The following is a 47005-nucleotide window of genomic DNA, read 5'->3' on the forward strand; positions in this document are numbered from 1 at the left end:
AGTCGCCATTCACTGAGAGTGAAATGTTTTTTCGTTCTGTATCAAAACTGCCACCAAAAACTAAGTTAATACCATCGATTTCAACAGTTTTTTCTTGAGCGATAATAGGTGGTTTTGCGGCACAGGCGGCGAGAAAACAGCTGCCAATGGCCAGAGAGATTAAAGTAATTTTACGCATTTCATCTTCCTTTTGATGCGATAAAACAAATGAAGCAGTCGCTTCGCAAATTAAACGGCCCCTGTTTAATTTTTTGCCGAACGATTATATCTATATCTGCTTCATTTCCAATAACAAATTTAATACAAATGAACAATTATCTTGTATTGAGCTTGTCCTTCGGTATGTCATCAGTCTTACTCTTGTATTCCTGTCGCGTGTTTCAGTGTTTAAACTGCTTTAAGCCATCTTTATCCTTGTCTGTTCCGTTAATTTAACTTTCATCGCGCAGATAGCCAGCAAAGTGCCCTTGTTGGGTTGTCTTCTAGCGGGTTTTGGGGGAGAATGCGCGCCGAAAAAATGGCCGAGGTACTCAGTATCTCGGTTATTTTTATTTAGAGAGTATGCGTTTTAAAACAATTGAGGCCGGTAAACATCCGGAAATGATATGAGGTTCGGCTGAACCTATTTTAATGAGGACAAATTAATGGGGCTGTTGTGCGCCGAATTTTCGGTCATTGCCGTAAATCAAGTTGTTGAGTTAGCCATTAAGCCTAAAGTGCTGATGGTGAGTCACATGCCAAAACCAATTGCAGATGCACGGTTAGTTGTTCAACCCTGTTCAATAGGGGCGTGCTCATGAGTCAACATAAACCGGGTTTGAAGCAGACCCTAAATTTATGGCAAGTGGTAGTGATGGGGCTCGCCTATCTCACGCCTATGGCTGTTTTTGACACCTTTGGTATTGTTTCTGAGATTACCTCTGGCCATGTGGCTACGTCCTATCTATTCGCACTGGCGGGAATTTTGTTTACCGCGTTCAGTTACGGCCACTTAGTGCGTAAATATCCCTATGCGGGGTCAGCCTACACTTACGCCCAGAAAACTTTTAGTCCGAATGTCGGTTTTATGGTGGGCTGGTCGTCGCTCCTTGATTATATGTTTATGCCAATGATCAACATGTTGCTGGCAAAAATCTATTTAACTGCCATGTTCCCCACTGTCGAACCTTGGATCTTCATTTTCGCACTCGTGACCATAATGACCCTGCTCAATCTTAAAGGGATTGATCTGGTGGCTAACTTTAATGGGGTGATAGTGTTTGTGCAAATCGCCATTATCCTCGTGTTTATTGGTCTAATGGCCTATAGCATTTCCCTTGGTGAAGGCGAAGGTGCGATTGCAAGCGTGCGACCATTTTATGCCGATAATATGGCGATTGTGCCGTTATTTACTGGCGCCACTATTCTGTGTTTTTCCTTCCTCGGCTTTGATGGTTTGAGCTCGCTGACCGAAGAAACGAAGGATGCTCAACGTGTTATTCCTCGCGCGATTGTGTTGACCGCCTTGATTGGTGGGGTGATTTTTGTCGGCGTGTCTTATTTCCTTCAGCTTTATTTCCCCGATATTTCCCGCTTCAAGGAGCTTGATGCGGTATTACCCGAAATCGCACTCTACGTTGGAGGAAACCTATTCCAGTCCATCGTATTAGTGGCGACTACAGTGGCGGTGTTAGCATCTGGCATGGCTGCCCATGCTGGGGTTGCACGGATTTTGTATGTGATGGGACGGGACAACATGCTGCCACGTAAAGGGTTTGCTTATATCCACCCTAAGTGGCGCACCCCTGCATTTAATGTTTTGTTGGTGGGGGCATTGGCGCTGTCTGCGGTATCATTTGATTTGGAAATGGCCTTAGCCTTAGTTAATTTTGGCGCCTTAGTGGCATTCACCTTCGTGAACTTAGCCGTCATTGTGCAGTTTTATGTGAGGGAGCGACGTAATCAATCCTTTAAGGATCATCTGCAATACTTAGTATTGCCCCTGTGTGGCGCTGGCACTATTGGGGTACTTTGGGCGAACTTAGAGCCACAGTCTTTAGAATTGGGATTGATTTGGGCTGCAGTGGGAGCCTTATATCTAGCCCTGCGTAGCTTACGTTTACGCCGAGCAGTAGAGTTACACAATTAGTTGCAGCATAGGATTGTAGAGTCGCAGCTATTGCTAACAACTGACAACGGTTTGATTGAGGCATCACAGTCTTCTAATAAAACGTCCAACTGAAAAGACCCGCATTCGCGGGTCTTTTCAGTTTGCTTAATCGAGTTTTAAAGCGATGGCACTGTGAAACCTAAGTTGTCAGTGACCACATTTTTAGGGGTTGTGACTTTCAGTGATACACTGGCATTGGCCGATGCCGTAAATTTCAGCGGCGAACCTAGACTGCCTTTCGCATAAACAGTATTAGGAACCTCGAAGGTTTTAGGCGCTCCAGCACAATCGACGCAAAGTTCGATACTAGTCGTAGCAGGCATGATTTGATTCGCACTGTCGTGGACAAATACTACAAACTCAGAACTAGCACCAACGGCCACAGGTTTGATGTCATTCACACTCGGCAATAACACACCGTCTTGCATCACACTGATATAGGCCTGTGAGCCTGACATGCTCATTACTAAAGCTTTGCGGATATAGGTTTTATTGGCTTGGTCTTTGCCACAGAGTGTGCTTTCGCATTGTGGACCGTTAAATTTGCCATCGGCAGAAAGGTAGGTGTCACTATTTTTAGTATTTAAATACTTTTCACCTAAATTCCAAATACCATCTTCATTGTCATCCCTAAACGCATCACCTAGATCACTGAAACCACTAGGAAGGTAGGCTTCGATGTCCATGCCATTACCGGTGCATTTTTTTGCGACGCCTGACCGAGTTAAACAGGCTAAGTCAGTCACTGGCGTGCCATTGATGTCTTTACTGATATCGGCATCATCAAAGATGTTATTGCCATTGGTATCGAAGAAGGTTTCGTGACCTAAGGCATAAGCGAGAATCGTGATGCGGTGATCGGGTACGCGTGCTGATTGTGATGTCCAAACGACGCTACAAGTGCCATTTTTAGTGACACATGATGTCGGGATCTGGCCGCCTTCTGTGGTGAAGTTAACCGCGGTATCATCGGGCGCTGGATTGCCAAAACTATCTGAGGCTCGAATGGTGATCGTTGCAGTTTCACCACTAAAGTCACCTGCTTCAGGATTGAAGATTGAAGTCGATAAACTGAATCCCAGTTGCTGCGGCAAGCCAGTACCCACGATTAACTGTTCAGATTGGCTAGTGATCACTTCGCTCGTATCGGCGTCAACGGCAGTAGCAACTACGCGCACGGGTGTGGGGACTGTGCCGGATAATACTCGCACACTGGCGATACCTTGGGAGTTAGTCTGGCCTTGCGCATTCGCAGTGCCATTGTCAAAACTTAATCCGCCGACCACAGTGTCTAAGGTAAAGCTGACTTTTTGTTGCTTTGTAGGCTTTCCATCGGCACTGATGACTTTGAAGCTGACTAAAGAGGATTCGCTTGCACCTGTGCCGCCCGCACCTTTAATGCGAATTTGTGCCGGCTCTGCCGACTCAAAACTTAAGCTGGCAAGCGTTTGGCGTTGCAATGTGAACGGGAAATTAGCCGTTAGCGTCTGATTGCCGGCCACTGTCGTGGCGATGATTTGGTCGCTACGTTCACTGTTGCCACTGCAACTTGTGTCTTGGAAGGTTGAGCTCGCATTACCCGATAAAGTTGTAACTGGGGTATCGAGTGTCGCACTATTGCTGTTGGTGCAATCTGAGCTAAAGCTGATGGAAGAGGGGGTTTGGACTCGGGTAATGGTACCGTCATTGGCCTCTAAGACTAAACTTGCGGTCACCCCAAAGCTGCCACCTGCGCTGATCTTATATGAGCCATTGGCATCGGCTGTTAAGGTGCTCGCCAATTTACCTTCGGTAAAGACTGCGCCATTGTATGAGCCGAGTTTCAGCGTGCCTTCTTGATTGACCGCATCTTTACTCAATACTTCATACAGACTGCTGGTTTGCAACGATTGACCTTGATAGTCCACTGTTACTGTGAGGGAGTTTGCCCCTAATTCAGTTGCACTTGGCGTATAGGTCACCTGTGCAATACCATTGGTTTTGGTCAAAGTACTTGCAGGGTTGAGTACTGCAGAGCCTGCGGTGAACGTCACTTTCGCGCCTTCGATGCCGTTGCTTTCGCTATCGAGCAATATAGCTTGCAGTTGCACCGGCTCATCGACTTTAAAGCGAGTCACTAAGGCTGCGCTGTTTAAAATACTGGCGCTGAGTTTAGGTGCTGCAGGAGAAGTACCATCGCTAGCACTTAAAAACTCAAAATTGCGGGTAGCTGTTAGCGCCGTTGTGGAATCATTTGGGGTTGTCGTTGCAGTAATTATCCCTGCATTGACAAGTAAATCAGGATTACTAACGATAATAATGGCTTCACCGTTATTGTCTGTTAGTTTGCTATTAGGTGTTAATACACCAAGGTCTGTCGTAAAGTCTACTTTCTGCTTGCTCACTGCAGCTGAGCCTTTCTTTAACTTCGCGACTGCGCAAAAACCTGTGTCTTTAGGGAAACTTTGGAGTGAAGTAACACTGCCGCATTCAGAACCCGATAAGGTCTTAAAGTCGATAGACAGTTTATAGATACCGTCAGTGGCATCTGTGCCACCGTTATCTTCGTCCGCAGGGCCGTTACAGGCCCCGAGTCCAAATAGTCCAATAAAAAGCAAAGCTAGGCTACATAACGTTTTGCTAAGTCGCATAAGCAACATCCTTGTGGGGCTGAAGTTAATTAGTCTTGGATTTCGCTGCGTAGATATTTAAACAGCTCTTTAGATGATTTTGATTCTGGACCTTTGGCCAGTTCCTTGGTGGCTTGACGCACCAAAGTACGCAGTTTTTGTCTGTCTAATTGCGGATAATGCTCAACTAAGGTTTGAATTTCATCATCACCTTGGGTGAGTAAGCGTTCACGCATTTTTTCGAACATCTGCAACTTCGCAGTTTCGTTGTTGTTTTTATTCAACACGATAGCGAGTGAAGCCTTGATAGGCTCAATATCAAAATTACGCATCAATTTGCCGATATACTGCATGTGGCGACGATACGCCTCAGTATTGACCTTGATTTTGCGTGTTTGCAGGATAGCGTCGTACAAAAACTCATCCAGCTCGATTTTATCTAGCTGAGTCTTGCTCAGTGAAACAAGCTCCATACCGACTTTTTGCACGGCTTCGCTGTCGCGCTTGTCCGTTGTTTTGCTGCTGACATAATCTTCATCTATGTCGTAGGGCTGTTTAAAATGTTCTGAATCACCAACAATCTTCATATAGATAAAACCTCAAGTAATTTACTGGCTAATAATAACATCTCCAGCCAAAAATCGCCTAGGTGAATGTGCTTATACCCAAGCGACCTGAAGATACGAGTTTCAGAGCGCCTAGGGTGCTTCAATTCAAGGCGCATCAATGACAGAATGTCGACCACCTTTTGAATTGATGCAACACGGAAGTGGAGTGCCCTAGGCGCCCCGTCCCGGCGGCTGATGTTAACCACGGGGTAACGCACTTTATGCTGTGTTGGTTATTTTTAACTTAGCCCGCTAGGTCTGCAAATAACCGCCTTGCCTAAAGTGCGTTAAACTCCCGCTGAATCCTGCATCTTCAGGTTGTTTGGGTATAGGATACGCTCTCAAGCCTAAGTCGGCCGAGAATAATTAATGTGAATGGGATTTGTGTTTGTTATGCTACGGCAATTGCCGACAACGAAAGAGTAGCTTTGTGTCTTTGAACAGAATCGATAGTGAATTGGGCGCGCTGAAAGATGCGGTGGCCGTGGCGCTGGAATATGCCAACAAATTAGGAACGAATGCTGCCGAAGTGGCAATCAGTAAACAACAAGGTTTGTCGGTTTCTACCCGTTTAAAAGAAGTCGAAACCGTTGAATTTAATAAAGATGGTGCCTTAGGGATTACGGTTTACCGCGATGGTTGCAAGGGCAGTTCATCGACGTCGGATTTAAGTCCAGAGGCCATCGCCTTAGCGGTGAAAGCGGCCGACGATATCGCCCGTTATACTTCTCCCGATCCATTCAGTGGTCTTGCCGATAAAGCCTTGATGGCAACTCAGATCCGCGATCTTCAGCTGTATTATCCAGAAGATATTTCCCCCGATGAGTTAGCCCAACTGGCGATCCGCGCCGAAACTGCGGCACTCGATGCCGATCCGCGCATCAATAATTCCGATGGCGCCAGTGCCAATGCCCACACTGCGGTTAAAGTGTATGGCAACAGCCACGGTTTCTTAAACGGGTATTGCAGCTCGCGTTATAGCTTAAGTTGCAGCGTGATCGGTGAAGATAGCGAAGGCAATATGCAACGGGATTACGATTACACTATCGCCCGTAAATTCAGCGAGATGCTTGCGCCTGAAACGGTCGGTTTAAAAACAGCCGAGAAGACAGTAAGCCGCCTCGGTGCGCGTAAGATTGCGACAACGCGTTTACCTATTTTATTAGCGCCAGATATCGCCACAGGGCTAATCGGCCACTTCATCGGTGCGATCAGCGGTGGCAGTTTATACCGTAAATCCAGTTTCTTATTGGATTCGATCAACACCCAAATCTTCCCCGATTGGTTCAATATCGAAGAACAGCCGCATTTACTGGGCGCACTGGCGAGCGCGAACTACGACAGCGAAGGCGTGTCGACTCAAGATAGACGCATTATCGACCGCGGCATGTTAGAAACCTATTTGCTGACCAGCTACTCGGCGCGCAAGTTAGGCTTAACCAACACGGGTCACGCGGGTGGTATTTATAACTGGACGCTCGGCCACACAGGCCAAACCTTCGACGAATTGGTAAAAGACATGGGCACTGGTTTGATTGTGACCGAAGTTATGGGCCAAGGCGTGAACATGGTTACGGGCGATTATTCCCGTGGTGCGGCGGGTTTCTACGTTGAAAATGGTGAGATCCAATATCCAGTGGAAGAGATCACTATCGCGGGTAACTTAAAAGAGATGTTCCGTGGCGTGCAGGCCGTGAGTAAGGATTTTGATCTGCGCTCATCGATTCGTACCGGCGGTATCTTGTTATCTGAAATGAAGATTGCGGGTAACTAATTCATAGCTTCACTCGTTCAGCCGTTGCGCATAGTACGCTTAAGTCGTCTCAGCGTTTTAGTGCCTGTGCTTTAGCGCTAGTAGCATGAATATGGTTTGAGCATAAAAAAGGGCAAGCGATTAATCACTTAATCTGCTTGCCCTTTTTGTTTAACGCGCTTATTAGGGCTATTCGCCCTAATAAGCGGAATCATCACAAATCCATGTCTTTAAAACGCATAGCTTGCGCTGAGTTCGAACGAGCGGCCTGCACCGGCAATCTGGTTAAAGCCATTGGTGTTATCGGCCTTAAATTCCGCCACACTCACACCGCCCAGCGGCAGCTCATAATAGCTGTCTAATAGGTTATTCACGGCGAAGGTGACAGTCAGATCCTGCCATTTCATGCTGCTGTTTAAGTTAAGTAAGGAGTAGCTATCGGTTTCATTTTCAAGGCGGCGGTCATCCACGCGATCTTTGGTCGCAACCCATTGCCATGAAAGACTGTTTTCCCAGTTACCGAGTTGATGTTGCAGTGCCAGCTCGGTTTGCAGCGGCTTGATTTGATATAAAGGCTCATTGCCTTCATCTCGCTCACCACGGGTCAAATTTACTTTGCCTAACACTTGCCATTTACCTGTGCTGGTTTCAGCAAACTGATAGAGCGCATTAAAGCGTGCGCCATAGAGATTGGCATCTAAGTTAGTGAATTGAAGAATATTGCGTTTACCATCAGGTGAACTGGTGCGATTAAAACTGCCAATCACTTCGGCATCGACATAGTCAGTCACCGCTGTGTACCAAGCTGTGGTCGAGACTTGCCAGCTATCACCGTTATATTTGTAGGCTGCGCTCAGGGTATGGGCGGTTTCTGGTTTAAGATCCGGATTACCCACGTAACCATTTCCATCGCCATACCAACCTATCATAGTGGTCGCCATAGTGCCGCGGCCCCAGCTGTAACGCTCGTACAGATTGGGTGCACGATTCTTGCGGGCTAAACCAAACTCAAGTTGTTGATTAGCTGATAATTGATAGCGAGCCAGTAAGGTGGCGTCGATCAGATCATCATCACGTTTTCTGTCCATCTCGTTAAAGGCCTGCGCCGCAGCGGCATCCATATTCGGCATGCCCATCATTGACATGTCACTATAAGCTTGGACTTCTCCGGTATTAGTGGTGACATACTCAAAGCGAACACCCGCCGATAACCACCAGCTAGGGCTTAAATCTTGCTGCCATTCGCCATAAACGGCGGCGCGGCGACGTTCACCATCATTGATGTTGATGTAGTCATTGGGCGCCATCATAGTGCCAGGCACCGCAGGCCACACATCGTCGAGCTGGTAGCTATAATATTCTTGGCCGACCAGCAAGGTGCTGTCATCACCCATTGGCAAACGCCAGTGCAGTTGATAGCTGTAGTCGTCACCTTCAGTGTTCATTGGCATCTTGCCGGTTTTTTCTGGGGTGAAAAAGCCCATCTCGTGTTTCACGCCGTGCCAGTTTACTTGGGCACTGAATTCACCGTCATCGTCGAGTTTGAGTTGATAACGGGCGAGGGCACCGTAACTCTTGTTATCCGTCATATCCATGTATTGGTTAGCAAAACCTTGGAATGGAATATTCTGATGGGTCAGTTTGATGGCGACTTGTTGAGTCTCATCGCGCCATGCGGCGGTCAATGCATGGTTTTGTGCGCGGTACAGAGTATCGATGACTTTATCGCCATTGCCATCTTTATAGCTGTTGGCATCTTCATAGGCGCCTTGATAGCTAAGGCTGATATTTTTGCTGGCGACGGTGGCATTGGTGCCAAGTAATAAGGTGTCGCTCACACTGCGATATCCCGTTGAAATATCGCCACTATTCCACTTGATGCTGTCGCTTTCACCAAATTTAGGGTTAAGGCTGCTAACCTTAATCACGCCCGCAATATTGTCGCCACCGGCACTGATGGGCGATACACCCGCAATCACTTCGGCTGTGGTGACTTGATTGGCAGAAATATAGGACAGCGGTGGATTCATTTGGTTGGCGCAGGAAGCGGTAATGTCCGCACCATCAATTAACACTTTAATGCGATCGCCCATCATGCCATTGAGAATAGGCAGAGCTGATACGCCACCCGCTTCGGAGAAATCGACTCCTTGTCCTTTCAGCAGGTTTTCAGCCGAACCTAGCGTGTTGCGGTTTTCGGTCTGTTGGCCGTGGACTTCTAAGCGTTCAATATTGGCTAATTCGCTGTCATCGGCCATTGCCTGTGGCGCTAGCGATAAGCCCATGGCGATTGCGAGGGATGAGGAAATTACTGAAGTGTTAAACGGGTGAGATAAATACGCAGAATTTGCAGCCATCTTATTGTCTTCCATTCACTTGGATTCATTGCGCTGCATTATAAAGAGCATCTAAGAGTGACAGGTGCGGCATATTGTCGCAGAGGGCAACAAAGCGGGCTAAAAACAGAATAGGGCATGAGCAGAAGGTAAATTCCTCCCACTTGAATCACTTAGGCCATGATTTTCTTTGACTCTTTAAACATTGTGCTCATCAATCATCGATAAGCGTATCAATGGAACCTGCTTTATCGGCGGTCAAAGCTGATGTGAGTTTCTAAGACTTGAACTAACCAAAATACTTGCTATACAGCCGCTGCGTTTCACCTTGGGAATCCATAGCCGCCAGTGCTTTGGCAAACTCGAAGGCTTTTGAATCAGGCGCTAATATTGTGGGGTTATTATCTGGGCTGATGGGGTTTTCGGCGCGATAGTTAGGGTTGTGCCTACCGCGGTAGTGACGGCTTTTTTTCGAGAAGCCGAGGTACATTTCCTGCGCAGATTGGCAGCAGTTATAGTGGAGTTTGAACTGAGTGGGGTCGCGATCGTTAAGGTAATAATGCAGTGTGGTTTGATCGTAGATGAAAAAATCCCCTTGGTTTGAAAGCAAATAATCCAAGGCTTTAGACACATTGAGTTCAGGCGGTTTACGTACTTGTATTTTGTCGGGCAGGCCGCCAAAGTCGTAACTGCCGGGGGCGATTAAGAGGGTCATCTTGTTGTTGACCAACTGCTCAATCGAGCGAATATCGGCGGCGCCCGCACGGCTAATGCCTATGGCGCGTTCTGAAAGTCCATTAGGGATAAAATGCGCGTATTTAGCCCTATCTTCGCTGAAGTTAAGCCCGGGATAAAAGTCGATATTGCCGAGTTTGAGATCCCGCAGTATGCGTAATTTAGGTGCGCGCACCACATTGAGTTTGCAGCCAATCTTGTCCGCCGCCGCTTGGTAAAGGTCGTGATAAAATCCCGTGTTATTGGGCTCATCTCCGATAAAAGGTAAGCGTTCGCTGGTGCGATACCCCATGGTAATCACACAGGCGTCTGAACTGGAAAAGGCATTGGCGAGCGGGGCTTGAAGCGTCATCAGCAAGAGCAGTGCGCCGAGCCAAGGTTGAGCGACTAAGGTGGATTTCAAATTGATCTCCTTATCTGTCGATTACAAAGTGTAACCTGAGTGCCAATAAAGGTTATGGCAAAATCCGTAAACTAAATCTTAAAATTCATTAACTAAATCTTATTGATTATTAAGCTTAATATATTATTTTTGTTTGAATAATCTATCATACTTTCCTACTAGTCAACGCCATTTTTTATGTTGGAGTGCACAAACTCTGTACATCTGATTTGATTGCGTTATAGTTTGCGCATGTTAGGCCATGGGCTTAACTTTCATTAAGCAGTGAGGGATAAAATGACTAAGCAAAAACCGCAAAATATGACCTTAGAACACGAAAGTGGCCGAGGCACCATTACCGACAACGCACTTAAAGCGTTAGTGACGAGTCCCCTGTTTAGGACCCGTACCGAGAAAGCGAAAAAGGGCAAAGGGTCGTACGACCGTAATGCACAAAACCGAAAGGGGCATCAGCACAAGGGCGATGCCCCTTTTGACTTTCTACGTCTGAGCTTTTGTTAATCCGTTGTTTCCCCTGTTTTAGCCCGCTTGCTTTAATCCCTCGTTAGTCCTGCCCGTTCCTGCTACTTCCCCAGCCTCAACATCCGTCTTTACGCTTAAATCATCCTTATTGTCGATAGTCGCTTTCCTTCTGAGAGCTTAGCTTGGAATGAATTGGTACTTTTACCCTGAGCGAGTATGGTGAAGGCTTAGAGGGTTCTAGCGAAGGAGATACGCATGGCACAGCAATATCGAATCGAACACGACACTATGGGCGAGGTAAAAGTCCCCGCCGACTGTTATTGGGGCGCGCAAACCGAGCGTTCGCGGCAGCACTTTCGTATCGGTGTCGAAGCGTCAATGCCGATTGAAGTGATCCATGCATTTGGTTATCTCAAAAAGGCCGCCGCTATCACCAATCAACAACTCGGCACTTTGACTCAAGCTAAAGCCCAACTGATTGCCCAAGTGTGCGATGAGCTGATTGCGGGCGAACTCGATACGCAATTTCCCTTGGTTATTTGGCAAACGGGCTCGGGCACGCAAACCAATATGAACGTCAATGAAGTCATTGCCTATCGCGGCCATGTGCTCTCGGGTGGGCAACTCATCGATGCGGTTAAATGTTTGCACCCCAATGACGATGTGAATCGCTCGCAATCTTCCAACGATACCTTTCCTACCGCCATGCACATTGCTGCCTATCGTCAAGCCGTTGAGCTGGTTTTGCCCAGCATGACGTCACTACAGCAGAGCTTGCAGCACAAGGCCGAGGAATTTGCGCACATAGTTAAAATCGGCCGCACGCATTTTATGGATGCGACACCGTTAACCTTAGGCCAAGAGTTTTCGGGTTACGCCGCGCAATTAAGTCATGGTATCGAAGGCATTGAGCACAGTCTCAAGCGGGTGGCCGAGTTAGCCTTAGGTGCGACCGCCGTGGGCACAGGGCTGAATACGCATAAGGATTACGCCGTTAAGGTGGCGGACAATATCGCAAAGCTCACAGGCTTGCCCTTAGTGACTGCGCCGAATAAGTTTGCCGCCCTTGCTGCCCACGATGAATTAGTCGCCCTGTCGGCGGCCTATAAAGTCGCGGCGGTAGGTTTAATGAAGATCGCAAATGATATTAGGATGTTAGGTTCTGGCCCGCGCTGCGGCATCGCTGAGTTATTACTGCCTGAAAATGAACCGGGTTCGTCCATCATGCCGGGCAAAGTCAACCCGACTCAGGTCGAGGCTATGACTATGGTGTGCGCGCAAATCATGGGCAATGATGTTGCCGTCGGCATTGGCGGCAGCAATGGTCAGTTTGAGCTCAATGTGTTTAAGCCGATGATCATCGCCAATGTGCTGCAATCGGGGCGCTTATTGGGGGATGCTTGTCAGTCGTTTAATGACCATTGCGTGGTCGGCATAGTGGCAAATGAACCTCAGATTGCTAAGCATGTGGAAAACTCACTCATGCTAGTGACAGCGCTGAATCAACATATCGGTTATGAAAAGGCCGCTAAAATAGCTAAAAAAGCCCATAGCGAACACAAGACGCTGCGCCAAGCGGCATTAGAACTTGAGTTTGTCACGGCAGAAGAGTTCAAGCTTTGGGTTGATGCCAACAAGATGTTGGGGCCAGACGCCTAATGCTTAATTCATAACGTCTCAGCCTAGCTGCTGATAAATAAGCGGAAGTGAGGCTGGCAATGAATCAAGATCGTGAGCCAAGATAATGAAAAGAAACAGTGTGATGAGATAGTAGTGGAGTCAGGATGCTGAAGCATTCGCAGTGTTAATGTTTACGGTGCATCGAATGATATAAAAACAAAAAGCGAACCAGAGGTTCGCTTTTTGAGTCATAGCCTGTCCTGTATCAGAACGGCTTAGTCTTGGGTGTCAGCATCTACCACTTCAGCCCACAGATCGTGTTCATCTGAATGGGTGATACGAGCACGAACCAACATACCAGGTTCCAACTCAGTTTCACCATTGATGAACACCATACCGTCGATTTCTGGTGCGTCGGCAAAGCTGCGGCCAATGGCGCCTTCTTCGTCTACATCGTCAATCAGAATATCTAAGGTACGGCCAACGAAACGGGCTAAACGCTCGGCGCTGATCTCGGCTTGGACTTCCATAAATCTGTGGTATCTGTCTTCTTTAACATCTTCGCTGATAAGCTCGGCGATGGTGTTGGCGACAGCGCCATCGACTTCTGAATACTTAAAGCAACCGACGCGATCAAGACGTGCTTCTTTTAAGAAATCGAGCAGGATTTGGAAATCCTCTTCGGTTTCACCTGGGAAGCCGACGATGAAGGTTGAGCGGATCACCAGATCGGGACAAATTTCACGCCAGCGTTGAATCGCTTCTAACTGACGGTCAACACGGCCTGGACGCTTCATCATCTTGAGGATGCGCGGGCTTGCATGCTGCATTGGAATATCCAAATACGGCAGGATCAAACCTTCGGCCATCAGCGGGATCAACTCATCAACCCATGGGTATGGATAGATGTAATGCAGACGCACCCAAGCGCCCATTTTACCCAGTTGACGCGCTAGGCTAGTAATGTCTTGCTTGACTGGCATACCGTTCCAAAAATCGGTACGACCGCCTTTGTCTTTGCCGTAGGCCGAGGTATCTTGGCTCACGACTAGAATTTCCTGTACGCCTGATTCCACTAAACGCTTAGCTTCATCTAAGATGCTGCCCGCTGGGCGGCTGTCGAGATCGCCACGTAGTGAAGGAATAATGCAGAAAGTACAACGGTTGTCGCAACCTTCTGAAATCTTTAAATAAGCGTAATGCTTAGGCGTTAACTTAACCCCAGTTTGTGGGATTAATGATGTGAAAGGGTTGTGTTCTGGCTTAGGCACATATTTGTGAACGTGCTTCAACACTGCTTCGTAGCTGTGTGGGCCAGTGATTTCTAATACATCAGGGTGCACTTCGCGGATTTGGTTTTCTTTGGCGCCAAGGCAGCCAGTTACGATCACTTTGCCGTTTTCTTCTAAGGCTTCACGCACAGCATCCAGAGATTCTTCAACCGCAGCATCGATAAAGCCGCAGGTGTTGACGATAACTAAGTCGGCATTGTCGTAGCTGTTAGTCACTTCGTAGCCGTCGATGCGTAACTGAGTCAGAATACGCTCTGAATCCACGAGGTTTTTTGGGCAGCCCAAAGACACGAAACCGATGCGATTCCCAGTGGTAACAGCATTAGTGCTTGCTGCTTCTAATGTTTTTACTGGGATATCAAGCGTGGTCGTTTGCTTGGGTTTAAAAGTTTCAACTGTCATGGTTTCTCGCTGAGGTTAGAGCAGCCTTAAAAAAGTTGGCGGATTATACCTGATGTGGTTAAAAGGTACAGTAGCTTTGGCTGAAAAGTGTACAACTGGGGCGCTGAATATGCCAGTTAACCCTAAGGCCTATTTTGGGTGTGGATATAGATATATCCGCTAGAGATCCGCAGCCGAACTCATAGGGATAAAAAGAGCTAAATATTTTTCAGAAAAATTAACCCTTTTTAAAATCCGCCGCGTTTATAGGGAGCAAGAGACAGTTTGTTGATGCTGTTACATATTGGTACAGGTATTGGCACTTTTTACTGATAGCCTAAGCGCTAAATAAGCGACACAGTCGTGTTAGCTGTCTCGTTTTGAATATGCGTTCTATTTGAAGTGGTTTAGCTATAAGCACATTATTTTGGAGTAAGTTATGAAAAATTCTCTTTTAGCGGTATTGGTAGCGGGTGGTCTTTTTTCGAGTACGTTTATGGCGCCAGCAGTACTCGCCGCTGAGGTCGATTTCCCCCACATTGAAACCATGGGTGTGAGCCAAATCCAAGTCGAGCCCGATATGGCGGATGTGAATGTGGAAGTGGCCGTGACCGAAAAAACCGCTAAAGCCGCCAAGGATAATTCCGATGCCGCCGTGGCTAAGTTTATCGCCCGTCTCACTGCAGCGGGTGTGACTAAAGACCAGATCCAGAGCGCGAATTTAAATCTTCAACCGCAATACGTGTATGTGCAGGATAAAGCGCCAGAGCTGACGGGTTACACCGCCAGTCGCCAAATTACCGTGACGGTAACAGACTTAAGCCGCTTAAATGCTATTTTAGATTCAGCCTTGGAAGAGGGCATGAATCGAGTGAATAACATCGCCCTTAAGTCGAGCAAAGAAGCGGAATATGTCGCCAAGGCACGCCAAGCCGCGATTGCGGATGCCAAACAAAAAGCCGAGTCTTTGGCTAAAGGCTTTGGTGAGAACCTAGGTAAGATCTGGCAGATCCGTTATTACGATCAACGCCCCGTGCAACCTGTTATGTTACGCATGAGCGCCAAAGCCGATGCCATGGGCGCCGCCGAGAGCTATCAGTACGGCCAAGTGAGCATAGAAGATAGGGTCGAAGTGATTTATAAACTGAAGTAAATCAATCATCAGTATGTGACTATGGATGAAGCTCCAATATGGATTCATCCATTTTTATTTTTCTGCCTCGCACCAACGTTTCATTTCTTTTGTCATCGGCCCTTTATTTTTTATATTCCAGATTTTATTAACATGATGAACAGTAAAAACTGGCAAATTTAAACATTTATCCTCACACTAGTAAGGTGATGTTAAGGAGGCCGTTTATGGATTTCCCCGCTCGAATAAAGCAGCAAACATGCATGGATTGCTTAAGTGGTAAGTCATTAGGATTTGAAATCCGCATGGCATTTCAACCTATCATTCATTGGCCCAGCCGTGAGATTAGCGGTTATGAAGCCCTTGTTAGAGGTCCCGAAGGTGAAGGGGCCGCGTGGGTATTTGCGCGAATTAACGATAGCAATAAATACTATTTTGATCAGGCTTGCCGGGTTAAAGCGATAGAAACCGCTTCAAAGCTGGGACTCGATAAGATGCTCAGTATCAACTTTCTACCCAATGCAGTGTATAACCCTGAGACCTGTATCCGCGCGACGATTGAAGCCGCCGACATGTATGGGTTTGATATCCACAAAATCATGTTCGAAGTGACAGAGGGCGAACAAATTGTCGATCGGGCGAAATTAGTCCGTATCTTCGAGAGTTATGCTAAACGTGGTTTTATCACCGCAATCGATGATTTTGGCAGTGGTTTTGCTGATTTAAGTTGGTTGGATGCCCTGCGTCCCCAAGTGCTAAAACTCGATATGACGTTGATCCGTGATATCGATGTCGATAAAGAAAAACAGCAGGCAGTGGATGAAATACTGCGTATTTGCCTAGAACTTAATACAAGAGTCTTGGCCGAAGGCGTTGAGAGCGAAGCCGAACTGAATTATCTCGCTGGAATCGGGATTGAGTATTTTCAGGGCTATTACTTTGCTAAACCTAAGCTCGAACATTTAACTACCTACGAAGAGCTGAACTTTCATGCACCATAGCCGCGCTCGTTCAACATCTTAAACTACTTGGTTATTCTTCTGCTTTGTGCGTTTACCATCGAATCTAAAATATTTAATTAACAGACACTTGCCTGCACGTTAAGTGCGGCGAGTGTGTCTGTGCCTGTCAGTAAAAACGACAAACGCGATGATGGCTTAGTTTAAATTGGGGCGGATATTTGAATCGTTGCTCTTACCCTTGCGGAGTTAGCGCCGCGAAAAGGTGGTGATATCGACACATCTGACTAAGCTTACTGACTCAAACAAAGGAGGTGTTATGAAACAATTTACAGCTTTAACCCTATTAGTATCTTGTTCCTTACTGCTAGCTAGCCCAGTATTTGCCCACGGTGAAATCGGTGAACCCTCGGATGGCGCCAAGGGAATGGTGGGTGCCATGGGCACCATAGAATTTAAACCCTCAGATTGGCAAGAGAATAAACAGAGCTGGTGGAAGGACAGTGATGGTGTTGCGCCCGGTGTTGCCGGTTGCCATGTCGGCACCGATGCACAAGGTGTGCCTAATGGCAGAATGTTTGGTGAGGCGTGTTTGCCCGATGGCTTGTTAGTCGAATCCAATCCCGGCAAAGATGTGATACACGGTCACAGTGACGACTTAGGTCATCCTGATACCTTTGACTGTAATGCTTGGTGTGTTGGTGAAGGTAAAACTGCGGGAATGTGTGAAGTGGCCGCTGCGCCGCCTTGTGAGCAATCCGCGAGATGCGCCTGCAAGTAGTTAATCGCGAGTGTGAGCTCGATGTGTGTTGTGAGTTCACTGCGATTATCGCGCTTAGCGCCTCTCCTACCCAACATACTTATTTGAATCCTTGAGTGCACAATTGGCCGCTTTAGCTTTAGCCGTACTGAGCTGCGGGGCAATTGTTTGTTTATGATATCGGCTAACTGATATATCATGCGCCACCTAAAATTGCCCTTGTTACCTATTCGCTACTATGTCTTCCAACGCGCTCTATACCGATTTATCCGGCTATTACGATTTAATGTGTTCCGATATTAACTACCAGCAACAGAGTGCGAGCATTCATCGCCTGCATCAGTTCCTTGGCAATAACGGTAAACAACACCTTGATTTAGCTTGTGGTACGGGTCCGCATGTGCGGCATTTTATCGATCTTGGTTATCAATGCAGTGGCCTCGATATCAATCAGCCGATGCTCGACATGGCCATGCGCCGTTGTCCCGAAGCCCAGTTTAACCTCCAAGATATGACAGCTTTTTATTTAGAAGAGCGCGTCGACTTGATCACCTGTTTTTTATATTCCATTCATTACAGTGCTTGTATCGAACGGCTTAAAAGCTGCATCGCCAGTGTGCACAGTGCGCTCAATGACGGCGGATTGTTTTGTTTTAACACGGTCGATAAACACAGAATCGATAACACTGCCTCGGTTAAGCATTTTGCCGAGTTTGATGGTAGCCATTTCGCCTTCGAATCCGGTTGGCATTACAGTGGTCAAGGCGAGAAACAATCATTAAAGTTGAGTATTGCCAAAAGCAGTCTGCCGTTTACTGAGGTGTCAGCTTCGCCTTTATCAGTCTCTGATATGAAAGGTTTAGGCTCGCTGGAAGCGGGGTTACACGCCGCAGGTTTGCAGGAGGTTAGCTTACAAGAACTACACAGCATTGAGCAATGGCAAGATCAACATGCCATGGTCGCGACTAGCTTCACAGAACTGCAAGAACTGTTAGCACCCTATTTTGAAGTACATGTTTTCGAACATGATTATGAAAGAATCGTCCCGTGGGATCTCGCATCCGGCAACGCGCTGTTTGTCTGCGTGAAGATTTGACCTTCTGTTGAAGGTTCGGCAATTGGGCAATCGTCTTCGAACTTCGTTTGAACTTTCATTCTTTTAACAAGAAAGTCAAAGTCGTTGGGCTCCATCCGTGATTATTCATTAAGCGCAGACCAAAAGGGGAGAAGTACCTGTTCTCCTTTTGGCTTATTTGTAAAATATGGCCGGCATTCTCAACGGATTTGAAAGCCTCTTTTACTCATGGCCAAAGGGGCTATGGCTTTCGAAGTCCTCGATTTACATCCATGTAAAATACTCCTGTTCGGCAATCCTCGTCTCTCGCTCACAAGCCAGAAAAACATCAATTTTCATTCATCCTTTGGTAACTCTGAGGGAAGGTGTATTTCTGGGTGCCAAGTACCGATGTTTAAATATTTTAGATATAAGAGCCTTACTTGCCCGATCATTTTGTACCCTTCAGCAAACCGCATTTAAACTAGCAAAAAGCGGGATTGGATCACGAAATCAAACCATCGCCAATGAAAGGGACAAAAGTCCGTTTCTTAGCCTTGATTATTGAGTATTTTTATTATCTCGATGTTTAACGGATAAAAAGGATCGCTATATGGACATTATTTCATGGTTTAGTATCAATAATACCTTTGTTAATATTCCTCTGGGCAGTGGCTATGCCATGTCATGGATTGAAATGGTTGGCACTGTATTTGGTTTATTGTGTATTTGGTGTGCAAGCAAAGAGAAAACGATTAACTATTTTTTTGGTTTAATTAATGTGACTTTGTTTGCAATCATCTTTTACCAAATCCAACTATATGGATTATTAATTCTGCAATTATTCTTTTTTGTCGCCAATATCTACGGTTGGTATGCGTGGACTCGTCCCAATACTATTGATGGCGAGTCACTACAAGTGCGTTGGCTATCTAAACAAAAACTGCTCATTACTGGCGTAGTGAGTATTGTCGCTATTTGTTTGATGACTATCTTCATTGACCCTTTCTTTGCAGCGTTAGCTAAAATCGCCACTAACACACTCAACGCCTTCGGAAATGATATCGTCCTTAAACCTTTAGATCCTGATGCCTTCCCGTTTTGGGATGCCACAATGACTGTATTGTCAGTGGTCGCGCAAATTCTCATGACCCGCAAGTATGTTGAAAACTGGATTCTGTGGGTTGTGATAAACGTGATTAGTGTTGGTGTGTATGCTGCGCAAGGTGTTTACGCCATGTCTATCGAATACGCAATTCTGCTATTCATCGCATTGAATGGCACGCGAGTATGGATGGCAACTGCAAAGTCTAACCAAGCCAAATCCTCAAAGCAGGTGGTGCTATGAACCTACAACCACACATTGCCGTCAGTGCTGACGATATAGCTTCTAGAGTGATTGTGTGTGGTGATCCTGCTCGTGCAGCGCGTATCGCGGGTTGGTGTGAAAACGGCAAACAAGTTGCCAGTAATCGTGAGTTTCAGTTATTTAATGCACGATTTAACGGTATAGATGTCACGATTTGTAGTACAGGCATAGGCGCTGCTTCAATGCTGATCGCATTAGAGGAGCTTAAACAGTGCGGAGTTACTACCATCATTCGTGTTGGATCTGCAGGAGCGTTGCAACACAATATTGGCCTAGGAGAATTGATTATTGCCGAAGGGGCAGTTCGTGACGAAGGGGGCTCCTTGAGCTACCTTCCTGCATCCTATCCTGCCGTAGCCGATCATGCCTTAGTTGCGGCCTTACTTAGTGCAGCTAAGCAACTTCAAAGTACATATTACTTAGGCTTAGTGCGTTCCCATGACAGTTTTTATACCGACCAAGAGACGGAAATTTGTGAGTTTTGGCACCAGCGTGGTGTACTCGCTGCTGACATGGAAACTTCTGCACTGTTAACGGTCGGGCGTTTCCGTGGTTTGCAGGTTGCATCCATTCTTAACAACGTTGTTCTATTTGAGCAGGAAGTTAAAGAAGGTATTGGTCAGTTTAAACAAGTTAACGGCAGTATGATTGAGGGGGAAAAGCGTTCAGCAATGATTGCGTTGCAAGCGCTAACAAGCCATAGGAGTTAACTTCAACAATCGTAGTCAATGGCGCGCTACTCTATCGATGGAATCTATTTTATGTGCCTCGAATGAGTGGACGCGTTATTGCTGCGGCATGTAAAGTGATGCCATCACAATGATTGGTCACAACAAATGCAGATCGAGCCAAACCCGAATACTCGCTTTTATCCATTCCTTAAAGCACACAGTGAGCAATTTCGGCAGAAATTAATGCACTGTGCAGTCGCTACTCGTCACCTCATCAAAGGTTCTGCTCTGCTAACCCAAGGGCAAGTTGTAGACCATTTATACCTAGTGCCTCACGGCCGAGTCTCTATGAATATTACTGTCGCTAGTGGTAAGCGTTTTCAGCTTGGTGAGGTGCAGTGTACTGAACAAATCTTTGGTGAAATGGAGTTTTTAAATCAAAATCTTTGTCAGTGGAGTGTAGTCGCTGAACAGGATATTGATGTAACGGCTATTTCCGTGGCAAAACTGACGAGATCTTTACAGGCTCATCCTGAAATGGCGATGTTTTTTGCCAGTGCTTTAGCTGATGATTATCAAGACTCCATGGATATCTATACCCAACGATTATTACGCCCCATAGTGTATAACATTGCCTATGATCTATGGATACGAGATAGCAATACTGTTGTCCTTGGTGGTTTTGCTAAAATCGACCCTGAAGCTGAACGTTTTGGTACTATTAGCCGCGTTTATCGACGAGCAGTGAAAGAGTTAGTTGTTCGTGGCTTAGTCCGGAAACAAGGGGCACATTTGGAAATTTTAGATCGCCAAGGTTTAAAAGCCTTTCTTGATGACAGTAGCCATAATGATTTGTAGTCAGATTATATGTGCCTGTGAGTGTGGTAAAACGAATTTATATTAGTAAATAAGTTAGACATTCATTTTAATAACGTTACTTCGCGATAATTATTCCCATAATAGATAATGCTTAATTTTTCTAAGTTAAGTTAGGCTAAGTTAATTTTAGCCGTATCGTTTAAGTCCTATTTATAAAGGAAAATGTATTTTCCTTTAGCCTGTTTCATCATCCATGATATCTCAATGGCATTCTTATTCGAGCACTTCGACTACTTCGCAGGGGAAGATGCATTGCTTGAATTTAGGTGTTGTTAGCTCCCAAAAACAAAATGAGTCTTGGGTGTTCTGGCTTTTCTATTCTCTTTTCATACTTTTGTGATGATGGCTGGCGGCTGATTTCGTGCTTCAATGTACGGTAAAGCGAACGCTATTATTGATGGAATGACTGGCAGTATGGAGAGTTGATATGAAGCAACTAGCAGAAAACCTGTGGATTTTTGATGGTGAAGCCGTACCATTTTTTACCTTGCCCTATACCACTCGGATGACAGTGATCCGTTTGAATAATGGTGCTTTGTGGGTACATAGCCCAATCAAACTCACCTCTGAACTTCAGGCACTGGTCGAAGCGTTAGGCGAAGTTCGTTATCTTATTGCACCAAATCACCTGCACCACCTGTTTTTAAAGGACTGGCAGCAACGTTATCCGCAGGCCCAAAGCTTTGGCACTGCAGAAGTTCAAACAAAGCGGCCAGATCTTCACTTTGATGGGCTGTTCACCGCTCAATTTCATGCCATGTGGGCGACTGATATTGACCAAATATTATTTACGGGCTCTCATTTCATGCAGGAATGTGTGTTCCTTCATAAAGCATCGCATACTTTGATTGTAACGGATCTTATCGAGAACTTTTCACCCGAATCTTTTAATGCCTTACAGCGATTATTGGCTCGCGGAGCGGGAATACTCGCTCCAAACGGTAAAATGCCCTTAGATTGGCGCTTAAGTTTTATGTTTGCTAAGACACAAGCGCGCAGTCATATTGATAAAATATTAGCTTGGGAGCCCAAAGCCATCATCATGGCCCATGGTCTTATTATCGAGAATGATGCAACGGCATTTTTGGAAAAATCATTTTCTTGGGTAAATAGGGAAGGATAATATTATTATTTTTCCCCAATATCATTTTAGCGTTTAAACCGCTATAAATTATCAGAAAATAAAAGGCGGACACTTTATAGTTGAATTCGGGAGTTAACTATCTGCAATATTATTTAAAATTAACCAGTGCGACATGAATGATGACTAATTTGTGAGAGGTAGTAGGTTGATAGAGTGTAGCGGGTTTGTGAATATATTCCTTATCTATGAAATAGTTACAATGCAATAGGCAATAAATACATTCGCCAGAGTGAGTACAACTTACAGCTATTAATATATAAGTGATTTTAGCTGTTATTTTAGACGGTTTTTCTTCATTTTAAATTATCTTGGTTAAGGTATAGCATTGATAGTAATGTTATTTATTAACTTTCTTAAATCTATTTCGCTTGAGTTCGGTAAGTCTGGCATTACTTTTGTAATGTACTTAGCGTATTTAAATAATTAACTAGGAGTACATTATGAAAAATACCATTCTTACTTTGGCCGCCATTATTTCTTTAGCCTCTGTTAGTGTTTACTCTCATGCCGAGAACATGAAAAATAATGATGTCGCAGAAAATGGCATTTATGTTGGTGCTAACTATGGTTATTTAAAAGTTGATGGTAAAGATGACTTCGATGACAATAGCGATGTTATTCAAGGGCTTGTTGGTTATCGCTTCAACCAATATTTAGCTATCGAAGGCGGATACGTCAACTTCGGTGATTATGGCAATAGCTTATCTAATGCAGAAACAGATGGTTATACCGCTGCGCTAAAAGTCTCATATCCCATTGTAGATCGCGTTGAGTTGTACGCTAAAGGTGGGCAACTATGGTATTCCACTGATTATGATGTGTTAGGTTTTTCTGGAAATAAAGATGATGAAGGTGTGTTCGCCGGTGCCGGTGTCGCATTTAAAGTCACAGATCGATTCTTAATTAATGCCGAGTACACTTGGTATGATGCAGGAATTACCATTGAGAATGTTAGCAACGGTGCAGATACTGATACAGATTTTAAACAAGCCAGTTTAGGTGTTGAATATCGATTCTAATTATTCGTTTTTGATATTTATAATTTAAAAATTGATTATCTAGGTGTGACACGCTAAGTGTCACACCTTTTTTATATTACTAATAAGCCCCTCCGAGTTTTTATTTTTTAAATCAACGTCAACGTCAACGTCGTGGGGCTTCACCCCACACCCGACCAAAAGGGGATCAACAGCAATTCCCTCTTGGATCTCCCTTGCCGCTCCCTAACGGAGTTGAAAGCCCCTTGGGCATTAAGCGTTCTTATGCTATCGCGTCAGACGCTCGTCCCTGATTCGACTGACGCTATCTCGGCATCTGATAGGCAGGATGCCTGAATGTCGTGAAGTGCATGGATGCACGAGAACGACCATGCCTCGCTCACGCAACGAACGCAAATGCCCTGCGGCAACTCAAAGGGGAGGTGAACTTCTGTAGCCACTTTGTTGGCTGTTAATCCTCGGAGATTTGTAACTGTCCCATCTTTGCACTTAAAAACAAAAATATCAGCCTGTCCCATTTTTAGATTAACTTTACGTAATTACTTACTTTTCAGCTACAAGCTCGTTATCAAAAATCACATCCTGCGTAAAATTAGCATAATTTGATTTTAAAAATTGGAGTCCTTCAGTTGTAGTAACATCTAAGTCTAGATGTGAGCGAATAAACTCCAATCTATACTTACATTCTTTAATTAGCTGGCCCCAGGTTTTTACTTTAATGGTCATGTAATCAGTCTGATGAATAATACCTTGCCCTGTTTTATCTGCTTTAAGTCTATGGTCTGTGTATTCATTTGTGTCATTTGAAACAATCCAGAAGTTCCATTTAACATCAAGTTTATTAAACCTTTCATCACTAGCAACCGCGAATGCATAGGACTCAATTTGTTGTATTTCTTTAGGTCCAATAGGAACCTTCGGAGCTTTAAGCTCTATAACTAAATGCTCAAGTTGATCTGCATGGTTTTGGGGGACAGATTGAGTGAGCATTAAATCAACAATTCCTCTTGATTTATCAATCCTAGTTACCGGCTCATCTGGAATCAGATCTATCTTCATAGCCTTTAGATGCTTTTTAAGAACTTCGCTGAGAGATTGGTCATTTACAGACATTGAAAATGCATCGCCAAAAACCCATGTATTATCTGCAAGAATTTTGTGGAGTTGACTACGCTCTTTAAGTACCTGTTTCTTTTCAGGATCAAAAATAATGTGCTCCAAACCGGCTATAAATTTTAATCGATCAGATATTGTTTTTGATGCATTGATAATCGATGTAAGACTTATATCTTCAAGTAGTTCAGCTAGTTCTTTTTGTTTCTTCAATGATAAAGTTAGAACTTCTTCAAAAATAATTTGTAGGTCATTCGGGTTTGACGACACTATTTGTTTAAGTAGTCGAAATTGAAGACGTTTGACTTTAATGGGAGACTTTTCAAACTCTGGAAGTTCTTGACTAATATTTATTGCCAAAATATCAAACATCTGTCTCTCAACTTCGTCCATCACGTCAATATACCCGCCTTTATATGGGTATATATCTTCTTCTTTCCATTTCCGGATGATGTTAGCTGATTTAGCTAGTTTACGAAGAAATAGGTGATGCTTTAATTTGTCAATTGCATTACGAATAGTTTCTGATAAAGAAGATTCTAGTCCACCAAGCTCAAGGACTCCTTTAGAGGATAGTTTACTTATATGTTCAGATATCAAGTATGCTGTAAATTCAAATTCGTTAGTGCCTCTAATTTGTTTATCGTAAGTATGTAAAGGAAAACCATTTGTATCACAGAAATGAAGCTCGTTTTTAGTATCACATTTCCACTCAATAACTTTCATATAGTAATTAAAAGATTCTCCTTCAAACTCGACAGGAGGGAGTTCAAGTGTCTCTTGATGAAAAATCTGCGAGCTAGGATCAATCTTAATATCGTTTATATACATTTGAACTGCTGGGTACTTAGATAAGTAGATAGCAAATGCACAGGATATATAGTTGGAGAGTGCTTTTTCTGAGACGCTGATACCTTCCTTACTAAGTTCAGAGATACGAACAGTGGTACCAGATCGCTTAACTTTAGTCGGCTCTGTATCGGTAACCCTAAAGTTGCCAATATCGTCGGCCATCCCTGTTATAGAGAAAGACTTTGATATACCTTCTTGTTCATCAAAGTACACGGTCTCCCAATCTATAACTTTACCGAGAGAAAAAGGTTTAAAGCGGCCCTGTCCTTCCTGTCCATGAAGGAAACGCCCAGAGAGTGTCTTATTTTTGAACTTTTTCCATGAACCACCAAGTTTACTAAAATGTTTATCTGCTATGTCTTCTGTGATACCGAATCCGTCATCCGTCACTTCGATATTTTTTAAACCTCCATACAATGCGTCCTCGTTCAGTTTTACTGAAACTTTGTTTGCATCTGCATCTAGCGCATTCCATATAAGTTCAGATATAGCAACATAAGCTGAGGCATTTGATACTTTACCTAAGAAGTCGCTCTCGACTTCGACTTTTAACGTTCGAGCAGCCATGAAGTCAGTTTTCCAGTCTTATGTTATTGTTGGCATAATCTAGCATTTATTAGATCTTAATATCCAACAGATATCAAACAATGAAAACTCACTCATCTACCCATTTGGGTAAAGTTTTGCCGCTAAAATTACATGTCTGTTCTTAGCATGGCTTTGTCGGTCTATTTCCTGCAAAATTTAACGAGCCACCTATTGTTAAATTTGCAAAGTGTATGCTTGTAAAAAGGCATACAGATTACTAGATGGGTTGGCGGGATTAAGCATTGGCATGGAAGTGACCGTTGACGGCATGGATGCCGTCGTCGAGCCCTCATGGATGAGTTCATGGCGTGTCACTGGAATGACAGTGCTTAATTATCAGCGATGTATTGGTTAAGTTTGTGAATGACTTAAACAAAAAGGCGCCTAAGCGCCTTTTCTATTTAAGTTTTGATAAAAACCAAAATCTGATTAAACAATCAAATCATACTCATCTTTGAGTATCTTAATGATATCTGCCTTTGGATTCGCAGGCAGTGGGATTGGGGCGCCAGTCACTTTCTCGGCAACGCCGGTGTAAGTGCGTGACACTTGCATCATGGCCTCAAGTGGGAGGTCATTGTCGCGGGCTAGGGCTTCACGCTCTGGCATTCTGTCTTTGTTGAGCAGCACATCAGGATCGGGGAAATGATTCAGCAAGAACTGGCGGAAACCCTCTTTGGAGTTTTCTAAAATCTTGCCATCGCGGTAGGCTGCGCCGTCCCAAATACGTGATGAGTCTGGAGTGCCGACTTCATCCATGTAAATCAGTTTTGAATTGCCATCTTTGTCAGTCACATAACCGAACTCAAATTTAGTGTCGACAAACACTTGATCAATATCGGCCAGTGCTTTTGATATCACTTTAAAGCCATCTTTTAACAGCTTCTCGTACAGGTCGATATCTGCAAGCTTTTCAAAGCCAAAGGCTTGGTAATTGGCTTCGATGTCGCTGCGGCTGATGTTCACGTCATCTTGGGCGGGCACGCCTGGGATGCCGGTTAAAATACCTTTAGTCGATGGGGTGATTAACAGCTCAGGGAGCTTTTGATCTTTTTCTAAGCCTTCTGGCAGTGTGATGCCACAGAATACTCGCTCGCCTTTTGAGTAAGCGCGCCACATTGAGCCTGTGATGTACTGGCGGCAAATAGCTTCGACCTTAATGGGGCGAGCTTTTTGGACTATCCATACGAACGGGTGTGGGATATCCAAAATATGGCTGTCGGCTAGGCCGTTTTCGGCGAACAGTTTAAACCAATGGTTAGATATCGCGTTTAATGCCGCGCCTTTACCGGGAATCCCTTTGAGGCCGCCTTCACCGTGGAAGATACAGTCGAAGGCCGAGATACGGTCGCTGATCACCATGATGGCGAGTGGGGTATCTTCGGGGACGTTATAACCTTTAGTGGTAATTAAACGGCGACTGTCGGCGTCGGTTAGCCAGTAAACGCTGCGAACCTTGCCGCTGTGGACTGGGCTGTCGGTGCGGATAGGCAAATCGTTATTGATGGCAAGTACGGAATCAGCAAGACTCATGACGAGTATTCCTTAGGATAGAGAGTGTAGGGATAAGGTTTTTATAAGTGTCGGTTTGCAGATGTACTATGGCGTTAGCAACAGCCAGATTCATTGCAACCGCTTTATTATTCGCGCGTGGCTTAGGGCGTAAAGCGTTCAGCCAGTTTGCGGGATTTGATGTTAAATCTTGAACAGCAAAAGGGGTATTTTCGGGCGGTGTTTGAATTGTGTCAGCAGGAGATAATGCAAGGGATGGAACAAACGCAGGGCAAGGTTGGCACCACAGTGAAAGTGGTCTGTTAAAGCGGGCTGGGCCCGTGCCATTTTGCTCGAAAATGCTGACCATTAATCCGAGAGAACCTTGTGCTAGACTGCCGCGAAAAAGTGGCGACATTTTACCTTTATTGACAAAATTTGCCACGGCTATTTGCATTGTTCTTTGCTGATGTGCGAGCTTATGACACAGTTGCAGCCCACAAGACCATCAAGCTAAATATCCAATGGAGGGAATATGAGCACAAGTCATCCACATCTAGATAGCGACAGAGAATTGATATTAGAGCGGATTATCGACGCGCCACCGGAAAAACTGTTCCGCGCGTGGACCGAGCCTGAGCTTCTCAAAATTTGGTTTACGCCAAGGCCGTGGACTGTGGCTAGCGCGACCTTAGATGTGCGTGCTGGCGGCACTAACGTGATTGTAATGCGCAGCCCTGAGGGGCAAGATTTTCCTAACCGCGGCGTGTATCTTGAGGTGGTTGAGAATGAGCGCATCGTATTTACCGATGCCTTTACCGAGGCTTGGGTGCCGTCCGATAAGGCCTTTATGACGGCAACCATCACCTTTGAACCTGTGGACGGCAAGACCAAGTACACTGCGCGGGTGCTGCATTGGAATAGCGAAGATAGGCAGAATCATGAGGATATGGGGTTTCATCAGGGTTGGTCTAAGGCGACCGATCAGCTTGAGGAACTCGTCGCGAGTCTCTAGCAGGCATCCCGTATCAGAGAGTAAACAATAAGCAGTACCTAGCCCAATTGCCCCGCATATTTTATTGCTGGGGATTGGGCAGGATTAGAGGTGTTATGTCGTCACAGAAAGAAGTGCCAGTGCTTAAACAATCGGTGCTTGCGCCATCGCAACTCGCGCAAAGCGCGGTTTTGCAGAGCAATAGTTTTTTATCAAAACAGTTTAATGGCTTGTCGGAATTAGCCCAAGAGCTACAGGGCATCGAGTTCGAGGATTGCTGCTTTCAAGACTGCCATTTTAGCGAGAGCGTTTTTCGTAAATGTAAGTTTATCGATTGTCGCTTTGTACGCTGCAACTTGAGCTTAGTGAAAGTGCCCCAGTGCCAGTTCAGCGGGGTCGAGTTTGAAGAGTGTAAGTTAGTCGGTATCGATTGGACCCGCGCCGCATGGTCGCGTTTATCCTTTGCCGCGCCCTTTTCTTTTAAGCAATGCATTCTAAACGACTGCTCATTTTTAGGCTTGTCCCTCGATGAAATCATCATCGAAGAGTGTAAGGCCCACGATGTCGATTTTCGCGAGGGCAGCTTTAATCAAGCCAATTTCACCTACACGGATTTTAGTCATAGTCTGTTTGGCCGAACTCAATTATTGGAGGCGGATTTCAGCGAGGCCACTAATTACGATATCGACATTTTTAACAATAAAATCAAAGGGGCTAAGTTTAGCCGCGACGAAGCGATTCGCCTGCTCAACTGCCTCGATATAGAGTTAATGGATTAATGCGATTGTAATCAGTTTGGGTCCGCTAGCGCGATGTTCTTATCCTGCTAGGGTTATCGCAATTGACTGTAATGTCAGTTTTTTCTAAGCCGCCAGTGTCCAAACTGGCGGCTTTTTTCTGTCTTCTCCGTCGATGTAAAGCCTGTTCCAATAAGCCTGTTGATCTTATTCACGTATTTCAACGTCAGTCTTAGGTTTTAGTTGCGATAGATCACACCGAGCTTCCCCATGTGGTTTACCACAATATCCGCCTACCTCTTTCGGGATAACAATCTTTGTGGATGAGCAGTGTATTCAGCGGATGCTGGTATATCAGAAGATATGGCGGTGCTGTTTTAATGCTTTTATAACTAAAAAAGTAATCAAATCAGTGAGCAAACCTCTGCTCGATGGCGCCACAAATGGCGACTGACGGGTGGGATGAGCGTGATGGAGGTAACCATGATTGAGCTTAATAGGCGAACCTTTTTAAAGGGAGCGGGAGCGAGCAGCGCCACGTGTGCGTTAGCCAGTCTGCTGCCGGGCAGCTTAGCGGCATTAGAGAATAAGCAGCTAAAGGGCATGGGCAAAGACATTGCCAGTATTTGCGAGATGTGTTCAACCCGTTGCCCGATTTCGGCGCGGGTGATTGAGGGCAAAAACGTCTTCATTAGTGGCAACAAGGCCGCTAAGTCCTTTGGCGGTAAAGTGTGTGCCCGAGGCGGTGCTGGCCATAGCTTACTGTACGATCCACAGCGTATCGTTAAACCGTTAAAGCGTGTTGGCGAGCGCGGCGAAGGCAAATGGGCCGAGATCAGTTGGGATGAGGCTTATCAACTCATCGCCGAAAACCTAAATAAAATCAAAAAAGAACATGGCCCAGAGGCAGTGGCATTCTCGTCAAAATCGGGCTCACAAGAAAAGCATTTGTTTCACCTCGCGACCGCCTTTGGTAGTCCAAATACCTTTACCCACGCGTCGACTTGCCCTGGTGGTTATGAAATTGCCGCTAAGGCTATTTTTGGCACTAAGGTTAAACGTGATTTAGGCAATTCAAAATACATCATTAACTTCGGCCATAACCTGTACGAAGGCATCAATATGTCCGAAACCCGCGGCATGATGGCGGCGCAAATGGACAAAGGTGCCAAGCTGGTGGTGTTCGAGCCAAGATTCTCTGTCGTGGCCGATAAAGCCGATGAATGGTACGCCATTCGCCCCGGAACCGACGTGGCCGTCGCCTTAGCGTTATGCCATGTATTGATTGAAGATAATCTTTACGACAAGGCATTCGTCGCGCGCTATGTGGAAGGCTTCGAAGCCTTTGCCGCCGAAGTGAAAGCTTATACCCCTGAATGGGCCGAAACCATTTCCGATGTACCTGCCAAAGACATTCGCCGCATCGCCCACGAATATGCCGCTAAAGCGCCCCATGCCGTGGTCGATTTTGGTCACAGAGCCACCTTTACCACCGAAGAGTTTGAGATGCGCCGCGCCCTGTACGCCGCCAACGTCTTGATTGGTAATATTGAGCGTAAGGGCGGGATTTATATCGGCCAGAAACCCAGTGATTACAACAAGCTTGCCGGTGAAGCGGTTGCGCCCGTATTGGCAAAACCTGGCGTGAAAGACATGCCAAAACCAGCAGCGAAACGAATCGATCAAGTGGAAGAACAGTACGCCATGATGTGGACATCGGGCGGCGTCTACCAAACCATTCTCGATGCTACCTTAAGCGCTGTGCCTTACCAGTTACACGGCTGGGTGATGTCACGCACTAACCCAATGCAAACCATGACAGACAGAGCACGCGTAGTTGAAGCCATGAAAAAGCTCGACTTTATCGCCGTGTGTGATGTGTATATCAGCGAAACCGCCGCCTATGCGGATGTGATTTTACCTGAGTCAACTTATCTTGAACGTGATGAAGAAATTGCCGACAAATCCGGTAAAAATCCCGCCTATTATGTGCGCCAACGTGTGGTTGAAACCTTAGGTGATACTAAGCCTTCTTGGCAGATCTTTAAGGATGTGGGTGTGGCTATGGGCCTTGGCGAGTTCTATCCATGGGAAAACATGGAAACCCTGCAAATGCTGCAGGTGAACCGCGACACTGACCTGCTGCGCCGGATCAAAGACGAAGGTTTTGTGAGCTTCGGTAAGCCAATTATGTTGTGCGAGCCTAAGATGGTTGCCGAGTTTATTAAGGCATACCCCAATGCACGACCTGCCGATGAAGACGGCACTTTCGCCAGTGCACTCACCTTTAAAACCCCGAGTGGCAAGATTGAACTCACCTCCGCCAAAGTCGAAGCCATGGCACCGGGCCGTGGGGTGATCAAGTTCCGCGAAGTGAATCTTAAAAAAGCAGATGAGCTGTACTTTATCCAAGGCAAAGTGGCGGTGCACACCAATGGCGCCACCCACAATGTGCCTATGCTCGCTAACCTGATGTCGGATAACGCTGTGTGGGTTCACCCCGTCACAGCGGGCAAGTTAGGGATCAGCAATGGCGACCCAATCCGCCTCACCAGCAGTGTTGGCACAGAAGAAGGCCATGCCTTAGTCACGCCGGGCATTCGCCAAGATACTGTGTTTGCTTACATGGGCTTTGGTTCTAAAAACAAAGAGTTGGTCAGAGCAACGGGCAAAGGTATCCACTGCGGTAACTTACTGCCGCACGTGACGGCTCCTGTGTGTGGCATGACAGTGCACACCACGGGCGTCACGCTGGCAAAGCGCTAATCGGAGGCTTAAATGAATAAACGATATGTAATGGTGCACGACGAGAATAAGTGCATCGGCTGCCAAGCTTGTAACGTGGCGTGTCGCAGTGAAAATGGCGTACCCGAAGGCGTTACTCGTCTGCAAGTGCGTGTGGAAGGCCCCTTTGGTGAGATGCCCAATCTGCACTTCAAATACCACAGGGTATCTTGCCAGCAATGTGAAGATGCGCCCTGCGTTAAGGTGTGCCCAACGGGCGCGGCCTATGTGGGTGAAGACGGCATTATCTCTATCCATACCGAGAAGTGTGTCGGCTGTATGTACTGTGTGGCAGCGTGCCCTTATAAAGTGCGCTTTATGAACCCAGAAACGAAGGCGGCGGATAAGTGTAACTTCTGTAAAGACAGTCGTTTGGCGCGGGGCGAAGAGCCAGCGTGTGTGACTGTGTGTCCAACCGATGCCTTAGTGTTTGGCGATGCTAATGACCCGCAGAGTGACGTGGCCATCATGCTCAACACTAAAATCACATACCAAGATAAAACCCATTTAGGCACTAAACCTAGGGTATATCGCGTTCCTACCAAAAGAGGGGGGATTTGATTATGAACAATACTTGGGGCGACATGGCGCAATATGATCCTGTCACTTGGCACTGGGTCATCGCCGTTTACCTGTTTATGGCGGGGTTATCCGCGGGCAGTTTATTGATTGGCATTGGTTTACGCTGGGCGAATAAGGAGCTCAGCGCGGGAGCCGAAAGCAGCATTCTTAAGGCGGCTGCCATTATTGGGCCTGTGGCCATTAGCTTAGGTTTAGCCTGCTTAGTGTTTGATTTAACCAAACCCTTCCACTTCTGGCTGATCTTAATTCACTATAACTTCCAGTCTGTGATGGCCATTGGGGTGCTGGCGCTGCTGGCGTATTCTCCCTTAGCCTTTGCGTACGCCATTATTGTGCTGCGGGATGACTTACCAAAATGGGGTTTGGGTTTCCTAGCGCCTATCGCTAAGTTACTTATGCCATTTCGAAAGCTGATTGAAGTATTGTTGTTTGTCCTCGCCATTGGCGTAGGGGCTTACACTGGCTTCTTAATTTCGGCGATGAATGCTTACCCTATGCTCAACACTGCGGTACTGCCTGCGCTGTTTTTAGTGTCGGGTTTATCGGCGGGCGCTGCGGCAAACGCGGTACTGGCACTCTTGCTGTTTAAGACTGACAGCCACGATAAAACTTTAGTCAAGATGCACGGTTTAGAGTTGCCTGTGATGGCGATTGAAATCTTGTTCCTGTTCATGTTGTTCTGCGCCTTGTACTTCAAGGGCGGCGCGGCGGCTGCGGCCTTAGCGTCGTTAACCTCTGGGCTATGGGCAAGCGTGTTCTGGATAGGCGTCGTCGGTATAGGTTTTGGTATTCCATTGCTGTTCATGTTGCTACCAGCCGCGACTCGCCATACTAAGGGCGCAATGATCATGGTTGCCTGCGCGAGCTTAACCGGCGTACTCGCTCTAAGACACTTTATTGTGTACGCAGGGCAAAGCTATTTAAGCTGAGTGTAAGCTGGCTTTAGATATTGATAGATAAAGAAAAGCACTGACAATGTCAGTGCTTTTTTATTGTTTGAATCTTCAGATGATTTGCCAATACAAGCAGGACGCTTATTGGGGCAATAACTCGATAACCGATTTCACCGTTAGCACTAAGGCGCTGATACTGCATAGGACTAAGGTCGCCATTTTAGTTTTATCTTTATCGACACTGCCCACTAATCGCCCCGCGACTAAATACCCTAAAAGCACTGAAGGCAGCAACATTAACGACAGCCACAGGTGCTTCAATTCTAATAAGCCAGTGATCGCCAAAATGACCATAGCTATGGTGGAGCTAAAAATGAAGAAGGCCGACAGGGCGGCACGAAACTGCGAAGCGTCTTTGCCTGACAATAGAATCGCCATCGGCGGGCCACCAATAGCGGCAATATTACCGAAAATCCCCGAGACGACGCCCGCCCCAAAGAGGGTTTTCTTATTCACTGGCAGGCTGAATTTATACAGGCTGAGTATAACCGCGACAGCCACAATGGCGGCGATGGATAACCCGAGTATGGGCTGAGGCGCAAACAGCAACAGACTCGCGCCGATAAAACCACCGGGCACGCGACCTATAAGCGCATATTGCAAGCCATTGAATTCTAAATGACCACGTTCCCGGAATAAGGTCAGTAGCGAGATGGTAAATCCCATGGCAATAACGGGACCCGGTACGAGCTGCGGATCGACGATATACAGCAAAGGACTGGCGACAACCGCTAGGCCAAACCCAATCAGGCTCTGGGTTAAGGCGCCAAGAAATACAATCAGTGAGGCCAAGGCGAGAGTCTGTGGATCTATCATAGAAAACATAGGATTCCATATAAACAAAAAGGGATCGTTAACGATCCCTATTGATGAGCACTGTGATGTAACTTTGCCAGCGACAAGTCGCTATTCCATGTCTTCCCACTCGATCCCCATCTCGTCCATCAGCAACTTGGCTTCGGCGGGAATGCTGTCTGGGCTATCTTTTGACAGATCTTCATCGTTAGGCAATGGCTGGCCAGTGTAGGCGTGCAAAAATGCCTCACACAACAGCTCGCTGTTGGTGGCGTGACGCAAATTATTGACCTGACGACGAGTTCGTTCGTCCGTAAGGACCTTAAGCACTTTGAGCGGAATAGACACAGTAATTTTTTTTACTTGTTCATTCTTCTTGCCATGTTCAGCATAGGGGCTGATGTATTCCCCATTCCATTCAGTCATTGACTCACCTGTTATAACGCTAAATTCGGGGCAGATTTTAAACCCTTACAAAGAACAGTCAAATTATTGCTACTATTTCTTTGTGATTGCAAACAGATTTCTTTATGTTCAGACGTCTAAACGTCTTCACGCCTATTGACGATGGCCTTGGGCTTAGGTACATTTAGACGTCCAGACATCTCTATCAGTCTACCGAATTTAGGAGTCCACCCATGGCAGAGCGTCAATTAGCCACACTGGCAGTGCGTCAGGGTATCGAAAGCGATACTCAATATGGCGCAGTTGTGCCACCGATTTATTTGTCGACTAATTACGCCTTCGATGGTCATAAAAATCCTCGCGAATTCGATTACAGTCGTTCAGGCAACCCAACACGCTGTATTTTAGGCGAAGCATTAGCGCAATTAGAAAAGGGCGCCACTGGCATAGTGACCTGCACTGGCATGGCGGCCATCACCCTAGTGACCACTTTGCTCGGCCCCGATGATCTATTGGTGGTGCCCCACGATTGTTACGGCGGTTCTTACCGTTTATTTACTAATTTGGCGAAGAAAGGCCAGTTTAAGCTGATTGTGGTTGATCAAACCGACAGCCAAGCGTTAACCGCAGCGATCGCGCAAAATCCTAAGATGGTGTGGCTCGAAACCCCGTCTAACCCGCTATTGCGTGTGGTGGATATCGAGGCTATTGCTAAGGCAAGCCATGAGGTCGGCGCGCTGGTGGTGGTCGATAACACTTTTTTATCGCCGATATTGCAACAACCCCTATTGTTAGGCGCGGATATCGTTATCCACTCCACCACTAAATACATCAATGGTCACAGCGATGTGGTTGGCGGCGCTGTGGTTGCCAAAGATGCACAAATTGGCGAAAGCTTACATTGGTGGTCGAACACGTTAGGCTTAACGGGATCGGCATTTGATAGTTACTTAACCCTGCGCGGCCTACGTACCTTAGCGGTGCGAATTCGTGAACATCAAGCCAATGCCCAGCGCATTGTTGAGGTGTTAACGCAAAGCTCTGTGGTGAGCAAAGTTTATTACCCTGGTCTTGCGGATCACCCAGGTCATGCCATTGCCGCCAAGCAACAAAAGGGCTTTGGCGCTATGCTGAGTTTTGAGCTCAAGGGCGGCGAGGCCGAAGTGGTGGCCTTTTTAGGTGCACTCAGCTTATTTAGTGTGGCGGAAAGTTTAGGTGGCGTTGAAAGTTTGGTGGCCGTGCCCGCAACTATGACCCACAGAGCCATGGAGCCGCAGGCGCGTTTTGAGGCAGGCATTAAGGACACCCTATTGCGTCTATCGGTGGGTATTGAAGATGCCGCCGATTTAGTTGCAGATATTCAAGCAGGATTAGCCGCCGTTGCGGCTTGTCAGTAGAGGAATAATAGATGGCACGTTGTCACTTACATAAATTTGGTGGCTCCAGTTTAGCGGATGCCGATTGTTATCGCCGAGTCGCCCATATCCTGTTAACCCACGGTCATAGCGATGACCTTGTGGTGGTCTCTGCGGCGGGTAAGAGTACGAATTTCCTGTATAAATTATTAGCGCTGCGTGATGCGGGTCAGTTGTGGCAAGAAGAATTACAAGTGCTGACCAGCTACCAACAGGGGTTGGTAGAGCAGTTATTGTCGAACGAACAAGCCCGCGATCTGCGCGAGCGTTTGGCGACAGATCAGGCGCAGCTCATCAGTCTATTGTCCCTCGACGAACGTAACGAATACCAAGTTAACCATGTGGTGAGCTTTGGCGAGCGTTGGTCGGCACGTTTAATGGCGGCGCTGCTGCGCGAATCAGGCGTGGCCGCAAGCCATGTGGATGCCTGTTCAATTTTAGTGGCCGATGAAGCCGCCGTGCCGCAAATTCGGGTGCAGGAATCCCGCGCAAAAGTACAAGCGCTGTTGGCCGCCCACCCAAATGAACGACTGGTGATCACTGGATTTATCTGCGCTAACGAGCGCGGCGATACTTTATTACTTGGTCGTAATGGTTCCGATTTTAGCGCTAGCTTGATTGCCAGCCTTGCCGATATTGAGCGCGTGACCATTTGGACCGATGTGGAAGGGGTGTTCAACGCTGATCCTAATAAGATCAACGATGCTAAATTACTGAAAAGCATGTCACTTGCCGAAGCCGACCGCCTAGCGCGTTTAGGCTCGCCAGTATTGCATTCGCGCACTTTGCAGCCTTTGTTCAATACCGAAGTGAGTTTAGCGGTGCGCTCAAGTTATGCATCACACACCGACTTTACCTTGATTGCGCCCCACAGTTCGTCTGCGAGCGCGCCTGTGGTGACGAACCTCAATGCTGTCGTCTTGTTCGGCTTTAAGCTCACGGGTGAATTAACGAGCTTATTAGATTCGTTGATCGCCGCGGGTTTAACGCCATTGGCCCATTGGACGTCTGCCCATCAAAGGGTTGAGCTTGCCTATACCGCTGAAAATCAAAAACAAGTGCAAAGATTACTCGATACTCATGCACAAGCATTAGGGATCAGCGAACAACAGATCAACACAGATCTCGGCTTAGTGGCGTTAGTGAGTGCCGATGCTGAACATTATCGCCGTAGCTTCGCCCGTTTATTAAGTCGTGATGCTAAACCTTTGTTTAGTGGTGACTTAAGCTTAGTGACGCTGGTGCCTCAGTCGCAGGTGAATCTGTTGACGCAAAAGGTTCATCGCCGCTGCGCTGGGCCGCGTAAACGCATTGGTGTCTTGCTGCTCGGCGTGGGCAATATAGGTGAGGCATGGGTCGATTTGTTTAAGTCTGTGTCGCCATCACTGGACCATGAACTCGAAGCTAGCGTTGAGTTAGTCGGTTTAGTCAGTTCGAGTAAAGCCTTGATTAAATCCACAGGTATTAATCTTGCCGCGTGGCAGACTGAGTTTAATACCGAGGCTACGCCTTGGCAGTACGAGCACTTGTTCGAGCAATTAGAGCAAGTTAACTGCGATGAGCTGGTGGCCTTAGATATCAGTGCCAGCGCCAGTTTGACGCTGCAATATCCAGAGCTGTTCGAGCGTGGCATCCATGTGGTGAGCGCGAATAAACTCGCAGGCTCGGGTCCACTGCCTTTCTACCGTGAGTTAAAGCAGCAACTGGGTAATCGTCGTTTATTTTGGCGCTATAACGCCAGCTGTGGCGCAGGTTTGCCTATCCAACATGCGTTAAATGATCTGCGTAACAGCGGTGATAGCGTTGAAGCCGTGGGCGGGATTTTCTCTGGCACCTTGTGTTGGTTGTTTGAGAAATACGATACCAGCAAGCCTTTCTCTGAATTAGTGATTGAAGCCAGAGGCTTAGGCATCACTGAACCCGATCCCCGCGACGATCTGTCCGGTCGTGATATGCAGCGTAAATTGCTCATTTTGGCCCGTGAAATTGGCCTTGAAATCGAGCTTGAAGATATTGAATTACGCTCATTAGTGCCAGCCGATTTGGCGGATATTCCCTTAGATCAATTTCTCGCCCGCATTGCCGAGTTAGATGCCGATCTGCTGCAACAATACGGTGCGGCGGCCGAGCAAAATAAGGTGCTCAGATACGTGGCATCCTTAGATAACAGCGGCTCAGAGCTTAAAGCTGAAGTCGGTTTGCAGTGGATTGATGCCCATCATCCCTACGCTAATTTGACCCCTGGCGATAACGTGTTTGTGATCCGCAGCGTTTTCTATCAAGGCAATCCGCTTATCATCCGTGGACCGGGCGCCGGACGCGAAGTGACAGCGGCAGCGGTGCAGTCGGATCTAACGCAGATCTGTCGCGATCTCTTGCAAGAGTAGACTGAAATTCAGCAGCTTAAAGGACTCATTCGAGTCCTTTTTTATTGGCTAGAATAAATCTATCGAATTAACCGAGATTAAATGCGGTTTATGGACATTTTTTGGCTTGACTTACATCTCAGTTTCTCTAGTATATGGACATATAGATGTCCAAACGTCCATTTGAACTAATTCATAATAGCAAAGAGTAGCGCCAAGGGCGGTTGAGGAATTACACATGGCTTTTCATCACGCACAACATTCACAATCGCTGAACCAGAGCTTGTCTGAGCTTAATGGCGATATTAATGTTTCTTTTGAGTTTTTTCCGCCATCGACCCCCGAAATGGAACAGATCTTGTGGAACTCTATTCGTCGTTTAGAGCCGCTTAATCCTAAGTTTGTGTCTGTGACCTATGGCGCTAACTCAGGTGTGCGCGACCGCACCCACGGCGTGATTGAGCGTATTCAACAGGAAACGGACCTTGTTGCCGCGCCGCACTTAACCTTAGTGGATGCCAGCGATGAAGAGCTGTTAGAACTGGCTAAGCATTACTGGAAATCGGGCATTCGTGACATAGTGGCACTGCGGGGCGATTTACCTACGGGCAGCCCCAAGCCCACTCGTTTTGCGGTGGATTTAGTGCGTTTACTGCGCTCTGTGGCCGACTTTGATATTTCCGTTGCGGCCTATCCAGAAGTGCATCCCGATGCGAGTAATGCACAGGCGGATTTGATCAACCTCAAGCGTAAGATTGATGCGGGCGCTAGCCGTGCCATTACCCAGTTTTTCTTCGATGTGGAATCTTACCTGCGCTTTCGTGACCGCTGCGTCGCCGCCGGTATCGATGTTGAAATCGTGCCAGGCATCTTACCTGTGACCAACTTTACCCAGCTAAAACGTTTCGCGGGCATGACCAATGTGTCGTTACCGGGCTGGCTACACAAGCAATTCGATGGTTTAGAAAACGATGCCGGTACACGCCAATTGGTGGGCGCAAACGTGGCAATCGACATGGTAAAAGTCCTGTCCCGTGAAGGCGTGAAGGATTTCCACTTCTACACCTTAAACCGCGCCGAACTGACCTACGCCATTTGCCATACGTTAGGTGTGCGCCCTAAGTAAAACATCAACAACATAAACTAATAAAAACGCCGCAGATAATGCGGCGTTTTGCTTTGTGGTAATGGGTGTAGGTGTTAGATCCTAAACTGTGCCAGTAGCACTTGCAGGCGAGCCGCAAGCTGTGCAAGTTCGTCGCCAGCCCGCGCAGTGTGCACCGCACTATTGGTTGTCGTCGTAGCAATATCGTTGATGTTATTGATATTTTTGTTAATTTCTGCGGAAACAGCACATTGCTCATTTGCCGCGCTGGCGATCTGGATGTTCATCTGGCTAATGGTCGAAACCGCTTGGGTGATGGCCACGAGTTCTTCACCCGCTTGATTAACTTGGGCAACACAGCTTTGAGTAGTGCGTGAACTGGTTTCCATCGCCGAAACGGTAGATTTGGCTTTAAGCTGTAGCGCTTCAATCATTTTTTGAATTTCTGTGGTTGAAGCTTGAGTGCGAGTCGCAAGGGTGCGAACTTCATCGGCTACCACGGCGAATCCTCGTCCTTGCTCTCCGGCTCTGGCGGCCTCAATTGCAGCATTAAGCGCCAGCAAGTTGGTCTGTTCGGTAATATTGCGGATCACAACTAATACAGAATCAATTTCGGCAGTATTACGTTCGAGTTCATTAATGGCATTGGCGGCTGCGGCGATTTCTTCCGCTAATACAGCAATCGTCGCGACGACTTTTTGCACTACGAGTTTGCCTTGTTCGGTTGACTCATTGGCGTGATTGGCAGCATCCGCGGCATCGGTCGCATTGTGGGCAACCTCTTGAACAGTGGCGGCCATTTCATTCATTGCGGTGGCGACCTGTTCGGTTTCAAGATTCTGACGATTGGCCATCGATTGAGTTTCGTGGGTAATGCCCGACATCTCTTCCGCTGAGGTTGCGAGTAAACTCGTGGCATCAGACACTTGAGTCACAGTGTGGTGGATTTTCTCCACAAAACGGTTAAATGCCTGCGCTAACTCGGCGATTTCATCCTTACTCGTTATGGTAATTCGACGGGTTAAATCGCCTTCGCCTTCGGCGATGTCATTCATGGCTTGGGTTGTTTCTGCTATTGGGCGGGTAATGCCCTTAGCAATAAACCAAGCAATGGCAGTGCCGATTAACATTGCAGCGAAACCGATGAGGATCAACTTGAGGCGAATATCCGCCATGACTTGCTCTGAATGGCTTCTGTCCATCGCAATATCCAGTACCCCAAAGACTTGTCCCGAGTAATCTTTTATGGCGTGGCGATACAAAGCGAAGGTTTTGCCCTCTAAGCTAATAGTGCGAATCACTTCGTTGCCTTGCATCACGCTATTGAGTTCACTTATGGCCTGAATATCGGGCGTGAACGTGGCGCCAAATGCTTTAAAATCCGCGCCATTGGGCAACAATAATGCGATTTCAGCTTGATAAGCATCTTTAAAACTGTCGAAGAAAGGTTGTCCAAAGGACATACCAAATTCCACAGAGCCTGTGTGTTGGCCTTGATAACCCATGGGCACTAAACCGCGAATCCCTAAACCTTCAACACCATATTCCAAACCGTTTAAGGGCTGTTTTGTGGTGTTGGTTTCCACAATCGTTTTACGAATTGCAGTGAGATCATCACCGAATTTTTCGGGGCGATGTAATCGTAAAAAAGAGGTTGCTGGTGGCGTATGAAACTGAAATTGTTGTACGTCGAAATCTTGCTTAAGCTTGGCAAACAGGGGCAGAGTACGGTCTTTGAGTGCAGGGCGATCCCGTTCGGCGAAGTTACTTTGGATCTCTGGCGTCAGTGAAACTATCGTTGCCATGGCCTGTGCGAGTTTACCGGATGAGGCTATGTTGGCTACCGCAGTTTCGTACAGTTTATGCAGTTCTCTTTGCTCAGATTCTTTCACCTGACTGCTGAATTCCGACAGGACTAGCAGCATGATAAAGCTCATCATGGCCAACAGTAATAGACATATCCCAACCACAATCCTCGTACTAATTTTTAAATTCACCAAAGCCAACCTCCCAGTTCACTTCATCAGTCTGATTTATCTTTTTAATATTATAGAGATACGGCTGACTATATTTGAGATGGCGCCAGCCTTTTGGATTATTTGTTTCCCTATGCGACATTTTTGCGCCATAGGACACAGAAAATTTTTTATAGGAGCACATTTACTTAGCCTGCTAACTAAGTATAATGCTTAGCACGCTAACTAAGTGGGTGAGCAAGATGCAAAAAGAATTAGAGCGATTGAAAGAGTTATCACTGGCGGAGCATTTAGGCCGTCTGCATCGATTGTGGCGTACCGTGGCCGATGTCGAGCTGGCACCTTTGGGATTAACTCATCCCCGCTGGACGGCATTGTGGAAATTACTGCGTTTAGGCGACGGCGTGAGCCAGAAAGTGTTGGCCGATGCCTTAGAAATTGAATTGGCTTCGTTAATGCGCACCTTAGGGCAATTAGAAGAGCAAGGTTTAGTCGAGCGTCATTGCTGCGACAAAGATAAGCGCGCAAGGATTGTGACGCTAACGCCTGCGGGATTGGATGTATTAAAGCAAATGGAAGCGCGGATAATTCAGGTGCGCCGTGAGTTATTAGCTGGGATCAGTGCCAGCGAGCTCAGCGAATTTGAACGCATTATTAGCCTGATTAGTGACAACGCCAGCGCCAAATTGGCCAAGGCAACAGCAACCATTTTGTGAGAAAGAAGATGACACCGGATCAACAGTTTGCCCGTTTAGTAAAATTTGCCATGTTCGGCTTTGTGATGGTTTTTGGCTATTTTATGCTTGCCGATACTATGATGCCATTAACGCCGCAAGCCATGGCGACGCGTGTGGTGACTAAGGTTACGCCGCAGATCAGCGGCAAAATTCAGACCATAGCCGTGACGAACAACCAAGCGGTTGCCAAGGGCGATTTGTTGTTTCAAGTCGATCCCGCGCCCTATGAGTTAGCGGTATCGCAAGCTAAATTGGCCTTAGAGCAAGCCCGCCAAGACAATGCCGAGTTAGATGCCTCGCTGCTTGCCGCGAAGGCCGACGTCAATGCCAACAAAACCACCTCACAACAGAAACGCAGCGAAGCTAAGCGCCTCGATGCTCTGTATGCCACCCATGGTGTATCGCAGCAGCAAAGGGATCAGGCCGATAGTGATGCCGCCGCCGCGGAAGCCAATTTGCTCGCCGCCAATGCGCGTTTAGAAAAACTTAAGGTGAGCCGTGGCAGTTATGGCGAAGAGAATCTTAAGGTGCGTCAGGCACAAAATCATCTTGCCCAAGCTGAGCTCAATTTGTCTTACACCCAAATCCATGCCGATCAGGACGGGATTGTGACTAACCTGCAGTTAGAAGTCGGGAGTTTTGCGACTGTGGGGCAACCTCTGTTAGCCGTGGTATCGGATAAGATTGATATTATTGCTGATTTTCGTGAAAAGAGTTTGCGTGGCGTCAATGCTTCATCGACCGCTTTGATTGCGTTCGATGGTGAACCCGGTCGTTTATATCGGGCGACGGTGAGCAGTGTCGATGCGGGCGTGAGTGCGGGGCAATTCGATGCCAATGGCCGTTTAGCGGCGCCGCAGGAATCTGATCGTTGGGTGCGTGATGCCCAAAGATTGAGGCTGCATTTGGAGTTAGATGGGATGGCGATGAACAGCTTGCCAGCCGGTGCGCGCGCGACCGTACAACTGCTGCCTGAGAATAGTCTGTTTAGTCTACTGGCTAAGGTGCAGATTAAAATCATTAGCCTGCTGCACTATATTTATTAGCCTATTTACTAGCTTATTTATTAGCGTATTGACTCGCCTATCTACACGCACTTATTGCTGTTGACGGGCGAGTGACTCGCGGTTGGTGTGTGTTTGCCGTGAGTCGCTTGAGTGAACGCTTCAAAGCAACATAAGTGTGAATGCAGCATAAGCCAGCTAAACATCCCCATTTTACGTATCGATAGAACAAGGCGACGAGCATGTTACTACGCCATAGCCCATTGATGGCCAACGATTTACGCCAGTGTTTACGGATTGCGACTGGCGCGACCATAGGTTTTACCCTGTGTAAAATGTTTGGTTGGAGCAATGGAGTCTTCTTCACTGTGACCCCCATGCTATTACTCGGACTCGTGCCAGTGATGAATGGCCACGCCATGCGCCAGTTATTGGCCTCATCTGCCATGGCGGGGTTAGAGGTTGGACTGCTTGGTGGTTTCTTCGGCAGCCATCCCGGCCTGATGACGCCCATCGTCTTCCTGTTATTTCTATACCGTTTTGCGGCCATGTCCCGTGGCAGTTTGTTCCTCTTTGGCGCCAATGGAGTGCTCAGCCTCAGCATCATGCTGCACTTTGCTAGCTATCCCGGCGTTGATTTAAACGACTTAGTTTTCAGTAACTTTTGGGCGACGGCATTGTCGGTCGTTATTGCCTATGCTATGACGGCACTCTGGCCCGATGTGGAACCCAGGGCGGCTTACAAGCCTGGACCTAAGGCGCCACATCGAATGCGCCACGAAGCATTACTCGGCGCGACCATAGCGACCGCATCGTTTCTGGTATTCCAAATATTTGATCTGCGGGATTCGATGTCGGCTCAGGCGACCACCTTGTTGCTCCTGTTTCCTATGCATTGGAATGGCGCACTCGACTATGCCCGTAAGCGCGCTATAGGTACTTTGCTGGGCGTGTCGTTTGGGGTCGTTGTGCAGTTGGTACTCTATGACTGGTCAGGACTATTGATATTAATCGTCCCCTTGCTGTGGATTGGACTGATGATCTTTAGCCAAGCCCATGTGCGAGAGGCAAGTGGCTCAGGCGTGGGTTTTGGCGCCATGACGACCTTAGGTATTCTGTTTGGCCAGTATCTGACCCCAGGCAACGATTTAATCTTCAGCGCCTTATATCGAGTGAGCAGCATTCTCACCGCCATCGTCGGCACGCTACTCCTGTGTTATTTGATACATAAGTTATTGAATCGTTTTGAATCGACGCGATTTGGTTATTGATTCTGGCTACTCGGGCTTGAAGACTTGCAGCATACCCTTTCAAAGAGTAAGGTAAATTTATCCCATTTGGATTGAACAATAAATGAGCTTTAATGAACGCTAAGGCTCATTTATTGACTGTTTTAAAAATGAGCGGCTGATTCAAAAATGGGTTCAGTGTGTGAGCAGCAACATAAATAACAATAACCACCTATGCTTTAGAGCTTAACTCTCTTCAAGGATAGAACATGAAGATTAAAACATTCGTCATAGGCTTAACGCTATGCAGCGGCTATGCGGCCGCCTCCGTTGCGCCTTCTGGCAAACAATTGATGGAAATTATCCCCCAACCGGCACAGTTATGTGTGTCTTGTCATGGGGTAGAAGGTCAGGGCGTTGAACCGCTCGGCCCTCGATTAGCGGGATTATCTAAACAATATATCTCGACCCAATTACAGCATTTCCAAGCGGGTGTGCGCCAAAACGCAACCATGATGCCGATGGCAATGACGTTACAAGGTGATGGGATTGAGCAAGTGGCAAACTACTTTTCTGCAAAGCCTGCCAATGAGGTCAAGCCCGTTATCCGCGGCGAACAGGTGGTTTTCAATGACGATACCGCCCGTTTAGCCTACCAAGGTGATTGGTCACGTGGTTTACCAGCCTGCGTGACCTGCCATGGTCCTTCGGGGTTAGGTGGCGGCTTATTTCCCCGTTTAGCCGGTCAGCAAGCGAGTTATATTAAAACTCAATTACTGGCATGGCAGTCGGGAACGCGCAAAGGTGATGTCGATGGCATGATGGCGAACGTAGCTAACAAGCTTACCGCCGCTGAGGTTGATGCCTTAGCAAACTACTTTGCTAATTTGAAATAAGGAGCCAGCCATGAAATATTCCGCAATGTTATTACTGGCCGCTATGGGGTCGTTAACCGTGCAGGCGCAAGCCGAATCGGATCCGGTGCAAGAGCGCCCAGATAAACAAGCCCCGCTGCCTTCTTTCCCTAAGATACCGGATCAAACCTATCTTACTCCTAGACCTTTGAGTGCCATTCCTGAAGGCGCCTTTGGTGACAAAGTGCGTTTGGGTTATCAGCTATTTGTGAATACCCAACAGCTGCGTGATAAGTATGTGGGTAACGAACTTAACTGCACCAACTGCCATATGGATGCGGGCCGAAAAGCCAATGCTTCACCCCTTTGGGGCGCGTATTTTGCTTATCCAGCGTATCGCAAAAAAGATAATAAGGTCAGTAGCTTTGAAGAGCGCATTCAGGGCTGCTTTAACTATTCGATGAATGGTAAAGCCCCTGCATCGGCGAGCCCTGAGTTAGTGGCGCTTTCTGCCTATGCCTATTGGTTAGGCATGGGTGGCTTGATGGACGAAGCTAATATTAGCGGCCCAGTCCCTGAGCTGAGTGATGCCGAGTTAGTTAAAGGTGCCAAACGGGAAGACTTCCCGCTACCAGAGATATTAGCCAAGGCGATGACAGTTGAGCAGCGTGCCAACTTGCCGGGTCGTGGTTATCCTGAGATCCCAAAACCCGAACAAGCCTATTCACCTGAACGGGGTAAAGAGGTCTATGTCGCCCATTGCCAAACTTGCCACAGTGTTGATGGCCAAGGTCAAGCGATTGCTGGCGTGTATGCGCTGCCGCCGCTGTGGGGGCCTAAGAGTTACAACTGGGGGGCCGGAATGCACAGGGTCAATACTGCCGCATTCTTCATCCATGAAAACATGCCTTTTGGTAAGAGTATGCAGTTAACTAACCAACAGGCTTGGGACGTTGCAGCATATATCAACTCCCACGAGCGTCCACAGGACCCGCGTAGCAAAGGTGATGTGAAGCAGGCGCAGGAAAAATACCATAATGACAGCGATTACTATGGTGTCACGGTCGATGGCAAAGTGTTAGGCACTGAGTCCTATCCGATTTTTCCTAAGAAGTCTTAGTTGAGCCGCTTTGATTCAGTGCTCGTGTGATGTTATAAAGCGAGTGAATAAGTTAGACAGAAAAGCCAGCAAGCATTTAGCTTTGCTGGCTTTTTTATTGGTCAATTGTACTGAGTGCTCTGTGATTTCAGGGTATTAGTACTTAGTGGTTTAGCCCGCTAGAATCGGCTTGTCACGGCATTCGCTCGTCGACTCGCAGCCAGTCCATCCTTGGATGCTCGACCGCCCCGTCCATGGGGCGGACGGTCGCCTCGCAAATCACCATGACTCGCCTTTGCATTAGTGTGATCTGTTGCTTTAAAGTACACAGAGAATTTAGCAATGGGTGGCTCAGTAAACTTTGTACGTTATAATATCCCCTTTTGTGGGCCATATATGAATCAAGGTGCTCTCTCAGATAACTGTAGTGGTCAAGTAAAATTGGCCACGGTTTTAGAGTCATTCCAATATAAACGTTCTGACTCATTTGGCGTTAACCCACCATTATATTGATGGGGTCTGGTCTCACTGTAATATCCAGTGATGTAATTTGTGATCTCTTTATCTGCTTCTGTAAAATTCCCATAACCACTGGCGGGTATCCACTCAGAT

38 protein-coding genes and 1 pseudogene (1 of these 39 only partly in view) are annotated in these 47005 nt (G+C 46.9%); 26 read left to right on the forward strand and 13 right to left on the reverse strand.

Annotated features, from left to right (window positions below; genetic code table 11):
• Nucleotides 1-178 carry the start of a hypothetical protein gene (locus KV201_RS12510; RefSeq protein ID WP_006083244.1) on the reverse strand. Its footprint begins 224 nt before the window's first position, so only the first 178 of its 402 coding nucleotides appear in the window; its start codon is at nucleotides 176-178; the stop codon falls past the left edge of the window.
• Between the two features lie 618 nt (nucleotides 179-796).
• Here KV201_RS12510 and KV201_RS12515 point away from each other — a divergent pair.
• Nucleotides 797-2128 carry an APC family permease gene (locus KV201_RS12515; protein ID WP_226059506.1) on the forward strand — a complete coding sequence of 444 codons (1332 nt, stop codon included), beginning with the start codon at nucleotides 797-799 and terminating at the stop codon, nucleotides 2126-2128.
• A gap of 137 nt (nucleotides 2129-2265) precedes the next feature.
• Here KV201_RS12515 and KV201_RS12520 read toward each other — a convergent pair whose 3' ends face one another.
• Nucleotides 2266-4779: an Ig-like domain-containing protein gene (locus tag KV201_RS12520; protein WP_226059507.1), complete on the reverse strand. Its 2514-nt coding sequence runs from the start codon at nucleotides 4777-4779 to the stop codon at nucleotides 2266-2268.
• A gap of 29 nt (nucleotides 4780-4808) precedes the next feature.
• On the reverse strand, nucleotides 4809-5345 hold the full coding sequence (gene yjgA, locus KV201_RS12525; protein ID WP_011847919.1) for a ribosome biogenesis factor YjgA: 537 nt from the start codon (nucleotides 5343-5345) through the stop codon (nucleotides 4809-4811).
• Nucleotides 5346-5796: 451 nt separating this feature from the next.
• Here yjgA and pmbA point away from each other — a divergent pair, with 451 nt between their 5' ends.
• Complete coding sequence (gene pmbA / locus KV201_RS12530; protein ID WP_006083239.1) at nucleotides 5797-7140, forward strand: metalloprotease PmbA; 1344 nt, start codon at nucleotides 5797-5799, stop codon at nucleotides 7138-7140.
• A gap of 209 nt (nucleotides 7141-7349) precedes the next feature.
• Here pmbA and KV201_RS12535 read toward each other — a convergent pair whose 3' ends face one another.
• Nucleotides 7350-9476 carry a TonB-dependent receptor gene (locus KV201_RS12535; RefSeq protein ID WP_226059508.1) on the reverse strand — a complete coding sequence of 709 codons (2127 nt, stop codon included), beginning with the start codon at nucleotides 9474-9476 and terminating at the stop codon, nucleotides 7350-7352.
• Between the two features lie 268 nt (nucleotides 9477-9744).
• Nucleotides 9745-10593, reverse strand: coding sequence for an ABC transporter substrate-binding protein (locus KV201_RS12540; RefSeq protein WP_226059509.1), 849 nt, complete (start codon nucleotides 10591-10593; stop codon nucleotides 9745-9747).
• A 276-nt stretch (nucleotides 10594-10869) separates the two neighbouring features.
• On the opposite strand from KV201_RS12540, the gene KV201_RS12545 reads away from it, so the two are divergent.
• The gene (locus tag KV201_RS12545; RefSeq protein WP_011847915.1) at nucleotides 10870-11094 is read left to right on the forward strand and encodes a ribosome alternative rescue factor ArfA; all 225 of its coding nucleotides are present in this window, start codon (nucleotides 10870-10872) and stop codon (nucleotides 11092-11094) included.
• 216 nt (nucleotides 11095-11310) lie between these two features.
• Nucleotides 11311-12714, forward strand: coding sequence for a class II fumarate hydratase (gene fumC, locus KV201_RS12550; RefSeq protein WP_226059510.1), 1404 nt, complete (start codon nucleotides 11311-11313; stop codon nucleotides 12712-12714).
• 236 nt (nucleotides 12715-12950) lie between these two features.
• On the opposite strand, the gene rimO is transcribed toward fumC, so the two are convergent.
• Nucleotides 12951-14369, reverse strand: coding sequence for a 30S ribosomal protein S12 methylthiotransferase RimO (gene rimO, locus KV201_RS12555; protein ID WP_226059511.1), 1419 nt, complete (start codon nucleotides 14367-14369; stop codon nucleotides 12951-12953).
• A 418-nt stretch (nucleotides 14370-14787) separates the two neighbouring features.
• Between rimO and KV201_RS12560 the strand changes: the two genes are divergently transcribed.
• The 9 genes from KV201_RS12560 (at nucleotide 14788) to KV201_RS12600 (ending at nucleotide 23335) form a co-directional block, all read left to right on the forward strand.
• The gene (locus KV201_RS12560; protein WP_012586686.1) at nucleotides 14788-15501 is read left to right on the forward strand and encodes an oxidative stress defense protein; all 714 of its coding nucleotides are present in this window, start codon (nucleotides 14788-14790) and stop codon (nucleotides 15499-15501) included.
• Between the two features lie 206 nt (nucleotides 15502-15707).
• Nucleotides 15708-16481 (forward strand): EAL domain-containing protein, encoded by a 774-nt coding sequence (locus KV201_RS12565; RefSeq protein ID WP_071938694.1) that lies wholly within the window; start codon nucleotides 15708-15710, stop codon nucleotides 16479-16481.
• Nucleotides 16482-16758: 277 nt separating this feature from the next.
• Nucleotides 16759-17220 carry a hypothetical protein gene (locus KV201_RS12570; RefSeq protein WP_226059512.1) on the forward strand — a complete coding sequence of 154 codons (462 nt, stop codon included), beginning with the start codon at nucleotides 16759-16761 and terminating at the stop codon, nucleotides 17218-17220.
• A gap of 217 nt (nucleotides 17221-17437) precedes the next feature.
• Nucleotides 17438-18295 carry a class I SAM-dependent methyltransferase gene (locus tag KV201_RS12575; RefSeq protein ID WP_226059513.1) on the forward strand — a complete coding sequence of 286 codons (858 nt, stop codon included), beginning with the start codon at nucleotides 17438-17440 and terminating at the stop codon, nucleotides 18293-18295.
• Nucleotides 18296-18866: 571 nt separating this feature from the next.
• Nucleotides 18867-19601 (forward strand): nicotinamide riboside transporter PnuC, encoded by a 735-nt coding sequence (gene pnuC / locus KV201_RS12580; protein ID WP_264175238.1) that lies wholly within the window; start codon nucleotides 18867-18869, stop codon nucleotides 19599-19601.
• On the forward strand, nucleotides 19598-20332 hold the full coding sequence (locus KV201_RS12585) for a nucleoside phosphorylase (protein WP_226059514.1): 735 nt from the start codon (nucleotides 19598-19600) through the stop codon (nucleotides 20330-20332). Before pnuC ends, KV201_RS12585 begins: the two co-directional genes overlap by 4 nt.
• Before the next feature lie 126 nt (nucleotides 20333-20458).
• Nucleotides 20459-21151 carry a Crp/Fnr family transcriptional regulator gene (locus KV201_RS12590; protein ID WP_006083227.1) on the forward strand — a complete coding sequence of 231 codons (693 nt, stop codon included), beginning with the start codon at nucleotides 20459-20461 and terminating at the stop codon, nucleotides 21149-21151.
• 448 nt (nucleotides 21152-21599) lie between these two features.
• A complete protein-coding gene (locus KV201_RS12595; protein WP_226059515.1) occupies nucleotides 21600-22295 on the forward strand; it encodes a DUF4336 domain-containing protein in 696 nt (231 codons plus the stop codon).
• 461 nt (nucleotides 22296-22756) lie between these two features.
• On the forward strand, nucleotides 22757-23335 hold the full coding sequence (locus KV201_RS12600) for a porin family protein (RefSeq protein ID WP_006083225.1): 579 nt from the start codon (nucleotides 22757-22759) through the stop codon (nucleotides 23333-23335).
• Nucleotides 23336-23857: 522 nt separating this feature from the next.
• Here the strand turns inward: KV201_RS12600 and KV201_RS12605 are convergent.
• The 3 genes from KV201_RS12605 to KV201_RS12615 all read right to left on the reverse strand — a co-directional run bounded on the left by KV201_RS12605 (nucleotide 23858) and on the right by KV201_RS12615 (nucleotide 27815).
• Nucleotides 23858-25846 (reverse strand): ATP-binding protein, encoded by a 1989-nt coding sequence (locus tag KV201_RS12605; protein ID WP_226059516.1) that lies wholly within the window; start codon nucleotides 25844-25846, stop codon nucleotides 23858-23860.
• 450 nt (nucleotides 25847-26296) lie between these two features.
• Complete coding sequence (locus KV201_RS12610; RefSeq protein WP_012586692.1) at nucleotides 26297-27400, reverse strand: phosphoribosylaminoimidazolesuccinocarboxamide synthase; 1104 nt, start codon at nucleotides 27398-27400, stop codon at nucleotides 26297-26299.
• On the reverse strand, nucleotides 27387-27815 hold the full coding sequence (locus KV201_RS12615) for a hypothetical protein (RefSeq protein WP_011847904.1): 429 nt from the start codon (nucleotides 27813-27815) through the stop codon (nucleotides 27387-27389). The genes KV201_RS12610 and KV201_RS12615 overlap by 14 nt, the downstream gene beginning before the upstream one ends.
• Before the next feature lie 78 nt (nucleotides 27816-27893).
• Between KV201_RS12615 and KV201_RS12620 the strand changes: the two genes are divergently transcribed.
• From KV201_RS12620 to nrfD, 5 genes are all read left to right on the forward strand, one after another.
• Nucleotides 27894-28373, forward strand: coding sequence for an SRPBCC family protein (locus KV201_RS12620; RefSeq protein ID WP_226059518.1), 480 nt, complete (start codon nucleotides 27894-27896; stop codon nucleotides 28371-28373).
• A 95-nt stretch (nucleotides 28374-28468) separates the two neighbouring features.
• Nucleotides 28469-29131 carry a pentapeptide repeat-containing protein gene (locus tag KV201_RS12625; protein ID WP_226059519.1) on the forward strand — a complete coding sequence of 221 codons (663 nt, stop codon included), beginning with the start codon at nucleotides 28469-28471 and terminating at the stop codon, nucleotides 29129-29131.
• Between the two features lie 441 nt (nucleotides 29132-29572).
• The gene (gene phsA, locus KV201_RS12630) at nucleotides 29573-31855 is read left to right on the forward strand and encodes a thiosulfate reductase PhsA (protein WP_226059520.1); all 2283 of its coding nucleotides are present in this window, start codon (nucleotides 29573-29575) and stop codon (nucleotides 31853-31855) included.
• 12 nt (nucleotides 31856-31867) lie between these two features.
• On the forward strand, nucleotides 31868-32434 hold the full coding sequence (locus KV201_RS12635) for a 4Fe-4S dicluster domain-containing protein (RefSeq protein WP_006087006.1): 567 nt from the start codon (nucleotides 31868-31870) through the stop codon (nucleotides 32432-32434).
• A 2-nt stretch (nucleotides 32435-32436) separates the two neighbouring features.
• Nucleotides 32437-33384: an NrfD/PsrC family molybdoenzyme membrane anchor subunit gene (nrfD, locus tag KV201_RS12640; RefSeq protein WP_011847900.1), complete on the forward strand. Its 948-nt coding sequence runs from the start codon at nucleotides 32437-32439 to the stop codon at nucleotides 33382-33384.
• Between the two features lie 105 nt (nucleotides 33385-33489).
• On the opposite strand, the gene KV201_RS12645 is transcribed toward nrfD, so the two are convergent.
• Complete coding sequence (locus tag KV201_RS12645; protein ID WP_012196613.1) at nucleotides 33490-34233, reverse strand: sulfite exporter TauE/SafE family protein; 744 nt, start codon at nucleotides 34231-34233, stop codon at nucleotides 33490-33492.
• A gap of 81 nt (nucleotides 34234-34314) precedes the next feature.
• Complete coding sequence (gene metJ, locus KV201_RS12650) at nucleotides 34315-34629, reverse strand: met regulon transcriptional regulator MetJ (RefSeq protein ID WP_006083215.1); 315 nt, start codon at nucleotides 34627-34629, stop codon at nucleotides 34315-34317.
• A gap of 212 nt (nucleotides 34630-34841) precedes the next feature.
• Here metJ and metB point away from each other — a divergent pair, with 212 nt between their 5' ends.
• The 3 genes from metB (at nucleotide 34842) to metF (ending at nucleotide 39515) form a co-directional block, all read left to right on the forward strand.
• A complete protein-coding gene (metB, locus tag KV201_RS12655) occupies nucleotides 34842-36005 on the forward strand; it encodes a cystathionine gamma-synthase (RefSeq protein WP_012088152.1) in 1164 nt (387 codons plus the stop codon).
• Between the two features lie 11 nt (nucleotides 36006-36016).
• Nucleotides 36017-38410 carry a bifunctional aspartate kinase/homoserine dehydrogenase II gene (locus KV201_RS12660; RefSeq protein WP_226059521.1) on the forward strand — a complete coding sequence of 798 codons (2394 nt, stop codon included), beginning with the start codon at nucleotides 36017-36019 and terminating at the stop codon, nucleotides 38408-38410.
• Between the two features lie 217 nt (nucleotides 38411-38627).
• Nucleotides 38628-39515 (forward strand): methylenetetrahydrofolate reductase, encoded by an 888-nt coding sequence (gene metF / locus KV201_RS12665; RefSeq protein WP_107402692.1) that lies wholly within the window; start codon nucleotides 38628-38630, stop codon nucleotides 39513-39515.
• 74 nt (nucleotides 39516-39589) lie between these two features.
• Here metF and KV201_RS12670 read toward each other — a convergent pair whose 3' ends face one another.
• Nucleotides 39590-41491, reverse strand: coding sequence for a methyl-accepting chemotaxis protein (locus tag KV201_RS12670; RefSeq protein WP_012586700.1), 1902 nt, complete (start codon nucleotides 41489-41491; stop codon nucleotides 39590-39592).
• A 221-nt stretch (nucleotides 41492-41712) separates the two neighbouring features.
• Here KV201_RS12670 and slyA point away from each other — a divergent pair, with 221 nt between their 5' ends.
• The 5 genes from slyA (at nucleotide 41713) to KV201_RS12695 (ending at nucleotide 46414) form a co-directional block, all read left to right on the forward strand.
• On the forward strand, nucleotides 41713-42186 hold the full coding sequence (slyA, locus tag KV201_RS12675; protein ID WP_226059522.1) for a transcriptional regulator SlyA: 474 nt from the start codon (nucleotides 41713-41715) through the stop codon (nucleotides 42184-42186).
• An 8-nt stretch (nucleotides 42187-42194) separates the two neighbouring features.
• Nucleotides 42195-43253 carry an HlyD family secretion protein gene (locus tag KV201_RS12680; protein ID WP_226059523.1) on the forward strand — a complete coding sequence of 353 codons (1059 nt, stop codon included), beginning with the start codon at nucleotides 42195-42197 and terminating at the stop codon, nucleotides 43251-43253.
• Between the two features lie 200 nt (nucleotides 43254-43453).
• On the forward strand, nucleotides 43454-44482 hold the full coding sequence (locus tag KV201_RS12685; RefSeq protein ID WP_226059524.1) for a DUF2955 domain-containing protein: 1029 nt from the start codon (nucleotides 43454-43456) through the stop codon (nucleotides 44480-44482).
• 227 nt (nucleotides 44483-44709) lie between these two features.
• Entirely contained in the window at nucleotides 44710-45336 is a 627-nt protein-coding gene (locus KV201_RS12690) for a c-type cytochrome (protein WP_006083208.1), read from the forward strand.
• 10 nt (nucleotides 45337-45346) lie between these two features.
• Nucleotides 45347-46414: a c-type cytochrome gene (locus KV201_RS12695; protein WP_226059525.1), complete on the forward strand. Its 1068-nt coding sequence runs from the start codon at nucleotides 45347-45349 to the stop codon at nucleotides 46412-46414.
• A 410-nt stretch (nucleotides 46415-46824) separates the two neighbouring features.
• Here the strand turns inward: KV201_RS12695 and KV201_RS12700 are convergent.
• Nucleotides 46825-47005: pseudogene (locus KV201_RS12700) on the reverse strand (IS3 family transposase); the annotation flags it as partial.

This window comes from Shewanella sp. SR1, from assembly GCF_020447145.1.
GTDB classification, from domain to species: domain Bacteria; phylum Pseudomonadota; class Gammaproteobacteria; order Enterobacterales; family Shewanellaceae; genus Shewanella; species Shewanella baltica.

Excerpts from the sequence above, each read along its gene's own strand:
- KV201_RS12515 (WP_226059506.1), top strand. The coding sequence starts at position 797 with ATGAGTCAACATAAACCGGGTTTGAAGCAGACCCTAAATTTATGGCAA.
- KV201_RS12520 (WP_226059507.1), bottom strand. The coding sequence starts at position 4,779 with ATGCGACTTAGCAAAACGTTATGTAGCCTAGCTTTGCTTTTTATTGGA.
- yjgA (WP_011847919.1), bottom strand. The coding sequence starts at position 5,345 with ATGAAGATTGTTGGTGATTCAGAACATTTTAAACAGCCCTACGACATA.
- KV201_RS12535 (WP_226059508.1), bottom strand. The coding sequence starts at position 9,476 with ATGGCTGCAAATTCTGCGTATTTATCTCACCCGTTTAACACTTCAGTA.
- KV201_RS12545 (WP_011847915.1), top strand. The coding sequence starts at position 10,870 with ATGACTAAGCAAAAACCGCAAAATATGACCTTAGAACACGAAAGTGGC.
- fumC (WP_226059510.1), top strand. The coding sequence starts at position 11,311 with ATGGCACAGCAATATCGAATCGAACACGACACTATGGGCGAGGTAAAA.
- rimO (WP_226059511.1), bottom strand. The coding sequence starts at position 14,369 with ATGACAGTTGAAACTTTTAAACCCAAGCAAACGACCACGCTTGATATC.
- KV201_RS12560 (WP_012586686.1), top strand. The coding sequence starts at position 14,788 with ATGAAAAATTCTCTTTTAGCGGTATTGGTAGCGGGTGGTCTTTTTTCG.
- KV201_RS12565 (WP_071938694.1), top strand. The coding sequence starts at position 15,708 with ATGGATTTCCCCGCTCGAATAAAGCAGCAAACATGCATGGATTGCTTA.
- KV201_RS12570 (WP_226059512.1), top strand. The coding sequence starts at position 16,759 with ATGAAACAATTTACAGCTTTAACCCTATTAGTATCTTGTTCCTTACTG.
- KV201_RS12575 (WP_226059513.1), top strand. The coding sequence starts at position 17,438 with ATGTCTTCCAACGCGCTCTATACCGATTTATCCGGCTATTACGATTTA.
- pnuC (WP_264175238.1), top strand. The coding sequence starts at position 18,867 with ATGGACATTATTTCATGGTTTAGTATCAATAATACCTTTGTTAATATT.
- KV201_RS12585 (WP_226059514.1), top strand. The coding sequence starts at position 19,598 with ATGAACCTACAACCACACATTGCCGTCAGTGCTGACGATATAGCTTCT.
- KV201_RS12590 (WP_006083227.1), top strand. The coding sequence starts at position 20,459 with ATGCAGATCGAGCCAAACCCGAATACTCGCTTTTATCCATTCCTTAAA.
- KV201_RS12595 (WP_226059515.1), top strand. The coding sequence starts at position 21,600 with ATGAAGCAACTAGCAGAAAACCTGTGGATTTTTGATGGTGAAGCCGTA.
- KV201_RS12600 (WP_006083225.1), top strand. The coding sequence starts at position 22,757 with ATGAAAAATACCATTCTTACTTTGGCCGCCATTATTTCTTTAGCCTCT.
- KV201_RS12605 (WP_226059516.1), bottom strand. The coding sequence starts at position 25,846 with ATGGCTGCTCGAACGTTAAAAGTCGAAGTCGAGAGCGACTTCTTAGGT.
- KV201_RS12610 (WP_012586692.1), bottom strand. The coding sequence starts at position 27,400 with ATGAGTCTTGCTGATTCCGTACTTGCCATCAATAACGATTTGCCTATC.
- KV201_RS12615 (WP_011847904.1), bottom strand. The coding sequence starts at position 27,815 with ATGCAAATAGCCGTGGCAAATTTTGTCAATAAAGGTAAAATGTCGCCA.
- KV201_RS12620 (WP_226059518.1), top strand. The coding sequence starts at position 27,894 with ATGAGCACAAGTCATCCACATCTAGATAGCGACAGAGAATTGATATTA.
- KV201_RS12625 (WP_226059519.1), top strand. The coding sequence starts at position 28,469 with ATGTCGTCACAGAAAGAAGTGCCAGTGCTTAAACAATCGGTGCTTGCG.
- phsA (WP_226059520.1), top strand. The coding sequence starts at position 29,573 with ATGATTGAGCTTAATAGGCGAACCTTTTTAAAGGGAGCGGGAGCGAGC.
- KV201_RS12635 (WP_006087006.1), top strand. The coding sequence starts at position 31,868 with ATGAATAAACGATATGTAATGGTGCACGACGAGAATAAGTGCATCGGC.
- nrfD (WP_011847900.1), top strand. The coding sequence starts at position 32,437 with ATGAACAATACTTGGGGCGACATGGCGCAATATGATCCTGTCACTTGG.
- KV201_RS12645 (WP_012196613.1), bottom strand. The coding sequence starts at position 34,233 with ATGTTTTCTATGATAGATCCACAGACTCTCGCCTTGGCCTCACTGATT.
- metJ (WP_006083215.1), bottom strand. The coding sequence starts at position 34,629 with ATGACTGAATGGAATGGGGAATACATCAGCCCCTATGCTGAACATGGC.
- metB (WP_012088152.1), top strand. The coding sequence starts at position 34,842 with ATGGCAGAGCGTCAATTAGCCACACTGGCAGTGCGTCAGGGTATCGAA.
- KV201_RS12660 (WP_226059521.1), top strand. The coding sequence starts at position 36,017 with ATGGCACGTTGTCACTTACATAAATTTGGTGGCTCCAGTTTAGCGGAT.
- metF (WP_107402692.1), top strand. The coding sequence starts at position 38,628 with ATGGCTTTTCATCACGCACAACATTCACAATCGCTGAACCAGAGCTTG.
- slyA (WP_226059522.1), top strand. The coding sequence starts at position 41,713 with ATGCAAAAAGAATTAGAGCGATTGAAAGAGTTATCACTGGCGGAGCAT.
- KV201_RS12680 (WP_226059523.1), top strand. The coding sequence starts at position 42,195 with ATGACACCGGATCAACAGTTTGCCCGTTTAGTAAAATTTGCCATGTTC.
- KV201_RS12685 (WP_226059524.1), top strand. The coding sequence starts at position 43,454 with ATGTTACTACGCCATAGCCCATTGATGGCCAACGATTTACGCCAGTGT.
- KV201_RS12690 (WP_006083208.1), top strand. The coding sequence starts at position 44,710 with ATGAAGATTAAAACATTCGTCATAGGCTTAACGCTATGCAGCGGCTAT.
- KV201_RS12695 (WP_226059525.1), top strand. The coding sequence starts at position 45,347 with ATGAAATATTCCGCAATGTTATTACTGGCCGCTATGGGGTCGTTAACC.